The sequence below is a fragment of the Catalinimonas locisalis genome, assembly GCF_038039535.1.
Taxonomy (GTDB): domain Bacteria; phylum Bacteroidota; class Bacteroidia; order Cytophagales; family Cyclobacteriaceae; genus Catalinimonas.
The window spans coordinates 230,685-288,355 of record NZ_JBBPHP010000005.1; the positions used below are offsets into that span (position 1 = coordinate 230,685).

Genomic DNA, 57,671 nt, shown 5'->3' on the forward strand with positions numbered 1-57,671 from the left:
AAAACAGATGTTCCTGTAAATTTTGATCCTGATACATTTTGTTATAATGGTCCCAATGAAGAGGCAGTACGCAAAATTTTTCAGGAACTGGAGTTCAGAGCGCTTACCCGTAGGGTATTAGGCGATCCGGCCGAGGAGGCCACTGGCAATAACGGGCAAACCAATCTCTTTGAAGAAGCGGCACAAACCATAGCCGAGCAGCCCACAGACTTACAAAGTATCACCGAAGTAAAGCATGACTATCAACTGGTAGATACGGCGGATAAAAGAAAGGAACTGCTCAAGGAACTGGAAAAACAGGATGCTTTCTGCTTTGATACAGAGACCGATAGTCTGGATGCGCTGACAACAAATCTGGTTGGGCTGGCTTTCTCTTACAAAAAAGGAACCGCTTTTTATGTTGCTATACCCGAAAATCAGGAGGAAGCCAAAGCGATTGTCCATGAATTTAAGCCTTTGCTTGAAGATCAAAAAAAGCTAAAGATTGCCCAGAATCTTAAGTTTGATATGCTGGTGCTTCGGAAATACGATGTTGAGATTCAGGGTGCCATTTTTGATACCATGATTGCTCACTACTTGCTTGATCCTGAAACCGGTCACAGTATGGACGTAATGGCAGAAAATTACCTGAAGTATAAGCCAGTCTCTATAGAAAGCCTGATTGGGAAAAAAGGTAAAAACCAGGGCAACATGCGGGATATTCCGCTGGAAGATGTGACTGAATATGCCGGGGAAGATGCGGATATTACCTTGCAGCTCAAAGAGACTTTCAGCAAAGAAATTGAAAAAGACAGTAAGCTCAGGGAGCTTTTTTATGAGATGGAACTGCCTCTCATTCCGGTACTGGCTGCTATGGAATATGAAGGTGTACGTATTGATACTTCTGCACTGGAAGAGCTTTCAGCAGATCTTACTAAAGAACTGGTTGAAATAGAGAAAGAGATTTTTGAAGTGGCTGGTACAGAGTTTAACATCGGCTCACCCAAACAGCTGGGAGAAATTCTTTTTGATAAGATGAAGCTGGTAGATAAGCCTAAAAAGACCAAGTCGGGGCAGTATGCTACTGGCGAGAATATACTTTCAGCACTGGCTACTGAGCACGAGATCGCCCGCCGCATACTGGATTTTAGAGAAGTACTTAAATTAAAAAACACTTATGTGGATGCACTGCCCAAGCTGATCAGCGATTACGATGGACGTATCCATACTTCTTATAATCAGGCGGTGACCTCTACCGGAAGGTTAAGTTCTACTAATCCAAATCTGCAAAATATTCCTATCCGCACGCCTAAAGGCCAGCTTATCCGTAAGGCCTTTGTGCCCCGCAATGATGATTATCTGATGATGTCTGCTGACTATTCACAGGTAGAGTTGCGTATCATGGCTTCTTTCTCCAAAGATGAAAGTATGATAGAAGCTTTTCGGCTGGGTAGAGACATCCATGCCACTACTGCCGCCAAGATTTTTGATGTCGAGTTGGAAGAAGTAACTTCTGACATGAGGCGCAAAGCCAAGACAGCCAATTTTGGGATTATCTACGGCGTATCAGCATTTGGCTTGGCGCAGCAACTCAGCATTCCTCGTGGCGAAGCTTCGGAAATTATCAAGGCTTACTTCAAGGAGTTTCCCAGTGTCAAAAATTATATGGATGAATCCATCAAAAAGGCGAGGGAAAAAGAGTATGTAGAAACTGTCATGGGAAGGCGTCGTTACCTGCGCGATATCAATTCCCGTAACCCTACCGTGCGGGGCTATGCAGAGCGCAACGCCATCAATGCTCCCATACAGGGTACTGCCGCCGACATGATCAAGCTTGCCATGGTCAACATTCATCGCTGGATGCAGCAGGAGAAGCTGAAGTCCAGAATGATTATGCAGGTGCACGACGAACTTATTTTTGATGTACATCAGTCCGAAACGGAGAAGGTAAAGGACAAAGTAGTGGAACTGATGAAAGACGCTTTGCCCCTGGAAGTACCCATGGAGGTAGAAGCCGACATTGCTAAAAACTGGCTGGAAGCTCATTAATCCTCTTATGCGACCTACATTTCAAGATATACAAAAAGCTGCCCAACGCATTGCCCCATTGATCCACCGTACGCCCGTATTGAGCAGCGAAAGTGTGAATCATATTGCCGGGGTACAGCTTTTCTTTAAGTGCGAAAATTTCCAGAAAGCAGGGGCTTTTAAGATGCGTGGCGCGGCAAATGCTGTGCTTTCTCTGAACGATCAAGAAGCGCAGCGAGGCGTAGCCACTCACTCCTCAGGTAATCATGGGCAGGCATTGGCAAAAGCTGCCCAAAGTCGAGGTATCAAAGCTTATATCGTGATGCCGGAGACTGCTCCTTCGGTCAAGAAAAAGGCAGTAGCAGGCTACGGAGCAGAGATTATCATGTGCAAGCCTACTTTACAGGCACGGGAAGATACCCTGGCCGAAGTAGTGAAAAGAACCGGGGCAGAATTTATTCATCCCTATAATGATGAACGGGTTATCTGTGGGCAAGGCACTGCTGCACTAGAGCTTATTGAAGAAACGGGTGAACTGGATATTGTGATGGCGCCGGTAGGTGGTGGTGGGCTGCTCAGTGGTACCGCCATTACAACCAAAGCCATGTTGTCCCAGGCTCAGGTGATTGCAGGTGAACCCAAAGGGGCCGATGATGCGTATCGTTCACTACAGGCGGGCAAAATTCTTCCTTCAGAATCACCCAATACCATAGCCGATGGCTTACTGACTTCCCTGGGTACCAAAACTTTTCCCATCATTCAGGAATTGGTGTCGGAAATCATTACAGTAAGCGATGAGGAAATTATAGCGGCTTTGAGGCTGATCTGGGAGAGAATGAAAATTATTGTGGAACCTTCCTGTGCAGTGCCCCTGGCAGCAGTACTACAGCAGAAAGAAAAATTTGCCGGCAAAAGAGTAGGAATCATCCTGACAGGAGGCAATGTAGACCTGGAAGCTTTACTTAGTAAGTTTTAGGTATGGGTATGATAGTGTCGTAGTTATTCACGTCTTTCAATCATAACAATTTAACACAAAGAACTATAACACTAAATTTACAGCATGAAAAATATAGCGGTTTTTGCATCAGGTAGTGGTACCAATGCAGAAAAAATATTTGAGAAGTTTCAAAAACATCCTCAGGCCAGAGTACGCCTCTTGTTTTCTAACAATCCTAAAGCGGGTGTTATCGCAAGGGCTGCTAAGTATAACATTCAGGTGTGTGTATTTGATAAGAGCATACTTTTTCATACTGATGATATCGTCACTACCCTGAAAGAAGCTGAGATAGATCTGATTGTTTTGGCTGGCTTTCTGCTTAAGGTTCCTGACAATATTCTGAAAGCCTATCCTAACCGTATTGTCAACATCCATCCTGCGCTACTGCCTAAGTATGGAGGAAAAGGTATGTATGGCAGACATGTGCATGAAGCGGTAGTAGCTGCCAAAGAAAAGCAGTCGGGCATATCTATCCACTTGTGCAATGAGCATTACGACGAGGGCAAAATGATCCTGCAGGTGAGTTGTGAGGTATCAGAAAGCGATAGCCCGGAGGATGTGGCAGCCAAAGTACAGAAGCTGGAACATCAGCATTATCCCGAGGTGGTGGAGGAACTGGTGATGCAGTTAAATTGATAATTTCAAATTTAATATTGTCCTAAACCAAAACCCTAAAGCCTAAGTCCTAAAAACCAACTTCCAACTTTTACCCTGCTGTAAAATAGCTTACCTTTGCAAGCTCAAATCAAACCTGACCTATCATGAGCAAAAAGATTAATGCTGCCCTTATTTCAGTATTTTATAAAGAAAATCTGGCCCCTATTGTCAAGCTACTGGATGAATATGGTGTAAAACTATATTCCACCGGAGGCACGCAAAAGTTTATAGAGGAGCAGGGAGCAGCAGTAACTGCGGTAGAAGACCTTACCGGTTATCCTTCTATCCTTGGAGGAAGAGTAAAGACGCTGCACCCCAAAGTGTTTGGTGGTATCCTGTCGCGTAGAGATGATGAAGGCGATGTAAAGCAGGTCCAGGAGTACGAAATTCCTCCCATTGACTTAGTGATTGTAGATCTCTATCCTTTTCAAGAAACCGTAACTTCCGGTGCTTCCGAAGCGGAGATTATTGAAAAAATTGATATCGGAGGCATTGCCCTGATCAGAGCCGCTGCTAAAAACTTTAAAGATGTACTGATTGTCTCTTCCCGCCAGCAGTACGGAGCCCTGGAGCAGTTGCTTAAAGAAAAAGAAGGTAAAACTGATCTGGATGATCGTCGCCAGTTCGCGATGCAGGCTTTTTCCCAAAGCTCTCGTTATGATACTGCTATCTTCCAATACTTTAGTGGTGCTACCAATAGCGAAGCTAGCGCAGCAGCTAACTTTGATAAAGCAAAATTGCCCGTAAAATCTCTTCGCTACGGAGAGAATCCTCATCAGGAAGCCGCCTTCTATGGCCAACTGGAAGATATGCTGGAGCAGTTGAATGGTAAGGAGTTATCGTTTAATAATCTGGTAGATATAGATGCGGCAGTAGATCTGATAGAAGAGTTTAAAGATGAGACTGCTTTTGCCATTCTTAAACATACCAACGCCTGTGGCTGTGCTACCGGAGCCAGTGTAAAAGAAGCCTATCAGAAAGCGTTTGCAGCAGATACTGTTTCTGCTTTCGGAGGGGTGCTGATTACCAATGCAGAGGTAGATAAAGCTGCTGCTGAGGAGATGAACAGCCTGTTTTTTGAAGTGTTGATCGCACCTTCATTTTCTGATGAAGCGCTGGAATTGCTGAGCAAAAAGAAGAAAAGAGTATTGCTGAAGAAAAAATCAGACAAATCTTCTAAAAAGCAATTCAAGACGCTGCTGAACGGAGTGATTGAGCAGGATCGCGATCTGAAAACAGATAGCTTAGAGGATTTGAAAGTAGTGACCAAACGCGCTACTACCGATGAAGAGAATGAAGCTCTGTTGTTTGCCAGCAAAATATGCAAGCACACTAAGTCAAATACCATCGTACTCGCTAATAAAGGCCAGTTACTGGCTAGTGGAGTAGGCCAGACCTCCAGAGTAGATGCGCTGAAACAGGCTATTGAGAAAGCCAAGCACTTTGGCTTTGAGCTTAATGGTGCGGCTATGGCGTCAGATGCCTTCTTCCCATTTCCTGACTGCGTAGAGATTGCTAACCAGGAAGGTATCAGTGCGGTGATTCAGCCAGGAGGTTCTATCAAAGATCAGGATTCCATTGACTACTGCGATGCACATGACATGGCAATGGTATTTACTGGCTTCCGCCATTTCAAACATTAAAAAATTATATAGGATCATACCAAAGAAGGGGCATGCTGAAAAGTTTGTCCCTCTTTTATTTCCAGGCTTATGATCTTATGAGAGGAAAATGTTGGATAGTACCCTCTGAAAAATATTGATTGAAAACTGGATTTAACTACAATTATCTTTCTTATTGGACTGTACTGCGCCGCTTTTTACGGAGAAGCTCTTCATTAAGATAAGGCTTTTTCACCACTACATCTCTTCTGAAAATGAGTGAGTAAAGAATAAATGTAACGATCAGCCCGGTGAAGGAATAAGATACAGAGGACTGCGCAAAGAAATAACAACTGATACTTACTACAGCGATGCTACATAAAGAAAGCAGAATGGTAGCTCTAAGATGGCTAAATCCATTGTCTATGATAAAATGGTGGATATGATTTCTGTCGGCTACAAAAGGTCCTATGCCGCTGGCAACGCGGTGAGTAAATACCCTAAGCGTATCAAATAAAGGTACTGCCAGAATCAGGATGGCGATGGTTGGGGCATTAGGAATATATACATTATTTAATACTTCGTTGTGCTGGATAAATTTGATCGCGAAAAGCGCAAGGATAAAGCCAACAATCAGCGAGCCGCTATCCCCCATGAAGATTTTATTGGTTTCAGAGAAATTAAAACGAATAAAAGCAAGTAGAGACCCTATTAACACTGCTGCCAATACAGCCGCCCAGTATACTTCTGCCAGGTAAAAATAGATACCAAAAGTAAGCGATGCTACTATACCAATGCCTGCAGCCAGACCATCTATGCCATCAATAAGGTTATAAGCGTTAACAATAACTACAATTACAAAAAGAGTAATGACAAAGCTGGGCACATAAGAGATTTCATAAGTACCTAAGATGCCGAATAGATGACCGATTCTTATATCTGTAAAATATATCAACAGTGCCGATGCCAGTATCTGGGCAAGAAGTTTCTTGTACGGGTCAATGACTAGTATGTCATCCTTTAAACCAATAAAGAAAAGGATAACCAATGAGGGAATAATAAGGTGAATATTGACGGCACTGGTAGTACTTTCAGGAGTAGCCAGCAAAAATGTCATTACTACTGAGGCAAAAATAGCGATACCCCCAAAATTAGGAGTTTTCTGGACATGAGAGCTTCTTCCGTTGGGTTCTTCCATCAGGTGCTTTTCCATCGCTACTCTTATAATAACAGGTATTGTGATAGAAACGATGACAAAAGCAAAGACCAGGGCAACAGACAATGATACCAGTGGGGTGTCCAAAAAGTCGGTAATCATAAAAAAGTATGATTTGGTTTGATTAGCTAAAACTCTTACTCAGGTGTAATATAACCTCAATCTCCTCTCAAACTTATTCCTCTCAAAGCTAATATAATAATGTGTACAAAGTAAATATTATGTACTTTGTTTCGCTAAAATTAAGCTAAACATGCTTTGTTTAGCCTAATTTAGAAATATTATTTACTATAATACTGCATTCGTTTTAATGCATTAATGTACTTGTTGCTTATCTGGTTCTTCCTGAATATGACTTAAAGAGATATCATCCATGAGTTTTTCTTCAAGCAATTCAGCCCAGGCATACATGTACTTAACTACATCTTCTTTATAGTTATGTCTTAAGTGCCTTTCCTCAACGGGTAGTTTCTGCAATACTTCCTTATCAGAAAGTCTCTCCAGATGCTTGAAGTCAACTATATCCATACCGGCATCCAGCATATATGAAATTACCTGATCCATAAGATAGCCGCTGGTAGGACAAAAATCCAGTGCCTGCTCACTCCAGTCTCCTCCTCTGGTACGCATAGCGTATTCATGAATATCTGCTTTGGATAGCTTGGTAACTTCCTGTACAAGGTAACCACAATTACAGCTACCCATGTGGCCCCACTGATAGTTCTGACTGTCCTGGAGCTTTTGGGCGGCATTACGGAGAGCATAAATTAACTCGGGATTAGGTTTAGCCATAGTATTGATTTTTATTATAGTTCGTACTCATTCAACCCAAAGCGTGCTTTAGAGTTTAAGTAATTTTTTCTAACTTGAGATGAGCCGTAAAGGTTAACAGTCAAAATAAAATAAGTATAAACAACATTAAGTTCAACTATTATGGGAAAAGGAGATAAAAAAACCAAGAAGGGTAAAATCGTAAAAGGCTCATATGGTGTGAGCAGACCTCGTAAAAGCAACAAGAATAAAAATGCTGCTGAAGAAAAAGCAAAAAAATAGGATACCATTTAAGCGCATGCTTTGGTATCCTATTTAAAGTTACCCGCTTCTTTGAGGCGGGTTTTTTTTTGATTAGTAATTACATTTTTTTCTCAGGAAACTCTTTGAACATTTTTTGTACAGACTCATAAGCGGTATTAAACCGCTCTTCCGGATGGTTTACAGGGCCTATGCCAATACCTCTCCATACCAGTTGCTCCTGCTCGGTAGACAGTAAATCTACCACAAAAGTACCAGTCTTCTCATACTTTACTTCTTTATACCTTTGGTTGAAGTTGGGACCATAAAGTGAGTTGTAGGCCCACATGCCTCGCATGCCATAAGGGTAGTAAGGATCGTTATTGACACTTTTCCAACTCTCCTTGCGAGCTTCCTCGGTCAGGATATTGAAAGCGACGATCAAATCAGGAGTCTCCGCATTAATTTCATAACCCTTCTTTTTCATCTCATAGGCAATGGTCTTACGAATTTCCTGGTAAAGAATCGCTGTGGCCTGATCCATCTCATTTAAGTCTACCGCTGCAAAAGCGTAGGTATCGTAATCAGATTTGTCAAAACCGTCCTCTTTTTCTGCAATTATTTTTACTGAAGAGCAGGCAAAAGTGAATAGTAACAACACTGCCATGCTCCCGCTGATGATTTGTTTCTTCATTACTAACTGTATTATTATCAACTGTTTAGATAACGTAACAGATACCTGTTTTTGTGCCTTCTCCAAGAAAAATGATGTGAGAGCAGTCTCAGGTATCCTGTATCTCAAGGACAATTTTTCCACTGTTTTGGTTGGATTCCATATACTTATGGGCCTCCGCTACTTCTTTCCAATTGTACACACTATCAATGATAGGCTTAAGGCTACTTTTTTTAAACAGCGGAAGGGCAAAAGCAACAAAGGCTTGGGTAAGTTGAATCTGGTATTCAAGACTACGGGAGCGCAGGGTAGAAGCGGTAATTTGTAACCTCTTACTCAACAGTTTTAGCAGATTGAGTTCTTCTACTTTTACGCCACCTAATGTTGCCAGCAGGACAAGGCGGCCATCCTGGGCCAGGCAGTTGATATTTTTGTTAAAATAGGGAGCCGCGATAAAATCAATGATGACATCTACCCCCTGCTGTCTGGTATATTCTTTAATAACGTCCTCAAAATCCTGCTGTTTATAATCAATAGTCAGATGAGCACCTAAATCTTTGCAAAGTTGGTGTTTGGGAGATGATGCGGTGACTATAATTTCGGCAGCCTTCATTTGCCGGGCAAGCTGTATGGCTGCAGTACCTACACCGCTAGCTCCTGCGTGGATTAGCAGTTTTTCTCCTTCCTTAAAATGTGCAAGCCATGAAAGCGCCTGGTAAGCGGTAAGAAAGACTTCCGGAATGGCAGCAGCATCCACCAGGTTCAGATTGTCTGGTACGGGCATTGCCATGTCTTCGTGGATTACCGCATATTCAGCATAACCACCTCCCGGAAGCAAGCCAAATACCTTATCTCCCAGCTCCCAGCGTTTTACCTCACTACCCACTTCCACTATTTCACCGCTGATTTCCAGTCCCAGTATTGGGCTGGCACCTTTGGGGGGAGGATATTTTCCTTCTCTTTGAAGAATATCAGCACGGTTGAGGGCAGTGGCAGCTACTTTTACCAGTATTTCATGCTTATCAGGCTGGGGCGTTTCCCACTCACCTATGCGGAGATTATCAGCCCCTCCCGGCTGGTTAAAAATTATAGCTTGCATCCGAAATAGTTTTTTATTGAAAAAATAGATGAAGCGCTAAGGTAAGCATTAGCCTACATAAAATCCCTTACTGGCTACTTACCATTTGTCCACTAAGTCTGAGCAGTTCTATTTCAGCAATTTTAGTAAAATAAATAGCATCTATAAGGCGGCTCTCAGCCTGTACCGCATTAATCTGAGCTTCGCGTAGTTCCAGTGCATTACTATTTCCCAGACGATAGCGTTCCAGCGCAATTTTGGCATTCTCTCTGGCAATCTCCATGTTCTTAGATTCCAGTTCCAATAAAATTGTGCTGTTGGTGTAATTGATAAAAGTCTTTTCCAAATCAGCTTTCAGGTCCTGAGTAAGTTCTTTAATCTGAAGATCCCGGTTTTCTGTCAGGATACGAGCGTTTTGTATCTGCCGGTTTTTGTTAAAACCATTAAAAATATTCAGGCGGGCAGCTACTCCATAGTTGACTCCATTGGCACGGCTCTCAAGTACGAAGCCTGCCTGCCTAATTGAAGTATTGTAACCATAACCTAGATTCACCAATATCTCCGGCCATCGCTCTGCTTCCAGTTCTCGCATTTCCAGATAAGTAATGTGCTGATTGCGACGGGCCAAAAGCAGGTTAGGATTGCTACTCAGTGCTTTTTCCCGTAATTCTCCAATAGATAAATCCATATTGGCATCTATCTGATTGGGTACTGCAAAGTCAGTATCGGGCTCACGTACCAGAAAGGTATTCAGATCAACTTTTGTGTTGTAAAGCTGTTCTTTTTGTTGAATAAGGGCTGAAGTATCGGCATTATAATCTACCTGCGCGGCTAGATATTCCAGTCGGGATGTGTTTCCTACTTCGTACTTGGTTCGGGCCAGACGAAGTCTTTCTCGAGAAAGATCTACTGAGTTTTGTAATACATTGACTCTTGCCTGCTCCAGAATAACCGTATAGTAAGCTGCTGAGATATCAGCAACAGTATTTTCAATATTGATCTGTGCTTCTATGGCAGATGCCTGCTGAAGCTCAGCCAGCTTGTCATAAGTGACAAACATTCTGGTACCATCAAAGACCGTCCATTCAAGCAAGGCTGAAGCACTGAAGCTATTGGAGCGTGCTCCGTTCACAATTTGCTCAGGGTTTACTTCTCTGTCAAACAATTGTCTGGAGTCCTGGACTTCGTAGTTTTGACTGGCGATGGCATCCAAAGTAGGTAGAAAACCTGCATTGCCCAGTGTATAATTGTTATCGGCTATATTTTTATTGTTGGTGGCAATCTGAATGCTATAATTTTTTTCAAGTCCCAGCTTTAAAGCCTCTGATAGACGTAGTGTATCGGTGTTCTGCGCTACGGCCTGGAGCCCACCCATCATAAGCAGGACTCCAAGGATGTAGCGGTTAAGTCTGATATTCATTATTCGTTCGCTTGCAGTAGTTGAATGTTTATTTGCGAGAAGGTTCAATTTTAGCTTTGCTAGGCGTCTTACCTGACATATAAGAATAGATAATCGGAATGACTACCAGCGTCAGGATGAGTGAAAACAGCAAGCCTCCGATGATAGCCATACCCATGGGAATACGGCTGGTGGAAGCAGCTCCCAATGCCAGAGCAATAGGTAATGCACCCAGAATGGTAGCCAAACTGGTCATCAGGATAGGTCTGAGGCGAATAGTAGCAGCTTCAATTACCGCATCAAATTTATTCAGGCCTTCTTCTTTGCGCTGGTTGGCAAATTCCACGATCAGGATACCATTTTTGGTTACTATACCGATCAGTACGATGATACCAATCTGGCTAAAGATGTTAAGCGTATGACCAAACAACCAGAGGGTAAGTAGTGCGCCCGTAAGTGCCAGGGGCACGGTAAACATGATGATCAGCGGATCTACAAAGCTTTCAAACTGGGCAGCCAGCACCAGGTAAATTAACACTAACGCTAACCCAAAAGCAAAGTATAAGCTGCCTGAGCTCTCCTGATAATCTTTGGAGGTACCAGAAAGCGCGGTGGAGAAAGAATCATCCAGCACTTCATCGGCAATCTCATCCATGGCGGCGATGCCTTGCCCCAGCGTAACCCCATCTGCCGGCTGAGCAGATACAGTAGCGGCTACATAACGATTGTAACGGTAGAGTTGAGGCGAAGTACTTTGAGTTTCCATATTCACCAGGTTATTCAGCGTGATCAATTCTCCTCTATCATTACTCACACTGATGGAGCTTAAGTCCAAAGGTTCATCCCGGTTAGGGCGGCTGGCCTCTCCAATAATCTGGTATTGCTTACCATCCATAACGAAGTAGTCAAAACGCTGACCACTAAAGAAAAGCTGTATGGTCTCGGCAATATCGCGTACTGATACACCCAAGGCTCTGGCTCTCTCTCTATCAATGGTAACGGCTAATTCCGGCTTATTAAACTTAAGGTCCAGGTCAACCACAGCGAAATCGGGATGTTGAGAGGCTTTATCTACAAAGGTAGGCAGTACTTCTTTCAGCCTTTCCAGATTAGGTGCCTGAATCACATACTGTACAGGCAGACCACTGGATCTACCTACCTCTATGGTTTGTTCCTGTACTACAAAGGTACGGGCAAAATTCATATCACTTACGATGCCGCTAAGCTGCTGAGCAATTTCCTGCTGCGAACGCTCTCTTTCTGCTGGCGGATTAAGGGTAATCCTGAGAAAGGATGAATTTACAGAGTTGCTGGAGCCAAAACCAGGTGAAGTCACCGCAATTAATGATTGTTTTTCCTGAAGCGTATCTGCCACATTCAGGAGTTCCATCACATAGTTATCCATCAACTCAAATGATGTTCCTTCAGGAGCAGTAGAAAACAGGCGGAGGCGGCTTTTGTCTTCCAGTGGAGCCAGTTCGGAGGGTATAATTGCCCCCAGACCGATTATTCCTCCTAGGGAAAGAATCACGATCACGATAGCGGCCCAGCGGTGTCTCATAAAACGAATAAGGAATCTGTTGTATCCGTTGGTCATCCAGTCAAAGAAGCGCTCAGTCACTTTATAAAACTTATTGGTTCTCTCTTTCTTCTTCAAAAGGCGAGAGCTCATCATAGGTGTGAGCGTGAGTGACACAAAAGCTGAGATCAGTACTGAGCCGGCCACGACTACACCAAATTCCCGGAAAAGTCTACCGGTAACACCTTCCAGGAAGATGATAGGCAGGAATACCGCTGCCAAAGTTACTGTAGTGGAGATGATGGCAAAGTAGATCTCGGATGAACCTTCATGGGCGGCTTTTTTGGGAGAAATACCGGATTCTATCTTTTGATAAATATTCTCAAGTACCACGATGGCATCATCCACCACCAGTCCGGTAGCCAGTACAATTCCCAATAGGGTGAGAATGTTGATAGAGAAATCGGCGAAGTACATGATGAAAAAAGCACCGATCAGGGAGATAGGTATGGCAATGGCAGGGATAAGCGTAGTACGCCAGTCGCGCAAAAACATGAAAATCACGATCACTACCAGGCTAAAAGCGATAAGAATAGTCTCTTCCACTTCGGTAATAGCCTTACGAATGGTAAGCGTGGTATCCAAGGCATAGCCAAGCTTGAGGTCGTCGGGAAGTTCTTTTTCAATCTGATCCACCCGCTTATAAAACTCATCAGCGATGGCAATGTAGTTGGCTCCTGGTTGAGGAGTAACGGCCACGCCTACCATCGGAATTTTGTTATTACCTCTCAGCAGGGTACGCTGATTTTCTGCATCCAGTACGGCTTGCCCAATGTCTTTGAACTTGATTACCGCTCCGCCCTCCTCCTTAATGATCATTTCATTGAAGTCTTTCTCGGTTACCAGCCTCCCCAAGGTACGGATGGTGAGGTAGCTGCGGTAGCCTTCAATGTTTCCGGTAGGCAGCTCTACATTTTGTTCTAAAAGCGCATTCCTCACATCCAGTGGTGTAAGCTGATAAGCTTCCAGTTTGGACGGGTCCATTTGTAGACGCATAGCATAGCGTTTATCACCCCATATTCTGATGTTACTAATGCCAGGTATGGTCTGTAGCCTTTCTTTAAAAATATTGGTGGCAACATCCGAAAGCTCCAGCAGGCTTCTTTCATCACTCTGTACTGTGAGCGCCAGAATTGTGGTAGCATCAGCATCGGCTTTGGTCACGATGGGAGGGTCAGCATCGGGAGGGAGGTTACGCCGTGCCTGCGACACCCTGTCCCGCACATCATTAGCGGCAGCTTCCAGGTCTTCGCCCAGCTCAAACTCTACGGTTATGGTACTTCTTCCGTCGGTGCTGATAGAGGAGAGAGAACGTATCCCGCTGATACCATTGATACCTTCTTCCAGAGGCTCAGTGATCTGTGATTCAATTACATCAGCGCTGGCACCGGTGTAATTGGTGCTTACAGAAATAATGGGCGGGTCTACACTGGGATACTCTCTGATACCCAGATAGGTAAAGCCGATCACACCGAAGATAATGATCACGATGGACATTACCGTGGCGAGTACCGGGCGTTCAATACTGATGGATGAGAGGTTCATAGTGGCTATAAGGATATATTGGGTTCTTCTACATTCAGCTCGGAGGCTTCATCTCTTAGTGTTTTGATCTCAATGGACCGTCCATCCTGAATGGACATAAGGCCGGTGAGTATAAGGGTGTCTTTAGGCGCCAGCCCTTCTATAACCTGTACCATATTTTCATTACGTATACCTGTCTTGATCCTCTTGGAAGTGGCTTTGCCATTTTCACTGATAAAAACTTTTTGCCCTTCCATCTCGGTTAATATGGCTTCGGATGGTACTAGTATGGCATCTTCAAAAGTTTTAAGTATGATCTCAATACGGGCAAACGCTCCCGGCTTGAGCGTATTCTCGGGGTTGTTGCTTCTCGCTCTTACCCTTACCGTCCTGGTATTGATATCTATTTTTGAGTCTATGGCATAGACTTTAGCCTGGTAAGTCTCATTGGTATTGGTCACGCTAAAGTTAACCACTGTTCCTTCATGGATTTCGGTGATGTAGCGCTCCGGTACAGAAAATTCTACTTTGATGGGGTCAATCTGTTGCATAGAAGCAATAAGCGTAGTAGGAGAGACATATCCTCCCTCACTTACATTCCGCAGACTAATTACGCCACTGAAGGGCGACACGATATTGGTCTTCTGAATCTGTGTTTCCACCAGCTCAATCTCTGCTTCTATGGTGTTTAGTTGGTTGAGCGTAACATCATATTCGCCCTGGCTGATCGCTTCTATGTCCAGAAGTTTCTGCTGACGGGCTTCTTCGCTTTGCGCCAGTTTTTCCTGCACTTTCAGCTTGTTAAGCTGTGCACTCAGCTCACTGTTGTCAATCTTGGCGAGGAGCTGCCCTTTGGATACCCTGCTGCCTTCCTCAAAATAAATGCCTACAATACGGCCGGAGGTTTCAGGCCTTAGCTCTACTTCTTCATTAGGCAGCAAAGTTCCGGTGGCATAAATCTTATCATCAATTTCCGAAGTCTTAATGATCATCCCCTCCACAGGCATTACTGCATTGGCCCTTGGATTTGGGCTTCCACTACTTTTCTTCTCTTCTTTGGAGCAGGCTTGAATTAGTACGGCCAGCAGCAGGATAATGAAGGTAAGAGAGTTTCCTCGCATCAAGAAAGGCTTTTGTTTCATATTAACTATTAATTTCTTATTCAATTGGGCATATTTATTTGTCACGTTCAACAACCTCAATAAGTTGTGTAGCGGATCAGGCTTCTATTCCTTTTATTGTCAGTATAGTGCTGTGGGAGTAACTAAATTTTTACTAAGCATATTATATTGATGGATGAAATATGAGCTTTAAGCTAAGCTCTCACATTAGCATAACCTTGTTGTATAAACCTGATCGCAAGTTTGTTGAAAATATCAGGTTTTTCAATGTTGCAGACATGGCCGCAATCCTCTATCACCTTCAAAATTGCGTAGGTATGCTCCTTCACGATCTTTTTTACCGGAGGCAGAAACATATAATCTCTTTCCCCCATGATATAAAGCGTGGGTACTGCAATTTCTTTTTCTTTAAAATATTTTAACAGCGGGTTAACTTCATGCGTAAGCTTGAACCACCTCAGAAATTCTTTCTTGTACAGCTTCTTGGCTTCCTCGATAAACAGATTCCGCGAAGGAGCATCATGAGGGTTGGGCATGATGACAAAGGCAAACAGCCGGTAGAGCCACATATAGGGCACAAAACGCTTGAACATATGGCCCAGTAATACCAATAGGCGTGACCGTAAGTTAAGGCGGGTAACGGCACCGCACAAGATCATGGATTTCATATACTGAGGAGCGATCTCGCCTAAAGTACGGATAATAATACTGCCCATAGATACTCCGATATAGTGTGCTTTTTCTATTCCTAAATGTGTGATTACTTCCAGCAGGTCAGTAGTTACATCTCTGAAAGTGTAATTATGCTTCACATAGTCTTCCAGCAGATCTTTGGAGCGGCCATGCCCGCGCAGGTCTACCAGCAGTACATTGAAGTGTTTACGAAACAAACGAAGCTGACGATACCATATTGAAGAACTGCCCCCTGCCCCATGCACAAATACCACCCACTCTCTGTTCTTTCCCTGCTGATAATCTTTGAAGTACAACATTAGATAAATGCTAAAAGAAGCGGTAAAATATTTTATCCGTTACTATGAAACCCAAATTTCTTATCAGAGTTCTAACAAGAGCAGATATTTTTTGATATTTAGCACAATGTAGAGTTTAGCATAAACATTTTAATCAGTGCGCCATGGTGCCTATTGATATTTTATACTAAAGCCTATAATAAATCTACCAATCTCAGGTAGTCTACCATCGTTTTACGAAAGGCTTCCCGTTCGTCTCGGCGGCGCATGAAAGGGATTTTCTGCTCATCATTGAGTACATACAAAGGCCGTTGATCCTGTATACAGCGATAAAGCTGTACAGCCAGCTGAAAATGCTCGGCTTTATCGCTGTTTGCAAACTGAAAAACACCACTGTCTTGTGTTACCGTATCCTGCCACATTATTTTGAGCGTGTCCAGTGATTGGAGATAAGCATTAGGTTCGGTCAGGATATAAGCCTGATCATGCCTCCAGTTGACTACGATGGAAAGGTCAAGTATTGGTCTATCCTCTGCCTCTACCTGCTCCTTGAAATGGTATACATCCAGACCAGCCTCACTCATAACAGTCTTATTATACTGTATGGAACGCACGTTTTTAAAAAACAGCTCGGAGGCATCGGAGGTCGTGAATTTGGCTGATTTTTCATCTACCTCTTTCCGTTTACTTCCATCACAGGACACAATAAGAAAAGGCAGAAGAAGGGTGTACAAACTTAGGAAATGACGCATAGCTAAGGCATAACTTGAGACAATCAAGCTTTGTTCGGATATGAAGCGATGCTTAGGGTTGTGCAGATTTTTGTAATAAGATGCTGCCCATACTTCGGGCATTATATACCACCACATATTTCAGAGGCTCTACCAAGCTATAAGCATGTTGCTGACATAAGGCTTCCAGCATTTGATTACTTAGCAGATAACGTTCGCTTCCATCAGGCAGCAGATATCTTCCGTTTTCTCCCAGGGGTTGGGCATCATTTTCTATCCCGGAAAGCATAGCTGTGCGTATAAAAAGCAAGCCTCCCGGCCTGAGTAAACGATTAAGTTCAGCAAACATTTTCCTGAAGTGGGTATGATCCTGAGCGAAGTGCAATACTGCGCTACTGATAATACCATCAAAACTTTCTGGCGGCAAGGAAATATCTGCCGCATCATCTTCAATAAACTTTTCCGGGTCAAAGTCGGGGTGCAAGGAGCGACCGTACATCCTGAGCATGCGTAGCGCAGCGGTATCCTGATCTATGCCCCAAACGTCATACCCCTGCCGTATAAAATAGACAAGATTACGACCTTCTCCACAGCCGACGTCCAACAGACGCATCTCAGGAGTAAAGCGTCCCTTCAGAATATGGTCAAGCAGGTAAAGATCAATATTGCCAAGTTGCTGATTCAGTTGCTGATAGTCCATCTCAGGCATTTTTTATAAACATGTGTAGATAATGTAAAAACGAATATAATTTTTTCAATCTGATTTGTAAGGGAATGAGTTGCCAACTACTTTTATACAAACTAAAATGGATTCGTGATGATCAATATGCCTCCCTTTCATTTGGCTTTTCCGGTATCGGATTTAGCAGCAACAAGAAAATTTTACGAACAAACGCTGGGTTGTAGTGTAGGCCGTACTGCTGAGCGCTGGATTGATTTTGATTTTTTCGGTCACCAACTCTCTGCGCATTTACGTCCGGAAGAAGTCGCACAGGCCAGAACCAATGAAGTGGATGGCGATAATGTGCCGGTGCGTCACTTTGGCGCTATATTAAAATGGGAGCAGTGGCATGAGCTCTCCGAAAGGCTTCAAGAGATGGGCATTAGTTTTATCATAGAGCCACATATCCGTTTCAAAGGGCAGGTAGGCGAGCAGGCCACTATGTTTTTGCTGGATCCCAGCGGCAACGCACTGGAGTTTAAGTCATTCAAGGATATGAAGCAGATCTTTGCCAGCTAGCCTTTTGATGAGCAGTGATGAATGATTGATGAAGAATGCAGCTTACGAATTAATCATTCATCATTACTCATTATAATCTACTCATACCTCAGGCTATCCACCGGATTCTGCCGGGCGGCTTTAAAAGTTTGTCCGCTGATAGACAGGAAGGCGATGAGCAATATCAGTAAAGCCGGCAGTACAAACCACCACCAACTGGTATCAACCCGGTAAGCAAAACTTTGCAGCCAGTCGGTGATAAAGTAGTTGGCGATAGGCAGCGCAATGAGGCAGGCAATGCCTATGAGCCTGACATAGTCTTTGGAAAGCAAGACCAGGATGCTGCTGACCGAAGCACCCAATACTTTGCGGATGCCGATCTCCTTGGTACGCTGCTCGCTGGTGAAGATGGCTAGTCCCAGTAACCCCAGGCAGGAGATGAAAATAGCCATGGCTGCAAAGATACGGGAGAGTTTGCCGATCAGTTTCTCACTTTCGTACATAGCTTCCAGCGTATCGTCCAGAAAGTGATAGTCTAATGGATAGCCACTGTATTTTTGGTGGATTCTCTTCAGGGCGGCAAGGGCTTCCTCAGTTTTGCCTGCCTGAGCTTTGACGTATGTAATGTGAGTTCGCTTCGGGGCTAACTGGATGATCAAGGGTTTTATATCTTCGTGCAGAGAGTTAAAATGGAAATTCTCAGCAATACCTACAATCCGTCCCGGCTCTCTCCACATAGAAAATTCTTCCCCTAAAGGATATTCGAAACCAAGGATTTTGACAGCTTCTTCATTCAATATATAAGCAATAGTATCCGATGTAAAGTTACGTGAAAATGATCGCCCCTCCTTAATCCTGATGTCCATAGCTTCTATAAAATCAAAATCTACGACCAATTGTGCTACCCAAAGCGAATGATCAGTGGGCTTTTCTTTCCAGTCCAGGTCACCGGTGGTGCCAAAATCCCGGAAACTGGAGTTGGCCCTGCTGAAATATCGGATACTCGGCTCTTGCAGCACTTCATTCTGGTAAGCCTCAAAGTTTTGTTGTAGTGCCATGTCCATTTCGGCGTAGATGATATTTTCCTGATCCAGCCCCAGATTTTTGTGGCGCACATATTCCATCTGGAAGAAGACCGCCAGCGTTCCGGCCATGAACAGCGTAGAAATGGCAAACTGAAATACCACCAGGGAGCGGCGCAAGGCAGAGGATCCACTTTGTTGCGTAAATCTTCCTTTCAAGACCATAATGGTATGAAACGAGGAAAGAAAAAAGGCAGGGTAGATACCTGAAAGTAAGCCGGTCAGCAATCCGATTCCCAATAAAGATACTATAAAAGTGAAGTTCAAATAATCGGGTTGAATAGCCTTGTTTGTGAGTTCATTAAAAATGGGAAGGATGACAAATACCATGACCAAAGCCAGCAAAAGCGCAATTATCGCTAATAATACGGACTCGCTTAAAAATTGGCGAATCAGTGAAATTTTGCTGGCACCTACTACTTTTCTCACGCCTACTTCTCTGGCCCGTTGGGTAGCGCGTGCCGTGGTGAGGTTGACAAAATTGATACAGGCGGTGAGCAGTACCATGATGGCAACGACGAAGAACAGCCGAATATTATCAATCCTTCCACCTACTGCTTTACCATTTTCAAACTTTGAATAGAGATAGGTGTCGGCTAAGGAAATTAATGAAAGTTGATGCTCCAGTCCTCCCTTTTCTTTGACCACATCGGCAATTTGCTTTTCTACTTCCGAAGGATCAGCCTGATCGTTCAGGAGAATATAGGTAGTCAGGTAGCTGTTTCCCCAGTTTTCATAGTTGTTCCAGAATGGCAATACTGCCTGCATGGGCAGCACAAAATCAAATTGTAAGGTAGAATGCCGGGGGAAATCCTCAAACACTCCCGTCACTGTAAACGGAACTAACTCCCCAGCCTTAAGATGTATTGTTTTTCCGACTGCGTTTTCCTCTCCAAACAACTTATGACTCAGGCTTTCGGAAATCGCGATAGAGAAAGTTTCGGACAGTACGCTTGTAGAATCCCCTTGCACCAGAGGAAAAGTAAAAACCTCAAAAAAATTGGGTGTGGCAAAAACACTCCTTTCTTTTACCGAGATATCGTCAACACTCAGGGGCAATAGTTCTTCGTCAGTGATTTTGACGCTTTGTAAGATAGAGGGGTATTCCTCTGTCAGTGTCTCCCCAAGCACATAGGGAGTGTTGTTCCAGGTATTGATTTCACCTTCCTCATTTATCCGGCTTTGCATTACCTTGAAGATCTGCTCACTGTGGGTATGGAATTGATTGAACTGCAATTCATCATTAATCCACAAAAAGATTAGTATGCTGCAGGCCATTCCGATGGATAGTCCCAGCAGATTGATCATCGTGAAAGCTTTATGCTTCCAAAAATTGCGAAGGGCAATAGTGAGATAGTTCTTAAACATAATGATGAGCGACTAATGAATGACTAATGATTAATGAATCATGACTAACCCATTATCATTCATCCTTCCTCACTATTCAGTAATCATTTTTCATTATCCATTATTCATCATTAATGCTCAAGCTTTTTGCAGGCAGATGTTGCTTTTTTGCAGGGAAAAGCATGCTACTCTCTAAAGTGTCAAGCTTTATTGCGCTATAAATGAATTCCTGAGAGATAATTGATTTTTACACTTGACTTTAAGTTACTGATTTCCAGCCTTTGTACCATGAATAAGTATAACTTACTGTGCAAAGCTTTCCATAATCTTACGCTCAGGAGAAAACGAGGCTTGTCAATATTAACGGGCTCACATTTGCCGCTTATTTGCTCATAGTCCTTCACAGATGGGTATAAATCCCCTGGTAAGGTTCTATATGTTATAAACCAAATTTTATTGTTTTATCCTTAATTCGTATTATTATGACAACAAAAACTAAAGTGACTATTTATGTAGGCCGTGATGGCAGTACCGACAGTTTGTATCTTCGTGATAGTGAAGGACATGCCGGTAAAAATACCATCACAACTGATGTGCAGGCAGGAGATGAAGTAGAATGGGTACTTGGAGAGGGGGTAGATGAGATTACCAATATTTACCCTAAAAGTGGCAGTCAGAATATTTTCAATGGAAGCCCCTTCAGAAAAGCAAATGGTAATTGGGAAGGCACAGTATGTAACTCAGCTACAGGTAGTGAACTGTATTCAATTGATTACAGGATTGGTGCTCAGACTTATTCTGATGATCCAGAACTTAAGGTAAAACCCCCTCGTGATAAATGATACAAAAGATAGTCAGTGTACTTTTTTTGATAGCCTATTTCTCAATAGGCTATTTTAGTTTGTGTCAAGCTCAGGTCTTGGACGAGAGTATTTCTGATAGTTTAATCAATGTAATCTTAACCGAAGAACTTACTGATTCTGCAAAGTACGGCGTGGCTATGGATATCGCTGATTATGCCACTAGTCCTAAAATAGCGCTCAAGTATGCCCAGCAGGCATTGTCTATTGCTGAAGAGCTTCAGCAACATAGATGGCAGGGGGCCGCCAGCTTAAATATAGGACAGGCTTACAAAAAATTAGGTGATAACGAAAAAGCGCTCCTGACCATCTTGGAGAGCATTAAACATTACAAAGTTGCAGGGTCTCAATTAGGCGTTGCATCGGCCTATATCGTTTTGGGTACTGTATATTCACAGCAGGAAAATTTTTCCCAGGCTCAACAATACTATAGACAGGCAATAAGTATCTTCAGAGAAGAGAAAGACACTACCCGACTTGCTACAACTCTATTGAATGCTGGCAAACTACAACATAAATATCTTAAGTATGACTCGGCTTTGTGGTATTACGAAGAAGCTTATAATCTATTTGAAGAGTTAGATTTTGATGTGGGAGTTGCTTATGCATTGGGAAATATAGGGCTAGTCAAAACCTCTCAGGGTAATTATATCATGGGAAGTACCCATCTGAGCGAAGCCATCGCCATGTTAGAAGCTATGGGTGATAATTATGCCATTGCCGAATATCAGCTTTCCTTGTCAGAAATTTATCGTGAGATAGGTGAGGTAGAAAAAGCGCTTGATTATGCGCTGCAAAGTTGGGATATATCCCGGCAGGATGAACTTTTGCAGCAAATGCGTAATGCCAGCCAACTTCTTTCCGAATTGTATGCGCTACAGGGAGATTATCAAAAGGCTTATGAACATCAGTCTACTTACCTGGCTTTGAGAGATAGCATCAATAATGAAGAGGTGATCCGCAATATGGCCGATATGCGCACCGAATTTGAAGTGGAGCAGAAGCAGGCTGAAATTGACTTACTCAACAAATCCAAAGAAAACCAGAGGCTTGTACAGTTCGGGCTTATCTTTTTTACACTTTTGATTATCGTAATTGCTATCATACTTTATCGCTATTACAGTTTGCAAAAAGAAGCAAATCAGCAGCTTGCCCATCAGAAAAATGAATTACACCAAAAGAACCAAGAGCTGGATGCCTTGATCGTGACCCGCGAAAAATTCCTTTCCATTGTCTCGCATGATTTGCGCTCACCGGTCAATGCTTTCCATGGTTTGTCAGGTATTCTCAAAGAATATGTAGAAGAAAAGCAGTATGATTTACTGCCTCAGATGATTACCCATATTGAAAAAACTGCGGTACACCTTTCCGTACTCTTAGACAATCTGCTAAGCTGGGCGGTAAACCAACAGGGAGATATACCCATTAGCCCCGAAGATTTGTCTGTAAAAGAAGTAGCTGATGAAGTAGTGAGAGTGTTTGAGACCATGGCCCTTACCAAAAAAATAGACCTTATAAGCCGTGTGGATAATTCAATTCGTATTTGGGTAGACAGAAACGCTTTTTTTACCATTCTTAGAAACTTAATCAACAACGCGCTAAAATTTACCCCCTCACAAGGTGAAGTAAGCATAGAAGCCTATCAGGAGGGAGATCAGGTATCTGTGCAAGTGCGTGATACAGGTGTAGGCATGTCACATGAAAAAATAGATACTTTGTTTCATCAAAAAGAAGGAGAAAGAACCTGGGGTACTTCAGGAGAGAAAGGACTGGGGATAGGATTGCAATTGGTTTATGAGTTCGTTTCGTTGAGCCAGGGAAGCATTGCTGTGAAAAGCGAAGAAGGAAAAGGCACTACCTTCATGATCATGCTTCCTGCTTATCAGGAGAAGGCAAATGTTTGCAGCTGATCAAGTTAATATTTACAAAGCCTGTATAATCTCTTTCTTGGAAAGTTGAATGCTCCACATGCCCAGAAAGTCAGTGTTTTGAGGGGTATCTCCTCTACCGGGGAGCTTTTTTCTAAGTTCAGGAGTAAGCATCATCGGCTTGGTGTACAGGTAAGTGTCTTCATTGATCTTCTGCACATTGTCATTCACTGCTAAGTCATTTTCCACATTATACCAGTAAGCATCCCACAGTTGCTGCTCCAGTTCGCTCAGTTGAATCTGTATCTCATCCGCATCGGCAGGTACCCAGTGGATCTCTGCATTTCGGGCTTTTGCCAGAGAATCTATCTGGACCAAGGTACGCTCAGTAATAAAACTGTTGAAACCCTCAGTTGCTCCTGCTTCTGACTGATAAAGCTTGATAGCAAGCTCCTGGGCTTGTGAAGCGATATCTTTCCCCTGTTCATAAGCACCCTCAACAATCTCCGCCGGAAGGATACGCTTGATTTCTCTCTGTTCCATTTCTTTATTGATAGCCTCCGGATCAAGTTGCTTTGTACTTGTACCATCACACCCCAAGATGCCCAAAGCCAATACACACAGTATTTTAGCAGATGGAAAAAGACTTCGCACAGGAAAAATATTCATGATGAATATGGTTGTGGTAAAACTATCTTAATAAACCTCTAAAACTACTAAGCAGATTCCATGCAGCAAAAGTTTAAATATCTCTTCTTCTTTTATTCAATTTTTTCCCTCCTTACACTGGCTTGTCAGCAGGAGGAGCAAAGCACTGAAACCTCTCAGCCAATTGACCGTCATGCGCTGGTCAACCGGCACAATGTAAAAATTACGGAACCCGATACCTTAGGTTCGCTTTCCGTAGGCAATGGTGAGTTTGCGTTTACCGTAGATGCCAGCGGACTGCAAACTTTTCCCGAATATTATGAAAACGGAATTTCCTTGGGCACACAATCTCAATGGGGCTGGCATAGTGTGCCCAATACCGGAAACTATACGATTGAAGATGTAGCGGAAGACTTTGAGTCCTGCAATGATCTGGTAGTGCCCTATGCCACTCAGCATGACGAAGGCAGGGCTGGGGAAGCAACGCACTGGCTGCGTACCAATCCCCACCGCCTGCATCTGGGGCTTATCGGACTGGAAATCCTGAAAGAAAATGGTGAAGAAGTAAGTGTAGATGATTTGCAGCAGCTGGATCAGGAGTTGAACCTCTGGACGGGTAAAATTGAAAGCAGTTACGAAGTAGAAGGTGTAGCGGTAAAAGTAGCGCTTTACGGTCACCCCGAAGACGATCAGATTTCAGTAAAGATCAACTCTCCCCTATTGGCACAGGATAGGATGAAGGTACGCTTTCGTTTTCCCTACGGTAACGACTGCCACGTTTGTCCCGGCTACAACTGGCAGCAGCCTGAAGCCCACCAGAGTGAGATCATTGCCAATGAAGCAAACCGTGTACTGCTGGAAAGGACTTTGGACACCACACACTACTATGTGCAGGTGGATTGGGAAGAAGCCGGAGAATTTACGGAGCAGGACGCGCATCATTTCAACCTAAGTGCGGGAGAGGCGCAGGAGACGCTGGCGTTTAGCGTACGCTTTAGCCCGCTTGAAAGCAGTAGCGCATTGGACAATTTTGAAGTTACCCAACAGCAGAGCGAGCAGCAGTGGGAAGCTTACTGGACAGAAGGTGGCGCCATAGATTTCTCGGAATGCACTGACCCCCGAGCTGAAGAACTGGAACGTAGAGTGGTGCTTTCGCAATACCTGACCAAAATTCAGTGTGCGGGTTCGCTGCCTCCGCAGGAGACCGGTCTTACCATGAATAGCTGGTACGGAAAGTTTCACCTGGAAATGCACTGGTGGCATGGCGTACACTTTGCCCTCTGGGATCGTATTAACGAACTAGAAAAGAGCATGCCCTGGTATCCTGAGGTAATGGAAAATGCCCGGGAAACTGCGCAGTGGCAGGGATATGAAGGCGTTCGCTGGCAAAAAATGACCGGTCCCGAAGGAAGAAAAAGCCCTTCCAGCGTGGGTGAGCTTTTAGCCTGGCAGCAGCCCCATCCCATTTACTTTGCTGAGCTGTTCTACCGCCAGAAGCCCGATCAGGAAACGCTGGAGAAGTACAAAGATATTGTATTTGAAACGGCTGAGTTTATGGCTTCTTTTGCCCAGTATAAGGAAGAAGACCAGCACTACCATTTGTGCCATCCCATCATTCCCGCCCAGGAAATCTTTCATGCCGAAGATACCGATGACCCTCCCTTTGAACTGTCGTACTGGCATTATGCTTTATCGGTAGCGCAGGATTGGAGAGAACGTATGGGGCTGGAAAGGAATGAAAAATGGCAGGCCGTGCTTGACCAACTGGCTCCCCTTCCGCTGAAGGACAGCTTGTACTTACCCAATGCCAATGCCGAAGATGCCTATACGGTGGATGAATACCGCCGAGATCATCCTATCGTGATGGGGGCCTACGGTATGCTGCCGGGCGATGATATGGTGGATCCTGAGTTGATGGCCCATACTTTTGATACGATCTTTGAGGAGTGGAACTGGGAGACTACCTGGGGTTGGGACTATCCGATGATGGCGATGAGCGCTGCCCGACTTGACAAACCCGATAAAGCCATTGACGCACTGTTCATGAATGTGCAGAAAAATACTTATCTGGTCAATGGGCATAATTATCAGGACAAACGCCTGAGGCTATATTTGCCGGGCAATGGAGGATTACTTACTGCCGTAGCCATGATGGCTGCCGGATGGGATGGTGCACCCGACACAGCAAATCCCGGTTTCCCTGACGATGGTAGCTGGAACGTCCGCTGGGAAGGGCTCAAGCCTATGCCATAAGAGGTTAAATGTTGAAAGTTAAAAGTTGGAGGTTACGTTTTTAGAGTGAATAATCATCTTCTTAAAACAAATTTTTATGAATACTAAAACTCAGTTTTTTAAGCTTTTCATAGTTTTTATGGGTCTTTCCTTCCTGTGGAGTTGTGCTTCGCAGAAGGAGCAGACCGCACAGCGCGTTTCTCCCTGGTCGCAGTTGGATAGCATCCGAGGCTTGATTCAGGCACCGGAATTTCCTGACCGTGAGTTGATGATCACCGACTATGGCGCAGTAGGAGATGGCAGTACCAAAAACACCGAAGCTTTTCGTCAGGCGATAGAAGAATGTAACGCGCAGGGCGGAGGAACTGTGGTCGTACCGGAGGGAACCTTCCTGACCGGAGCAATTCATCTGCTAAGCAATGTAGAGCTTCACCTGGAAGACAGCGCGACCATCCTCTTCAGCAGGGACACAGCGGATTATCTGCCGATGGTTTTTACCCGCTGGGAAGGCATGGAGCTGATGAATTATTCTCCCTTTATCTATGCCTATGAGCAGGAAAATATAGCAGTAACCGGTAATGGAACACTGGATGGAAATGCCAATAATGAGTACTGGTGGCCCTGGTGCGGCAGCAAAGATTATGGCTGGCAGGAAGGTGTGCCCCGGCAACAGCCTGACCGGGATTCTCTGCATGTGCTGAATGATGAGCAGGTGCCTCCGCAGGAAAGAAAATTTGGCGCGGGACATTACCTGCGTCCTAACTTCATCCAAACCTACAAATGTAAAAATGTACTGCTCTCGGACTTTACCATGATGAACTCTCCCATGTGGAACATTCATCCTGTGCTCAGCGAAAATGTAACCGTAGAAGGTGTAACGGTAAGATCACTGGGGCCGAATAATGATGGCTGCAATCCTGAGTCTTCCAAAAATGTACTGATCAGAAACTGCTACTTTGATACGGGAGACGATTGTATTGCCATCAAATCGGGCCGCAATGCCGATGGTCGCCGAATCAATGTGCCTTCAGAAAATCTGATTATTGAAGATTGCGAAATGAAAGAAGGGCATGGTGGTGTAGTGATTGGTAGTGAAATCTCAGGCGGTGCCCGCAATGTCTTTGCCCAAAACTGCAGCATGGACAGTCCTAATCTGGATCGGGTGCTCAGGATCAAAACCAGCTCTCAGCGGGGCGGGGTGATAGAAAATATCTACATGAGAGATGTACAGGTGGGCACTTTTCGCGAAGCGGCGATCAAGTGTAATATGTTCTATGAGCCTCCCGGAGATTTTATGCCTGTCATTCGTAATATAGAAGTTGAGAATTTACAGGTAAAAGATGGCGGTAAATACGGTGTACTGGTGGCTGCCTACGCGGAATCTCCGGTAGAGAATGTACGCATCATCAACAGCAATATTCAAAGTGTAGACGAACCCTTCCAACTGGAAAATATGAAAGACCTGCACATAACGGATGTGGAGATTAATGGAAAGGTGTATGAAGATACGACGATAGTGAGAATGAATGAGAAATAATGATTAATGAGGAGTGAATAATGGTTAAAAAAGTCACTCATCATGATTCATCACTCATTAATTTACTGTGATAAGTGGAGTAGTCTGGGTTACTGTTTCTCCAAAAGCCTGTAGTTGTAAGCCAAGTTTTTTGGTAAATTGAACAAATGTATCTTCCTGCTCAACTTCTACTGCAACTAATAAACCTCCGCTGGTTTGTGGATCGCAGAGCAGAGCTTTTTGCTCATCTGTAAGTGGGCTGATTTTATCGCTGTAGCTGTCAAAGTTGCGCTGTGTGCCACCGGGCATGCTTTTTTGAGCAATGTATTGCTCTACTACATCAAAGCGGGGTACAAGCTTACTTTCCACAATGGCACTAACACCGCTACCCTCGCAGATTTCGCTAAGATGACCCAGCAGTCCAAAGCCGGTTACGTCAGTCATGGCTTTGACGTATGGAAGTTGGGCAAACTTTTCTCCGGCATTGTTGAGGGTAAGCATGCTGTTTCTGGCAATTGCCAAATCTTGTTCTTTGACAATGCCTTTTTTCTGAGCCGTTGTCAGAATACCTACACCCAGTGGTTTGGTCAGGAATAGCTTACAGCCGGGAATAGCACTGTCATTCTTTTTCAGATGTTCAATTTTGATCCTTCCGGTGACAGCCAGTCCAAAAATCGGTTCGGGAGAGTCAATGCTATGACCACCGGCCAGCATGATACCAGCCTGGGCACAGGCATGCCGGCTGCCTTCCAGCACCTGCTGTGCCACCTCCGCCGGAAGGGTATTGATGGGCCAGCCCAGTATGGCGATAGCCATAATAGGCGTACCGCCCATCGCATAGACATCGCTGATGGCATTGACCGAAGCAATCTGTCCAAAATCAAAAGCATCGTCCACAATGGGCATAAAAAAGTCAGTAGTGCTGATGACTGCCTCGCCATTGCCCATCTCATATACAGCAGCATCATCTTTGGTACTATTGCCTACCAATAATCTTGGATCAGGAGTCTGAGAAAGCTGAGAAACCAGCATGCTTTCCAGTATTTTGGGCGATATTTTGCAGCCGCATCCTGCTCCATGACTATATTGCGTAAGCTTTATCGGTGTAGAAGTCTGTTCCATACTTATGATTGATTTGAGGTTTGCAGCATAATTTGATCTGCCATTTTCTTTACTGCCAAAGCGTTTACAGAAGGATCATCATTACTACAGGTCAAAGCTACAATTTGTTCTGTCGGACGCCTATCCATATTTCTGTGGTAGCTACGGTCATAATAGGTAAGGAGATTATCGGCGACGGCTTCCAGGCGGTTTTCTGCAAGGTCTTCCAGTGCCTGTTGGGTACGCAAACCTCCCAGCCGTTTTTCTATCCTTTGTATGGCCGTAGTTAGTGCTGTTCTGTCCTGCTTTCCATATTCTTTGACTAAACGCTTAATTCGCTCCTCTTTAGGCAGACTCACTTGTATCATGCTAGCGGCTTTCATCTGTTCCCAGAGTTCGTAAGGCAATTGTACGCTTCCAATGCTGAAAGATTCATCTTCCAGCCACACTCGTCTGCCCGGGTCTAATCTACGCCAATGTGCAAAAAGGTTATTATGAAATTGCTCAGTAGTAGGTTGATTGCTTTGTCCTATACCTCCGAAAGATGAGCCTTTATGATGGGCCAGGGCTTCCAGATCAATGACCTGTTCTCCCTGTTTGGCCAATGCCTTTAGTATATCAGTTTTGCCACTGCCGGTTTCACCGCCCACGATGAATAATTGAACAGGCACTTTCAGGCTTTCCAGCGCATGATTGCGATAGGCTTTATAGCCACCTTGTAATGTGCTTACCTCAAGTCCGGCTGTTTTGAGCAGCCAGGCAAAGCTTTCACTGCGCATACCGCCCCGCCAGCAATGTACCAGCACTTTTTTGTCAGGAGCCCTTTGGTAAGCTTCTTCTACAAAAGTACGCATCTTTGGCCCTACCAGGTCCAGGCCTTCCAGCAATGCCTCTTGCCTGCCCACTTGCTTGTAAGTAGTCCCCACAATAGCCCGCTCGCGATTATCAAAGAGAGGAATATTATAGGCTCCGGGAATATGACCGGCAGTAAACTCTGCCGGAGAGCGTACATCTATAACTGGTAGTTGTGCTGATTTTTCCAAAAATACTGCTGCTGAAAGCTTGTTCATATCAATCAATCAAAAAAAAAGAGAAATGCTTCTCTCTCTGCCAAGTTAACAAATATGAGTAGCTTCTGTCCAATTAGTCCGATGTAGTAGTACCGATCATTTCTTCCCGTATCATTTCATCGGGAAGCTTACCTTCGGTACTGGCTACAATCATGGCTACGGAAGCGTCACCCGTTACATTGACTACCGTACGGCACATATCCAGAATACGGTCAGGAGCAAGGATAAGAGCAATCCCCGCAGTAGGTACGCCAATGGCTTCCAATACGATCACCAGCATGACGACACCCGCACCTGGAACGGCTGCGGTACCTATGGAGGCAAGGACGGCGGTTAGTACAATCATCAACTGCTGCCCGATGGATAAGCCTAAACCGAGTGCCTGAGCGATAAATACTGCGGCAACGCCCTGATACAGACTGGTACCATCCATGTTAATGGTGGCACCTAAAGGAAGTACAAAGCTGGCTACCTCTTCGGATACTTCCAGGTCTTTTTCTACCACTTCCATAGTTACGGGTAAGGTAGCAGCACTGGAACTTGTACTGAAGGCCAGTAGCTGGGCAGGCCGTATTGCTTTGAAGAATTTAGAATAGGGGACCTTAGTAAAAATTTTAAATAAGGCGGGGTATACTACTGCGATCATCAGAATTAGCCCGGCAATTACGGTCACACTGTACCAGAGTAATGCGAGCAGTAACTCCAGCGCCTGATCAGGATTATCGCCACCAAGATCCACAATGAGCGAAGCGATTAGCGCAAATACACCATAAGGCGCCAGAATCATAATAAACTCCACGATTTTAATGATAATATCATTGAAGCCATCAAAAAAAGCGATGACGGTGCTGCCTTTTTCTTTGGGTATCTTTAGCAGCGCTATGCCTATGATGAGTGCCAGGAATACCACCTGTAGCATATTGGCATTATCTCCGAAAGACTCAAATACGTTTTGAGGCACTACATCTACCAAAGGTTGGAGCGGTCCGGCATCTTTTACACTTTCTGCTACAGTTTCACGAGCTTCCACATCACCACTGTACAGCGCAATCAGGTTTTCGCGAGTGGATTCGGGAAGCTGCTTGCCTGGCTTCACAATATTGACAAGCACCAAACCGATGGTAACAGCAATGGCGGTAGTCACCAGATAAACGCCGATGGTTTTTCCTCCCATACGGGAAAGCTTAGAGATATCTCCCAGATTGGATATACCTACAATTAATGAAGCCAATACCAGCGGTACGGCAATCATCTTGAGGGCGTTAACGAAAATAGTACCGAATGGCTTAATATATTTGACGGTAAAGCTAGGGTCCCAGCCAAGCTGTATGCTCATGATACCAAATATGAGCCCCAGAACCAGACCGATCAGGATCTGCGTGTGCAAAGGAATTTTTTTCATAAACGAGTCTCTCTGTTAGGATTTTACAGCTAAGCACAAAATCACAAGAAGCCGTAAAAATGCAAAATAAGTAGGGGAAATGCTAACCAATAATATCCGGCTAATATTATTTATGTTATCCAGTGAGTTAGTGTAGTAACGAAAAAGCCCAATCTGTGGGATCGGGCTTAGTAGTAGTAGATATATGCAATTTAGTAGTAGCTAAGTGCGAATAAATCCTGAGCAGGCCATTCCTGCATTTTTTCAAAAGAATTGTGCATGATGTAATTTACCTTACCATTGAAGTACCGACTTCTACGGCTGGTAGTATTAGCCAATACCACCCAGGAGATGCCATTCTCTAACCTCTTCATGATCGCTGAAGTACCGGCAAGTGTGCCTGTGCGCCACCATGTGCCATCGGCAGTAATACCGCGCCATCCATACGGACGGTTACCGCCGTGCTCCGGTTTGATCATGGTAAGCAACGATTCATTGGAAAGTATATCAGGAGTATTTTTGAAGCCATCAATAGCCACCAAGAATTTCAGCAGATCGGTGGGAGTAGCCAACCACCCCCCTGCAGCTGCCAATGCTTCTATATTAAAGCTATAGGTAGTAGAAACTAGCTCTTCAGGGCTGTCCAGCGCCGGACGCATATTGTTATAAGTGAAGTCGTAGTAGGCCACTTCGTTATCAAAGCGGTCTTCCTCAAAATTTTTCGCCAGGCGCATGTTTGTAATACCCAGAGGATACAAAATCTGTTTCTTCACATAATCTTCATAACCTTCACCAGAGGCAGCTTCTATTACTTTTCCTAAAAGGGCATAACCAAAATTAGAGTAATCATAATAGGCACCGGGGCGATAGGGCATATGCTTGGAGAGGATAAACTCAACAATGGTATCCAGGTCGGGGGAAGTAGACCCACCCATCTCTTCAGCAATTTTGTGAGGGATAAACATAGGGTCGCCGTAGGTACGCTTGCTCCAGCCCGAGGTGTGGTTAAGCAGGTGTCTGACTTCTATATTGTAGATCTTTTTATCCTTGATCTTATCGTAGATTCCACCCTTTAATATTCCTTCTTGCCCAAATACTTTATCTTCCAGCTGTAACTTGCCTTCCTCATGCAGTTTCATTACGGCTACAGCGGTAATTAGCTTGGAGATACTGCCAATGCGGAACAGGTGGTAGGGTTGGATTTCCTTTTGCGAATCACTATCGGTATGGCCGAAACCTTTGGCATAAATTAACTGCCCATCTTTAACGATGCCTACCGAGGCCCCAACAATACCCTGACGCCTGATAAAGTTATGCATTGCAGAGTCTACATGAGACAGAGCCTTAAGTTCAGAGTTTTCGTTGGAAAGGTTGGTGACACTTTTAAGCACCTCCATGCTACTGCTACCAAAGGCTTCATGATCGCCATCAGCGATGGTAAAGGGGATTCCTAAGATCAATAGGGTAAAAATAAATCCTGCTACCAGATTACTCATACGTAGTAATTGAAAATTCTGTAAAGGAATTTTTACTGTGCTTAGCATTAAATATTCAGGTTAATAGTCACCAAGCTATACCACTCTGAAGGGCTTTTAGTTCCTAGTAATCGCCAAAACATAGCTTGTAACCTTAAATATGCGGGATAAAAGAACGTATAGCAATAGCTGTATTGGATATGTTCAAAACATTAGTCATTGGGTACAATGCAAATGATTTTTTTTATGAAAAAGTAAAAATTCCTTCCTTTTGATGAAAAAAAGAAAAGCACTGATGAATACGAAAATGTGCGATTCTATACGCCCACTGTTCGCATGCTTACAATATGACAATTCATGACATTTAGTAATGTGTTGGTTATCAGAATTTTAGGCAAAAGGTATGGCTTTGGCATCAGTATGTAGCCTACATCAAAGCTATTAGTACTATGAAAAGATTTTTTGCCTTAATCCTGTTGGCTACCATAAGCAGTAGCCAGATGACATTCGCCCAGCTTTCACCGGTTAAAATCAAAAAGCTAAGCAACAAGCCCATAGTTGAAGCTAAAATCAATGGTAAAAAAGCCTACTTTCTCCTGGATACAGGTTCCGACATCACAGTAATGCACAATGATAAGGCCCAGTATTATGATTTTAAGATTAAGCAAATGGTAAATCCCCAGAAAGTTGCAGGCATTCATGGTAAAGTTAATGACATGAACCGCGCCTATGCGCTTGATCTTCAGTTGGGCGAACTACCCATCAAAACGGCTTTCTTTACCTATGATCTTTCTCCGGTAATCCAAAACATACATAGCAGAACTCTGCTAAGAATCAGTGGAATTATAGGATCAGATGTAATGATCAAGTACGGGTTCGTCATAGACTATAAAGAAGAACTGGTCCATATAGAGAATCCAGGCTCAACTTCAATAGCTCAAGCCAGCATGGCGCAATCTAATTACAGGTAATAATGGCTTTACCAGACTTGCCACCTTTCTGGCTATATTCAACGGCTTTGGCAGCCTGTTCCAGTGGAAAAGTAGCACCGACCTCCAGTTGCATTACTTTATTTTTTGCTAACTGATATAATTCACTACTAAGCCTGGCCTTGGTAGTGGTACTACTCTCTTGCATCCACTGCGACAACCAGAAGCCTTTGACAGTAAGTTCTTTAAAAATCATCAGGCCACCATTAAGTGGAGTAGGTTGTCCGCTGAGTACGCCATAAATAAGCATTTTGCCTCCCTGGCCCATGCAGTTCAACGCCTCCTCACATAGGTCACCCCCTACTGACTCAAAGCAGGCCTGTACACCTTTTCCGTTGGTAAGCGCGTGCACCCTTTCAGTGAGCTTATCCTTTTCGGTATGGATGACAGCCTTTGCTCCTAGCACATGAAGTGCATCTACCTGTTCATCCCGACGTACGGTGCAGATGGTCTTGATGCCCCTCTCTCTGGCAATTCTGATCACTATTTTATTGAGGGCAGAGTAAGCAGCGGTGAGTAGTAGCCAGTCACCTTTTTTCAGATTTACTTCTTCCAGCAAAGCCAGTGCTGTAAAGGGATTTACAAAAAACTGGGCTCCTTCCTCCCAGCTTATATTTTTGGGTAGAGGCATAATGGCTGAAGCCGGAACCACTACATAGTCTGACCAGCTACCCAGCGTGGCGAAGGCCACTCTCATTCCCTTAAAAAGCTCTATACCATCCCCTATGCCCGTACCGATTTTGTCAATTTCTCCGGCACCTTCCATACCTACCGGACTATCAGGAAACTTGGGCTTCAGGCCGTATTGCCCCTGAATAAAGAGTACATCGGCAGGGTTAACCGAGGCAGCTTTCACCCGAATGCCTACCTGCCCGGCTTTTACTTCGGGAGTAGGTATGTCCTTAGTTTCCAGTACATCTTCTGCGGCTCCGCTTTGGTTAAATACAATTTTTTGCATGATAATAGTTAAGCTTCAGGATTAAGTGAAATTTATATTCTTAAGCCGGAACAGATGTTTTTTTCTTGAGAAATTTATATATTCTGCTCCAAGCAAGACTAATACACAACTATGAAAAAGCTAAAGCTGTTACTATTATTTTTTATTTCTACACTTTGTGCATTCGCTCAGGAGAAACAGGCCGAACCTGAAACACTGGAGCCGGGAGCAAAAGCACCGGACTTTAACCTCAAAGGTATTGATGGTCAGATGCACAGCCTTTCTGAGTACGATGATGCTGATGTGCTGGCAATACTTTTTACCTGCAACCACTGTCCCACCGCCCAGGCTTATGAACAGCGCGTGATTGACCTGGTTGACGATTACAAGGATAAAAGCTTCCAACTGATAGGTATTTCTTCTAATGCACCGGATGCTATCAGCCTTTCCGAACTGGGTTATACCGACCTGAGTGATACCTATGAGGAAATGCAGGTACGCGCAGAGGAAATGAATTATAACTTTCCCTATTTATATGATGGAGACGATCAGGCAGCAGCGCTTAAGTATGGCCCGGTAGCTACCCCTCATATCTTCATTTTTGATAAAAATCGTACTCTTAGCTACGTAGGCAGACTGGATGCTTCAGAAAAACCCGGTACCGCTAATGCGGAAGATGCCCGACAGGCTATAGATGAATTGCTGGCGGGAAAAGAAGTTTCTACACCTCAAACCAAAACTTTTGGCTGCTCCATCAAATGGGGATGGAAAGATGAGTGGGTGCAAAAACAACTGGATGCCTGGGCTGAGGAAGAAGTAAGCATTGACCCCATAGGTACAGAGGGTATCCAGCAACTTATTGCCAATGACTCCGATAAGCTGCGCCTGATCAATGTATGGGCAACCTGGTGTGGTCCCTGTGTGATGGAGTTTCCTGAGTTTATTGAGATCAACCGTATGTATCGGGGACGCGATTTTGAGTTTATCTCCATCAGTGCGGACAAGCCTGATAAGCAGGACAAAGCGCTGGCTTTCCTAAAGAAGAAAGAAGCTTCCAACAAAAACTATATCTTTAACAGCGATGACAAGTATGCACTGATTGAGGCTATTGATCCGGAATGGCAAGGCGCTTTACCTTATACAATTCTGGTAGAGCCGGGAGGCAAGATTGTATACAGCCAGCAGGGCACCATTGATCCGTTGGAAATGAAAAAGGCAATCGTGGAAAATCAGTATATTGGGCGTTATTATTAACAAAACTTATCTCCATGCTAAACCATCAATCTATAAAAAACTATCGCTATACACTACCGCTTTTGTATTTCACTGCGATAGTACTTTGGATTTATTTTAGCCGCTTTTTCAATGGGCAGGAAGCCAATCCACTGGTATTGCTATTTTGCCTCCCCTTTTTATTGCAGCTCTGGTTCAGAAGCCGAATGCTAAGCGTTGTATTGCCCATGCTGATGCTTGTATGGTCTGGGTGGATGGCATTAGCATATGCTTCAGAATATGCCCAGGGGACCAACGCTTCTGACAGTTTATTCATCATTCTTGGAGGAAGCTTTGTCTTCTTAAACTTTCTGATGGCGATCTGGATGTTTCCGGCAGAAATGGGAAAAGCCAGACAGGAGAAAAAATAATAATTTTAATAAGACGAGATTAGGATGATAAAGATTATTTCAGAAAGACCGGCCTGAGTCGGTCTTTTTTGTGGGAGGTATAACCAAAATTCAAAATGAAAAAAGTGCAATTTAATATTGATATAGGTAAATTAAAATGTGCATTTTTAGCCTCTGCTTTTGCTACGATCAGCCTGATTTTATGCTCAGGATGCGCAAGTAAAAAGACTGAGCTGGTTTGGGATAAGAATTTTTACCGCATTGGTTCACAGTCATCTCCTCGTGCTTCTGATCTGAATCAGGACGGAGTATTAGACATCGTCATGGGAGCAGGTCAGAATGAGCATCAGTATACGGAACAAGGTGTATTGGCCTTTGATGGGAAGTCTGGTGAGCTACTTTGGCAGCAGGAAACTTCCGATCAGGTGTATGGTTCTGCTACCTTTTGTGACATCAATCAGGATGGCGTGGAAGATGTCTTTATTGGGGGCAGGTCTCCTCATCTCAAAGCTTTGAACGGTAAGAACGGGGAAGTGATCTGGCAGTATAATTATCAGTACGAAGACGATTCTGTGCTGAAATATGCTCGCTTTAATTTTCAGAATAGTGTGTTGGTACCTGATCAGAATCAGGATGGTCTACCTGACTTACTTATTGTTAATGGTGGAAATTCTAAAGCTGAACCTCATTCGGAGAAAGATCGCTATCCGGGAGTACTTATGCTTTTTGATAGTAAAAATGGTAAAATACTGGCAGCAGATACCATGCCTGATGGAAAAGAGGCTTATATGCCTCCATTGGTGTTTTCTTCACCGGATAATAGCAGGCTACAGATCTTATTTGGTACAGGTGGAGAAACGCTTCCAGGCCATTTATATCTTGCTGATTTGTCTGATTTTATGGAAGGCAAGCTTTCCAATGCAAAAATCATCGCTTCAGAAGAGGGACATGGTTTTATAGCACCTCCGGTTTTGGTAGATATTTCTCAGGATGGAATTTATGATATTGTGGCTATCTCGCATGCCAGTACGGTCTTCGCTATTAATGGAAAGGATAATACACTGCTATGGCAGAAAAAACTAGATAATACAGAGTGTAGCAACAGTTTCGCGGTAGGGTATTTTACTGATGATGATATTCCTGACCTGTTTACTTTTGTGAGCAAAGGAGAGTGGCCTGAGAACACCGGCTCCAAACAAGTGATGTTGGATGGTAAAAATGGTGAAATTGTTTATCTGGATTCTATGGGCTGCACAGGTTTCTCTTCTCCAGTAGTTTACGATCTTAATCATGATGGAAGGGATGAAGTCATTATCAGCATCAATGAATATGACTGTGCAGGAGGTTTTACCAAACAGGCTCCTGCTGAAATGCTAACCAAACTCATTGCAATTGACTTTTCTAATCAGTCAGTAAATGTTATTGACCAGGTACAGGGTTTTAAGAATATTTTTACTACTCCCTGGATAGGTGATCTTGACCAGGATGGCTACCTGGATATTGTACACTGCCAGTACTATAGCCCATCTATAGATCTGATTGCATTTATGGGGATGCGGGTCAAACGCATCAGCACTCATATTAAAATAGAGAAGCCCGTTAAATGGGGCGCTTACATGGGATCTGCCGGAGATGGGATATTTACGACTGCTGATATGTAGCAAGAAAAAAGCCCCTGAGTTTCCTCAAAGGCTTTTAAGATTAACTTACCAAATAGACCTATTCACTTCCCCCATCCCACCAGACAGGAGAGGTATAATTATTGTCGTTTGCCTGGTTAAAGTTGGGGTTACTGGCAACTTCTGTAGCCGGATATTGTAGCCTTACTGGGATAGTACCGCCAGTTACGTTTCCTTCATCTGAAGTGAAAGGTACCAGTTGAGGATATCCTGTCCTTCTCCAGTCTGACCAGGCTTCCCACCAGTTGAAGAATTTACTTACCCACATCTGCTCACCAATCATTTCTAAAGCGGGTTTATATTCATCAAATGGATATATTTCCAGATAAGTGTCTACCTCTTCATCTGACACAGTAAGCGAAGGGTCATAGCCACGAGGAAAATCCTGCTTGTTACCCGCATACATCTGCATGGCAGACCTCACACCGGTCTCATAGTGCTCTTCTGCAGTACCGCTGATACCAGAGCCTATACCTCTAATTAAGGCTTCAGCCAGCAAAAACTCTACCTCTGCATGATTCATAATCATGTAAGGGTCATCATCATCCAACATAAGATAATTAATACGTGAGAATGTTTCTTCCAGTACTACTGGTCCACCTTCCATAGCCTCAATGTCTGATACGAAGAAACCATTGGGTAGGCCTCTTTGATCCAAAGGATCTGTATTGATAGGTGTCCATGCAGACGCATCCCAGTTGGCAATTCCTCCACTCAAGATCATAAGTCTGGGATCATCATCGGCAACGCTGTTAGGGTCTTCACCCTTTAAGAAGTCAATCAATGTTTTACTTAAGAAAGACTGATTACCACCATCTCCCGGAAAGAAAGCTCTGGAAATACCATTCTGATCCTGCCACTCACTAGGTCCCAGGTCCATAGGAATCCATACATTATCCTCATTGCTCTCAAATACGCCACCAGCCACTGCTTTGCTCACATATTCGTTGGCCATATTGGGGTCAACATTTGAGATGCGCATGGCAAGCCTAAGCATAAGAGAATAGCCCCATTTTTTCCATTTTGAGATGTCACCTTCATAGATCATATCAGCGGAAGCAAAACCTTGATCAGGGTTAGACGCACTTATACCAGCAGTGGCTTCTTCCAATTCCTTTAATAGATCGGGATAGATAACTGACTGCTCATCGTAAGAAGGAAAAAAGGTTCCTGTGATTCCTTGATTAGCCTCAAAATATGGAATAGCTCCATAGAAATCAGTTAGTCGTTGGAAGCTGAATACTCGGAGGATGCGGGCTGCATTACGCACATTAGTATATTCTCCTGCAGCATATCCCCCTTCATCTGTCTGACGAAGAATCTCTGCGATGTTCTTCAACTGATCATTATAGGTCATATCAAATGGAGCTGCCGAGGTTTCTTCATTATGTTGGTAAAAGTTACCTGCAGCAGATATGCTTCCTGGAGTAGCCAGTTGCTGAATGGCAGTAGAGGCAAGACCGATATTGGTCCTCCAGTCTATATAACGGTTATCTCCGGTTGAACCATTGGATGCTATACCTAGCTCAGCGGCAGTAAACAGATAGTTAAGGTCAATCTCTGTTACTGCTTGTGGATTGATATTCAGGTCTTGAAGCTCCTCAGTATCACATCCTGTTAAGGCAGCGAGCATGACCGAAGCACTTAATACGAATTTATTGATATATTTCATTGTCTTCATTTTTAGTGTTTAGAATGCTACCCTTAGGTTAAATCCGTAGCTCCTGGTCCTAGGCATACCGAAGTAGTCTAGCCCCTGACCGTTGCTGTTAGAGTAGGTAGATTCGGGGTCAATATTCTCTGTGTTCTTGTACAAGATAGCAAGGTTTCTTGCTACAAAAGACAGGCTTAGACTACGGAAAGGCATGTTTTCCAGCATACTTGCAGGAAAATTATAGCCAAAAGTAAGCTGTCTTAGCTTAGCAAAAGAAGCATCATACACAAAATGATCCTGTACTCTGTTACCCATCTGGTTCCAGTAGTTCTGGGCTTCATTAGGTGTAAGCGTTCTGGTAAACGGTTCATAGATAGGATCACCACTCTCAGTAGTACCATTCTGGGCAACACCAGTTACAGTAATAGCTTCCTGCCCTTCACGACCTAAGATAGTCTGTTTATGTAAACCTGCCTGGGTCATACGAACGTTGGTACCAGAATAAATATCGCCACCCATTTTAAAGTCTATCAAGGCGCTGAGGTTGAAATTTTTGAAAGTAAAAGAGTTATTAATACCTCCGGTAAAATCAGGTACTCCATTACCAATAATCTCATATCCATCTGACTGTATAGGAGCTCCATTGTTAGGGTCAAATACAAGCTGTCCATCAGGCGAGCGTTTTTGTACCAGTCCGGTAAGTACACCAAAAGGCTGACCTACGATATGTTTGACAAAGACAGTCCTTGTTCTTGGCTCTTCTACAATCAGCTCATCATTACCTTCAATCAGGGAGATTACTTTGTTATTGTTTTTAGCAAAGTTTAGTGATACATCCCAGGTTAAAGGTCCCTGTATAGGAGTACCGGTCAGTAAGAATTCAATGCCCTTATTTTCAAGCTCACCCACATTCACTACAGTAGACCCAAAGCCGGAAGCTCTGGAGATAGTAGCATTCAGGATATCATCAGTGGTTCTCTGATTATAGTAAGTGAAGTCTAATCCCAAACGATTATCCAGGAAGCGGACATCCATACCTATTTCATATTCTGTAGAGGTAAGTGGCAGCAATCCTGGATTTGGAATGGAGCCATTCTGCCCACCGGCAGAAGAGAAGGAGGCCATAGTATAGCCTAAGTGCGCCTGCTTGAGCGAGTAAGTAAGTAAAGTATTGTAAGGACCTACGGTTACATTACCCACCTGTGCCCATGAAGCTCTAACCTTACCAAAGCTCAGCCAGTTAGGTAACTCGTCTAAAGCATCTGAGAAAACAAAGCTACCGCTGATAGAAGGATATAAAATGCTATTATTTTCAGGGTTCAAGACAGAGAACCAGTCATTTCTTACTGTTCCTGTTAGGAATAGAATACCATCATAGCTCAATTCTGCTGAACCAAATAAGGAGTTGATGCCCGATTCTGAGAAACCATATCCAAAGTTCTGAGTCACGGTATTGGTAATGGCTTCAAAGAATGGTACATTAAATCCGTTACCACTAGCTGCGATACGCTCACTGCTACGACGCATACGGTTAGCTCCGACAAATGCGTTTACATTAAATTTACCAAATTCTTTGTCAAAGCCCATCATCCATTCCATGTTGATTTCGCGAACGCGATCTTCTGCTTCGGTTAGTGAACCTCCCCGCTGATAACCGGTACCCTGAGGTACTAAGTCTGTTTCTCTGCGGGTATACCAGTCCATACCCACTCGGGCTTGTACCCAGAGGAAATCCAGTACATCATAACGCAAAGTAGCTGAAGGGAGCAAGCGGTCTCTCCAGTCATCATTGTTAAACTGATAAGCAGTCCAGTAAGGGTTTTGATGCCAGTTGTTATTAGCCTGCTGGTACTCTTCACCTACACTTTTTCCCCATATGCTTAGGCTGGCCGGATCTGCGGTAGGAGGAATAGCTCCTGGCTTTTCAGGGTCACCATAGTAATCCCTTACATTAATATTGGCAGGAATGTAGTACATTGACAGTATACCGTTGGCAGGTGAGTCTGACAGGTAGGGACGATTATTCGCATATTCATGAGAATACAGAATTCTGGAAGTTAAAGTGAGGCGTTCTCCAAATTTGGAATTAGTGGCCAAAGTCACATTTTGACGGTTGAAACCGGAGTTGGGCACAATAGATTCATTTCTTAGGTCAGATATTGATAGCCTGAAGTTTTGAGTTTCGCTACCTCCGGTGAATGAAATGGTATTGGTAAGGGTATAACCAGTCTGGAAATAACGCTCCCAGTTATCGCCCGCATCAGTATATGGGCGGGTAACCCCATCAAAATGGATAGAATTAGCTACGCTGCCTAGGCGTGGGCCCCATGAGCTTGTACCCCAACTATACGCTTCTTGCTGAGTACGAGGTGCTACTGCTATACGAGGCGACTCAGGATCGTTAGGGTCGGAAGCAGCATATCCTCCCTGGCCATATTCTCGTTGGAAGTCTCTCTGATCATTATATTGCTCAAAGACAAAGTTTGAGTTAAACTCTATGCCAATACCTTTCCTGGCTGAACCCTTTTTGGTCACAATATTAATAACTCCATTAGCTGCCCTTGCTCCGTAGAGTGCGGCAGCACTGGCTCCTTTCAGCACTGAAATAGAGGCAATGTCATCGGGGTTGATACTGGACATACCATCTCCTTCATCGCGGCCACCCCAGATACCTGCCTGACCAAAGCCAGAGTTGTCCATAGGGACACCATCTACTACATACAGCGGCTGGTTGTTTCCCTGGAGAGATTTATTACCACGGATAATCACACGGGTAGACCCTGCCGGGCCGGAAGCTATGTTACTAACGTTTACCCCGGCTACTCTTCCTGCCAGCGCATTGGCTACGTTGATTTCGCGGGCCTCGGTAAGATTAGAACCGTCCACTTCGGTAATAGAATATCCCAGCGCTTTCTTTTCTCGCTCTACACCCAGTGCAGTTACTACCACTTCTTGCAAAGACTGTACATCGGCTGCCATCTGTACATTGATAGTAGATTGGTTACCCACTGTGATTTCTTGTGTAGAATAACCAATAGAAGAAAATGTAAGTATAGCGTTATCTCCTGAAACGGATATACTGTAATTTCCATCTATATCAGAAACTGTTCCTGTAGTGGTTCCTTTGACCAATACATTCACTCCCGGTAAGGGACCATTATCTTCTGAGTCTATTATCCTTCCGGTGATCTGCCTTTGCGCCATCGCATAAGTGACGCTGGCAATCATTAGCGTTAAAATGAGTAATTGTTTTTTCATTTGAGGTAGATTTTGGTTGTTGTATGCAATAGCATGATTAAAGAGGATGGTGTAATTGCAATTCTCATAAATTGAATAGTTTTAGGTAGATATTAATAGGAAATGCATAATTAATTTAGACATTATTATAATATTCTCAAATAATTTGAAGGTAATATTCAATTGGAAAAAGAATCAAAGGTGGGTATCTCAAAAGCATGAAAAAAATAGTATGAAGAGAAGGTGGTTTCAGAAAAAAAAATATTTCCTTTTTATCAAAAGAAGTGCCTTGAGATGATAAAGAGCTATAAAATCTTTTTCATTTAATATGCAAATGAGTAATTTTTAGAAGCTTGCAAAAGAGTGGTTTTTATATGAAAGCTAAACATATAAAACTAAGTTTTAGGCTATTTATGAAATAGCCCTAGCTTCTTTAAAAGTAGTTGTTTAATTATGATTACTGTTGAGGTAAACAAAACGCTATCTACCGGAAATATCCTCTGGAAAAAGGGATAGCTTACTGAGGACAAAATGTCCAATAGCTCTCCCTTCCACCACGCCATCTTCTATCGCATCGCGAAAGTGAATACCCCCGTAAAGTCTTGAAATTGCTGCTTCCTCAGCTGCCTGGTAGAAGGAAGTGAATGAGCGTACCGGCAAGCCAAAGTAAACTTCCGAATCATCGTCAAATGAAAAATTGTCACCTAGTAATCCGGTAAGAATAACGGCAGCAGCGCTGGAAGCTACGCTATGGCCGCTAGTGTATTCCGGGAAAGGAGGTGTTTGCAAAACTGGCTTCCAACGCTGATCAATGTAGCGATTGATCACTGTCTCCGGGCGGATACGATCGCTGCGGTATTTTTCGTGCCAGCAGCTGATAAAAGCATCGTGAAGGGTAAGTGCTACCAGGGCATGGGTTAGCACGGCTTTATCAAAAGAGATATCTGCATTTTCACAGGCAATACCCGTAATGCCCATCCAGTGCCCGCCAGGTGTAATTTTCTTTAGCCCGATAGCCATATGTCCGGTAAATTTTACCGCGAAGGGATTACAATCCCAGAAGTTGGCTATCTCTTCTCTTTCTTCGTTCAGATTATTCACCGTTTCATACACTTCCATGGTTTGTTGATAGAAGCTACTGCTGCTATCCAGGCTAAAGGGAGCAGGTGGGGGAGGCATAAATTGGTTAGCAGAATCCATGAAAAAGGTACGGATATGCATCCAGTTGGGCTCAATAGCTTCAATATACGCTGGCGGAGTGGGATACCAACTGCCTTCCTTTTGTGCTGGTGCATAGCGGGTGTAGGTGCTCAGTTTACCATAACCATCCGTTTTGGCGTAGGCTAGTACCTGCTGTGCGATAGCTTCAGCGTAACTAACATTCGCTGCCGAAGCTTTATTGGATAGCTTGTACTTCTTTTGGTAGGCATCAATATAAGCATCCTGCTTTTGCTGGAGCATATAGCCTGAAGGAAGAATTTTCTTACCCAACTCCAGCATGGCATAAGTAGCCGAAAATACCTTGTCCAGCGATTTGGGGGCAGGCACAGCTGTAAAATCCGGCCTTTCTTTGAACTTATCACTCAGCCTGGGAGGTGTTTCATTATTGGCTTCTACTACTTGGTAAGCGGCCAACATAGCGTAGGCGTAAAAACGACTGGCAGCCGGAGGATTAATCACATCATGCAGCATGACGGAAGAAATCTCAAACACCTGGTCAGTGAAATCTTTGATCTGGGCTTTGCGTACTTCCTCCTCATCAGGTGGAGCAATGGCAAAAACTGAGGTAAATAAGAAACTGAGGATAAAACTTAAGCGCATCAATCTCATGGCTGAGTCAGTTTGTAGGATTCAATCCCACTGTTGTTAATGCCTATCAATAGATAGGTGTCATTTTTAATCTGTATGCTTTCAAAAGATTTCACATCTCCTTTCAGGTCAAGTCCCGATTTGGTTTGCGGTATATAGGTAAAATTTCCCTTTCCATCACCTTCAAAAAGTTGTCCGTAGTTGGCATCCATTACTCCCATCCTGATCCTGATGGCACTCTGGTTACCTGCCAGGATCAAGTCCAGATTACCATCATTATTATAGTCTAGCGTAGTCATGGCGTATACCGGAGCAAATTGTGCTTCTTTGGGGAGTTTACGAGGGATAAATTTGCCATTCGCATTTTCCAGATACATAGTTTCTAAAGTCTCGGCAGTCAGTGTCTTTGCACCTTTCAGTTCTTGTCCCGAGAAAATATCCTCCAGCTGGGCATTGGCATAATCAGCATAGGTGGTATACTTCTGGCGCATGCTGTAAATCTGATCCAGTAACTCTCCCCGGCTGGCAAAAGGGTAAGGTTTGCCCTGGATGTAGTAAGTGAGAATTGGGTCAATGGAGCCATTCCCATCAAAATCATTGTAAACCATGCGCAATGGTTCTTTGGGGCTCACCTTAAGCTGAGAGTTCAGGCCAAAGTTTGCGGCTACAATGTCTAAGTCTCCATCGTTGTCAAAATCTGCCAGTCTAAGTTTATTCCAAAGTCCGCTAAGCGGTCTGTCAAAATACTGCTCGGTAGCATCCTCAAAGCCCTTTTCTCCACGATTGATAAAAACTTTGATAGGCATATATTCTCCAACAACAATCAGATCTTCCATCCCATCGCTGTTCAGGTCAGCCCAGGCAGCATCGGTTGTCATACCTACCCTGGAAAGCCCGGAAGCCTTGCTGTCAGTGATATTGCTAAAGTGAGGTTTTCCATCCTGACCTACTCCTTCATTTTCCAGCAAAAAGCTTTGAGGTGTCATGGGATACTGACCGGGAATGACTCTTCCGCCTACAAACAGATCCATATCACCATCCTGATCATAATCGGCAGGTACTACGCAGGATTTACTGACCATCATAGGAGGTAGCGTGCCTTCTGAAACTTCAAAATTGCCCTGTCCATCATTTAGGTAAAGAATGTCCTGCAGTACGAGATCCTGCGGGTGAAAATCCTGATAACCACCGCTGGCAACGTACAGGTCCTGATCTCCATCGCCATCCGCATCAAAAAACACAGCATCGGCATCGGTATTGACCATATCTGTGCTGCTGAACTTCTGCTTAGCCTCCTGGTATTGACCGTCCGAGGAAAGAGTATAGATTTTTCCAAAACTCCCTTTTGCTCCCCCTATAAAAATATCCGGTAGTTGATCCTGGTTAATATCTGCTATCGTCATGGTAGGCCCACAAGTAGTCAGCATATTCATTATGAGAGGCTGCCGCTTAAAATCATTGTAAGCATACTCCTGATGCTGGTAAGGAATCAAAGGAGGAGTTTTCTGGAATAAACAAGTAGCGTCTTTAGCAGATGCCATGCTAGGCTTCTCATTACCTTCCTCCTTGATAGTCAGTAATTGGTCAACTTCTACATCTCTGAGGGTTTGAAGGCTGCCCGATAGCCAGTGAATCTGAATAGAATCTACTTTTTCGGTATCACCCAGGCCAAAATGGATACGGCGGCTCATAGAGGATTGAAAGCCCCGGGTAGGCATAAGCTCAAAAAATTGTACTCCCTTTTCCGTATATATTTTTAGCTTAGCTCCCAGTGCGGAAAGTTCTTTGCCTTCCAGACTTACAGCCAGATAATGTTGCTCAGGATGCTGATCACGGCTGAGATTTTTGTGCAAAAAAGCTCGCTCATTCAGGTTGTTCACCACCAGGTCCAGGTCACCGTCATTGTCCAGGTCACCGTAAGCTGCTCCGTTGGAAAAAGTTTTGTCCTCAAAGCCCCAGGCTTCGCTTTTATCAGTGAAGTTCAACTCTCCCTGATTTTTAAAGATATAGTTATGCACCGGAGTGGAAGTCATACTGGTGACTAACTGAAAAGTATCCGCCTTTTCTTCATTGACTGCCTTCTGGAAAAAATAATCACCTTTATATTTCAGAAAGTCGCGATTGGTATAGTCGCGGTAGTAGCCATTGGTAATGAAAAGATCTTTCCAGCTATCATTGTCAAAGTCAGCAAAAAGCGATGACCAACTCCAGTCGGTATTGGATATACCCGCCAACTGGCCTACCTCACTGAAGGTGCCATTGGCATTATTCACATGCAGCATATTGCGCATGTTCTGATGATAGAAGCCGTTCATTACCATCAGAGCATAATGCTCGTAATTATCCGGACCATACAATAATTTCTGCCGCTCATTATCTTCGGGCAGCATGTCCAAAGTATAGATGTCAGGCTCTCCATCATTGTTCATGTCCACAATGTCGGAACCCATAGAGAAGTAAGAGATATGCTGAAAATACTCTGTCATCTGATCAATAAAACTCCCATCCTGCTGGTTGATGTACAGATAATCAGGCTCAATGTAATCATTGGATACGTAAATATCCTGCCAGCCATCTCCATTAACGTCAGCAATAGCAATGCCCAGTCCAAAGCCCAGCGGGCTGCCTTTGATACCGGCTTTTTCACTGATGTCTACAAAATGTCCATTTACATTTTCATACAGTTTATCACCAGCCAGCGGATGACGGGTATCGCGGACATCATTGTATTCTACTTCATAAATAACGGTAGTGTTATGGTTTAGGAGATACATATCCAGGTCACCATCTTTATCAAAATCAAAGAAGGCAGCCTGTGTACTGTTGGAAGGATCATCCAGGCCATACTCAGCAGCTTTTTCTGCAAACTCTCCATTACCCTGATTAATATAGAGTTCATTACGACGAGCTGCTTCATCCTGCCAACCGGAGTAACATACATATATGTCCAGCAGCCCATCGTTGTTGATATCCACCATGCTAACGCCGGTGCTCCATGCATCCTTCTTTCCTTCTACTTTGGCTGATTTGCTGATGTCTTTAAACTTGAGGTCACCCTGATTAAGGTAGAGGGCATTTTTCCCCATGTTGGCCGTAAAGAATATCTCTTCCAGTCCGTCATTATTGATATCTCCAATGGCTACACCTCCTCCGTTATAAAAATACTCGTAAGTGAGTATATTATGCTTCTCATCTTCCTGTAACTGATTTTTAAAATTAATGCCTGACCTGGAGGAAGATAAAAGCTCAAATAGCGGTTTCTCCTGCGCGAAAATATTGAGTGGCAGGCTAATCCCTCCTAGTGATAGGCATAATACAAAAGGCCAGTAGAGGGGGGGAGATGGTAAAATCTTTCTCATAAATCTCAGGCTTTGGGTCATGTTTAGAGAATAAACTAGAGAGTACATGCTGGTCAGTAATGCTTAAGTAAGCAAAAATCAGCTTTTCCCACAGACTCTGCGTTATTTCTCTCCTTCATAAGCTCATGGTTTAATCTCCGCGAAACCAAGGGTTTGCAGCCATTGTGGCTAGCTGTTACCATTTTTAGTATTCAAAAGAAGTGAATCTTTGAACAAATAAATTCCTTTAACAGAGAAATTTAGAGAAATACTGAAAATAAGCAAAATATTTACCCGAAATATGCAGTAGTGATAAATACCTGACGGTTAATAAGGTTGGCTCTACTCTACTTAGCCGTAGATTTCGTTTAGAACTCCTGCTAACCTTACCCCTGCCTGAAGCAATTGCTCTTCTACTATGGGGTAATTAATATAAGAATATTCGTAGCCCAGATGATTATTCTCCGGCAAATCATAGACAGTCGGGCGTAAATCCATAGATTCTTGCAGCCACTGCTCAGGTGGGGCCGATTGCCATTGCTCAATTAACCTCTCTGTAGCTCTGCGGTTAAGGTGTTGTGCCAGTTCGGTGTAGCTGAGCTGTTTGCCGTTGATCATATCACTATCCCATACCCGGTGCAGGTTGGAAGATTCGCCCATCCACTCTACTCTTACGTCGTTTCCCCCTCTGTCTTCTCCGGTGCCTACATGCAAAGGCTGATGGAGGTCTCCCACCAGGTGCACCAGCATTTTGAGGTATTCTTCTTCCTGCTGTCTAGAAATGGTATCGCTTTTCAATCCTGCAATGATTTGCTGTACTACCGCATAAGCATCGCCGCTGGCTTCCTGCATGCTTTTGTCGTACTGCTGTCCATCAGGGATGGTTACCCAATGCCAGGTGTAAGTATGGTCGTAGGCATCATCAGAACGGATTTCATCCATCCAGGTGCTGACCATTGCCAGAGAGTTTGGTCCCAGAATCTGGTTGATTTTCTTCGCCGCCCGCTTATTCAGATGCCACTCGGCGATCTGTCCGATTACCCGGTGACCAATTTGTCCCCAACCAAAAGCGGGTGAATATAGACTTACAAAAAGAGAAAAGAATAGGATGATAAAACCTCTAAGCATGCGCATCTTTTTTGCTGCAAACTTAAAGAATAAATATGAGTCATGGGTAAAAGGATGGTTAAGTTGTTGTTAAACACGCTCTTCGTTTTCATTCAACTTTTAGGAGGTATAAGGAAAGTAAAAAAGCACATGAATTTACTCATGTGCCTGAATCTTATGCAAAAAACATTTTGAGCGGACGCAGCAGTTTTTAACGAGTTTTGTTTACCTCAATAGAGGGTGCGACACCGGTAAAAACTTCTATTTTTGTGTCTTTCATCCATACTTTACCAGCCTCATTGAGCAGAACACCATAAGAAATAACATCACTCTCCGGATCTACCTCTAAGGTAATAGAGTAGTCCTTCCAGTCCTGTGTGTTTTTAATAGCATGGCGGATCATGTTCTCATAGGCGTAGATCTCATTGGTTTTGGAGTCGGCTACTCGCATCCAGAGTCCAACCCAGCCTTTAATATCCTCTGTTTTGACAGAAGCTGTAAACTTTACCTTTTTTCCCTTGAAAGGCTTAGAAGAAATGTTTTTCATGATGGTTCCCCATCCTTTTACACTTTCTTGGTTGGAACGTAAATGGAGTACTTGTTTTTTCTCAATATTCTGGGTGATAAAGTCATAGGCATAGGCTTTATCACCATTTTTATACCAGTCTAATTCACTATTATCCCCATTAAGAGGGACATGGATAAAACCGGTTAAAAGAAAAAATATGGTGATTAATGTAAATAACTTCATGGCATACATATTTTAGGGTTAACCCTGGCTGTTGTTGATACTGCTTCATGTAGGTCTTATGCAATACATATCACCTGAAGGAATAGGACAATTTATTATTAAGAAAGTATGGTATGTTTCATAAAGACCTTCAGGCTCTATTACAGTAAGCGACTCATAACTACTAATTTATTGGTACATAGCTTATTAAGGTATGATGGAATATACAAAAAATTGCTTTTGATGTCTATTTTTCTCCTTTTTTAATAGAGAGGGAGACTTGCATGTTGGATAAGGTTAAAATATCACTGTCAACGATTTTTGTCCATTTTATCTCTTGTATTCATAATGATACAAGCTCTTTTAGATACATGATCTTATATTTAGAACGCTTTATTCTCAGCTTGGATATCCTAAGGAGTAGATTTTTTTGAGAAAACTTTAGTATAGAGGCTTATCAAAACAGTCTTTTTTTAAAGGTCTTCTATTTTCCATACAGCCATGCTCTTATCCTGAAAAGCGCCTTCCATCTCACTACATTTTTCATTGAGTAGCTCAAGAGGAGGTGGAAAATTGAAAGGAGGCAGGCAAAAATTAAGCGGGCGCCAGCCGCCGGTTACTATATCTTTATTCTGATCTTCCATAGGAAAATGGGTAGTCATCAGGTAGTTCATGCCGCTAGCTTTAATATTTGCCAGCGCAGAGGCTATATCATGATTGGAAAAATGTACCAGACAGTCGCGGCAAAAAAGTAAATCTACCTGGGGCAACGTGTCTTTGATCAGGTCTTTGTGTACAAACTGCCTACTCTCGTTTCCATAACGGTTTTGGTTGTATTGAATAAGCTGGGGGACGATGTCTGCACCAGTGTACATGATCTCCTGTAGATCCACCGTTTGCATCCAGTGAAAATCACCACAGGGCAGGTCTAGCATACTTCGTATGTTAAGCTTGCGGAGCAGAGGGGCTAATTCTGATCTCAGTACCAGCGTCTGCTCATTTGTAGAGCCCTCACCTGAAACAGAGTCGTGGGTATGTATATTCCAGGTATTTTGCTCATAAATATCCTGAAATACCTCTCTTGCGGGTTTTCCTTGGTACTGCTGCCCATTGGCGTAGGGGTATAGTTGATCTCTGTCTGACATAGCAAATTGATTAATAGTTAACGAGAGCTAAAAATAAAGAAATAACACTAAAGAGATTGAGTAAATATGAGCTGTTGGTAGTATTAGTTACTTGCATAGACAGTCTGATTTTCTGAAAAATTGATAAATAACCTTATATCAAATTTACTCTTTTTGTAGGGTTAACAAATCATCATTGTTCTCTGCAATATCTTTAATAGAGTTTAGATGTTGTACTGACAATTTACTTCGTTTGACCGTGATGCTAAATTGCTTTTCTTTGACCACTTCTCTTTTTGAATGGTAACCGTATTTTTTGTGTCCCTGAAAATCTGAAACCTACCTTTTCTTCGTAAGTGGCTAAACTATCAAACACAAATTAAATACGACCATTTTATGCTTTTCAGGCAGTTTATTGATAAACAACTTCGCTACAATTTTTATTTCTACAGAAGGTTAAGAGCCATTCAGGCGCAGGAAAATAAGACAGATAAAGACCTCCTGGAACTACAAAACCACAAATTTCTGACTTTACTCAAGAGAGCCTACCAATTTTCTCCATTTTACCGCAATTTGTACGACAGGTACGGAGTTAATATTGCCCAAATTCAGTCTGTCAAGGATATTGACTGCCTTCCTCAGATCAGTAAAACAGATGTGAGAGATCATATGGATCAGATTTTTATCGGAAGAAAATTTGACCGTATCTCTGCTTATACTAGCGGGACTACCGGAAACCCTACGCAAGTCTATCGTGACTATGCTTCAATTATTGAAGAAGGAGCTTACCAGTGGGCATACAGAATGAATCTAGGGCATGAGCCAGGTATGCGAACTGTAGTACTCAGGGGTAACCTGCACCGAAATCGTAAGGAACGATTCAATCGCTTCACCAATACTTTAGCGCTTTCCAGCTATCATCTCAATATTAAAAATGCGCAATGGTACTATCAAAAAATCAGTGATTTTAAGCCTAATGCAATTCTTGCTTATCCCAGCTCAGTAGAGAGTTTAGCCAATCTCTTTACATTGCTAGACCGGTCTTTATCCATTCCTTTTATTTTTACTTCTTCAGAGACTTTATACGGACATCAAAGAAGAAAAATTGAGGGAGTTTTCAATACAAAAATAGCGGATTGGTATGGTAATGCGGAAAGGACAATCGCGCTTAGACAAAGAGAGGATCACTTGTATGAGGAAATCCCAACCTATTCGGTCAACCGCTTTTATGAGGACTATGTATTGAGTACCAGTCTCATCAATAGCAGCTTTCCACTTATCAATTATAGAGTGGACGATACTATTCAAGTTCATCCCCAATCTTTAGCAAAAAAAAGAGGAAAAAGGTTAATCAGCCGCATACAGGGGCGTAGTGATGATATACTTGTACTTCCCGATGGTACCAGAATCGGGTTACTCTGGGGAGCATTTGATCGTATTCCTCACCTGCTTTTGGCTCAGATAGTTCAAAATGACATCACTAACTTTAAGGTAAATATTGTGGTGAGTAAAAAGTTTAGTCTTGAGGATGAACGTTTTCTGGAAGAAAAACTAAAAGAGTTTGTAGGGCATCAGGCCTTATTTACGATTCATAAAGTGGAAGAAAAGGATATCATCAAAAGTAAAGCAGGTAAATACAAATTGGTTGTCAATCAATTTCTTAAGAACGAAAACGCTCCTAATCAAGTGTTGGAAGTGTAGCAATAGCTAATTTGGGCACCCCATTTTTTACTGTGAATCTGCATATTTGCCCATTATGCCCTATATTGAGCTTTCCAAATTTTTATAAGCATAACACCAATTTTTATGGCTAAAATTCTCGTTTCATATCGTCTACCAGAAGCAGGCTTGCAGGTTCTTCGCGAAAAGCACACGCTGATTACTCCCGAAGGGCTTAAGTTTAGTAGGGAAGAAATCATGGAGCAAATAGGCGATTGTGATGCTCTGCTGGCTGCCAGCCTGAAAGTAGATCGCGGCATCATGGATAGAGGTAGTAAGCTGGGCATCATAGCCAACTACGGAGCAGGCGTTGACAAGATAGACTTAGCCTATGCAAAAGAGAAAGGCATAGTCGTAACCAACACACCTACAGCAGTAACTGAAGCCACGGCTGAACTGGCTTTTGGTCTTATTCATACTTTATTGCGCAGAATCAACGAATGCGATCGTCGTCTGCGTAATGACCCTGACTTTCTGTGGGGGATGATGCGGGAGCACATAGGGCATAGCCTTTATGGCAAAACCCTGGGTATAGTGGGACTGGGAAAAATCGGAAGAGCAGTGGCACGCAGGGCACTGGCAGCACGCATGAAAATTCTTTACCATAATCGTCGCCCTATATTCAATAAATTTGAACAGGAAAGTGGGGCCACTTACACTTCTCTGGAAGAACTCCTGCAACAGTCCGACATCGTATCCTTACACACACCACTTACGGATTCTACCCGTCATCTAATTGGACCTCATCAGTTGAGTATCATGAAAGACAGTGCTTTTCTGATTAATACGGCGCGTGGAGCAGTGGTAGATGAATCTGCCCTCATCAGTTATTTGCAGGAAGGAAAAATAGCGGGAGCGGCACTGGATGTGTTTGAACACGAACCCAAGATTCCGGAGGCTTTGCTGAAGATGGAAAACGTAGTGCTGGTGCCTCATATCGGCACCGAAACCATTGAGTCCCGTACCGAGATGGCTTTTGAAGCAGCCGAAAATCTTCTCCATTTCTTTGAGAGAGGCAAAGGATTGAACATAGTTAAATCTTAATCTCCAGATACTCAGGAAGATAGTTTGAAACATTGATTAGTAGGTGCTCAGTAGTAATAACTTCATTTATTTCTTTTGAGGGGTTTGTTATACTCTTTATATAATTCTTGATCTTTTAGTCATTGCTTTCCTCTTAGTGAAAGCATTTTTTTTTATTTATCTCAGAAGATTAAAAGGAAATGTTTAGGCAACACCTGCAAAAGAAGGTAACAAATTTGCGTTGTCAAAATTTTAAAATTTGAAATAAATTAACCAATTTAATTGCGCTATTCACGCTAATCAAGAGCTTTTTTGTGCTTTTTATAAGTCTGATTCAGGAAAGTGCAGGATGGGTTTTTGCCCGTCTTTCTCTAATTATCGGGCTTAAAGAATAAATTTTTGTATGCGCATTCAAACACAGACTATCCGAAAGTTCAACGAGCAGGAGCACGACTCACATCACAAAAAGTTGAGTGCCCTGCAGGCGAGTAAGGAAGCTCCTCAGCAATTAGAAAATATTATCCAGAAGCTCTCAGCCTTGCAAATTGCTATTCCTAGCTGGGCGCTGGGAACGGGTGGTACCCGATTTGGCCGCTTTGCCGGTGGAGGTGAGCCGCGCAGCCTGGAAGAAAAACTGGAAGATATAGGCTTGCTGCATGCGCTGAATGCCAACAGTGGAGCAGTTTCCCTGCATATCCCCTGGGACATTCCCGAAAATTATCAGGACATCAAAAGTCTGGCGGACGAACTAAACATCAAGTTTGATGCGGTAAACTCCAACACCTTTCAGGACCAGAAGCAACAGGAAAATTCTTATAAGTTTGGCTCACTGGCCCATAGCGAAAAGAAAGTAAGGCAGCAGGCGGTTCAGCACAATATTGAAGTAATTGAACATGGCGAAGCACTAGGCTCCAAGTCTATCACCGTATGGCTGGCTGATGGAAGTAATTTTCCTGGTCAGCAGAATTTCCGCAAAGCGTTTGAACGCACACTGGATTCTCTACAGCAAATTTATGCAACTCTCCCCGATGACTGGAAGATATTTGTGGAATATAAGCCTTACGAGCCTAATTTTTATAGTACGGTCATTCAGGACTGGGGCAGCTCACTATTGCTGGCTTCCAAATTAGGGCCAAAAGGATACTCCCTGGTTGACCTTGGTCACCACCTCCCCAATACCAATATTGAGCAGATTGTTAGCCGCCTGATGATGGAAGGTAAGCTGGGAGGTTTTCATTTCAATGATTCCAAGTACGGAGATGATGACCTTACAGTAGGCAGCATCAAACCTTATCAGTTATATCTAATTTTCATGGAACTGGTGGAAGGTATGGAAAAAAATGACTATGCCTGGATGATAGATGCCAGTCATAATGTGAAAGATCCTCTGGAAGATCTGCTACAGTCAGTAGAAGCTATCCTGATCGCTTATGCGCAGGCGCTGCTGGTAGACAGACAGGCTTTAGAGCAGGCGCGTGATGCCAATGACGTAGTGCTTTGTCAGGAGATCATACAGGATGCTTATCGTACTGATGTGCGTCCGCTGCTGGCTGAGGCCAGACTCAGAAAGGATGCAGCATTAAATCCGATGAAGCTTTTCAGGCAACTGAACGTACGAGAACAACTTATTGAAAGCAGAGGGAAAGAGACCGTAGCGACCGGCTTGTAAATATAAGGCAAGCATGAATGATACTACTAAAGCTTTGCCTGAGGGCAAGCATGCAACAACCTAAAACCATTATGCCCTATGTCAGAACCTGTGATTGCTATTTACGACATTGGCAAGACGAATAAGAAGCTTATTCTTTTTGACCGGCAATACCAGATCGTCCATGAAGAAATTCGCAAATTCAAAGAAATTACCGATGATGATGGTTATCCTGCCGAGGATCTGACGAGAGTGTGTCAGTGGGTGAAGAAAAGCTTCAAGGACATCAAAAAGCGGGACGACCTGGATATACAGGCCGTCAATGTCTCGGCTTATGGTGCCAGTCTGGTACACCTGGACGAAAAAGGCTTTCCGGCTACCCATCTCTACAATTACCTGAAGCCTTTCCCTGAAGACCTGGCCGATCAGTTCTATAGTAAGTATGGAGGGCGTGAGGAGTTTAGTATGCAAACTGCCTCTCCAGTGCTGGGTATGCTCAATTCAGGCCTGCAACTGTATTGGCTGAAGTATAAGAAACCTGAGCTATTTGCTACTATCAAGCGTACCCTCCACCTACCGCAGTTTTTTGCCTACCTTCTTCATAAAAAGCCATTCTCCGAAATCACCAGCATCGGTTGCCATACCGGCCTGTGGGACTTCAGAAATGACCGCAGCCATGACTGGGTATACGAAGAAAAGCTGACTTCTCTCTTCCCTCCTATGGTTTCTACTTACAGCTATAAAACACTGAGAAGTAAATTAAGGACAATTAAATGCGGGGTAGGAATTCATGATAGCTCGGCAGCTTTGGTGCCTTACCTGCAGGGTTTTCGCGACCCTTTTATGCTGATCTCTACAGGAACCTGGAATATTACACTCAATCCATTTAACCAGAGTCCTTTGACGAAAGAAGAGCTGAAAAGAGACTGTCTCAACTTTATGGACTTCCGGGGCGCGCCGGTAAAAGCTTCACGGGCATTCTTGGGCAAAGAGCATGACTATCAGGTACAGAGAATAGCTGCTCATTTTCATAAAGATGCAGACTACCATCATGGTATTGAGCTGGACAAAGAAATCCTGCTTGGTTTGTTAAGAAATAATCATGCGGAGACCAGAAAGTTTTATCCTCAGACCATGCAGGGCACTGGGCCTATGCCTGAATATACCGGCCCTGAAAATGACCTTTCTCTCTTCAAAAGCTTTGGAGAAGCCTACCACCAGCTGATGCTGGATATTGTGAACATACAAATCACATCGCTGAAACTGGCAAAAGGAGATACTGAGCCGGAAAAAATATTTGTGTCAGGAGGCTTCTGTAAAAACCAGTTGTTCTTACAGCTCCTGGCAAGCTATTATAAAGATGTAGCCATTTATGTAGCTGATCTGGATGGCGCTTCTGCGCTGGGCGCTGCGCTGGTGATGCATCGTCACTGGAACAGAGAGAGCAATGCAGATCATTTGTTCAGCCAATTTAAATTAATACCTCCGGTACCTTTGGAGGAACTGGATCAATACCAACTAGCAAGCAAGTAGTATAAAATGTTCATGAGCGGTTATGGCAAAACTTACTAGCCCCGCTTCGCATCAGCGGATTCACAATTTCGCTTAAAATGATGATTTACATATGAAAGAAAATACCGTTGTCAATAAGCTCAACAGCATTGAGGAATTTGAGCGCCAGCCTGTACCGGCATCCAAGCAAAAAGGATTACGCAGCTTTTTGGGAATGTATGCCGGTGAACACACTGCCGGAACAGAGTTTGTAATCGGGCCTCTTTTCGTAGTCCACGGAGTAAGTGTGGGTGCGCTTTTCGCCGGTTTGATTGTAGGTAATATTCTGGCGGTACTCAGCTGGGCTTTTATCTGTTCTCCTATCGCCACCAGTGTGCGGGAGACTTTATATTTCAAACTAGAAAAGATATGCGGACGTAATCTGGTGGCGATCTACAACCTGGTCAACGGTATGATGTTTTGTTTTCTGGCAGGATCCATGATTGCGGTATCCGCTACGGCAGTAGGTATACCTTTTGATATTGCGATGCCCGAACTAGGTGACTGGTTGCCGACGGGGCCGGGCTGGGTGATTACCGTATTTGCCGTAGGCGCAGTAATCACATTGATTGCCATGCTGGGTTATGAGCAGGTTTCCAAATTTGCCAACATAGCGGCGCCCTGGATGATTATGGTCTTTGTAGCGGCTGCTTTTGCTGCTATGCCTGAGTTGGGTATTCATTCATTGAGTGATTTCTGGGAGGTAGCCGATGAAAAAATCTGGACAGGAGTACCGGTGGAAGGGCAGAGCAAATTTACTTTCTGGCATGTGATGTTTTTTGCCTGGTTCTGTAATATGGCGATGCACATCGGCATGGCCGATATGTCTATCCTGCGTTATGCCAAAAAGTGGCAATATGGCTTCTCTTCAGCAGCAGGTATCTTCTTGGGGCACTTTGTAGCCTGGATAGCTTCAGGAATTTTATGTGCGGCAGCAGCAGGAGCAATAGCTCCCGGACCTATCGCTTATAATGCCGCAGGCGTAGCTGGAGCGATTTGCGTGATTGTAGCCGGATGGACTACCGCTAATCCTACTATTTACCGGGCGGGGCTCGCCATTCAGGGTATTATGCCTTCGGTAAAGCGATGGAAGGTAACGCTGGTAGTAGGCTTAGTGACTACCATTGCTGCCTGTTTCCC

General features: G+C 43.7%; 43 protein-coding genes (2 of these 43 cut by a window edge). 19 read left to right on the forward strand and 24 right to left on the reverse strand.

Features of this window, described 5'->3' with window-relative positions:
• The 4 genes from polA to purH all read left to right on the forward strand — a co-directional run.
• Positions 1-2,028: the 3' portion of a DNA polymerase I gene (gene polA / locus WJR50_RS09675; protein WP_341293056.1), read on the forward strand. The gene continues 753 nt to the left of window position 1, outside the view; only the last 2,028 of its 2,781 coding nucleotides appear in the window; its start codon lies beyond the left edge, outside the window; it ends in the stop codon at positions 2,026-2,028.
• Between the two features lie 7 nt (positions 2,029-2,035).
• Entirely contained in the window at positions 2,036-2,983 is a 948-nt protein-coding gene (locus tag WJR50_RS09680; protein WP_341293057.1) for a pyridoxal-phosphate dependent enzyme, read from the forward strand.
• 84 nt (positions 2,984-3,067) lie between these two features.
• Entirely contained in the window at positions 3,068-3,640 is a 573-nt protein-coding gene (gene purN, locus WJR50_RS09685) for a phosphoribosylglycinamide formyltransferase (protein ID WP_341293058.1), read from the forward strand.
• A 122-nt stretch (positions 3,641-3,762) separates the two neighbouring features.
• The gene (purH, locus tag WJR50_RS09690) at positions 3,763-5,304 is read left to right on the forward strand and encodes a bifunctional phosphoribosylaminoimidazolecarboxamide formyltransferase/IMP cyclohydrolase (protein ID WP_341293125.1); all 1,542 of its coding nucleotides are present in this window, start codon (positions 3,763-3,765) and stop codon (positions 5,302-5,304) included.
• Between the two features lie 151 nt (positions 5,305-5,455).
• Here purH and WJR50_RS09695 read toward each other — a convergent pair whose 3' ends face one another.
• Together WJR50_RS09695 and WJR50_RS09700 are read right to left on the reverse strand one after the other, a co-directional pair.
• Entirely contained in the window at positions 5,456-6,580 is a 1,125-nt protein-coding gene (locus WJR50_RS09695; protein WP_341293059.1) for a glycosyltransferase family 4 protein, read from the reverse strand.
• A 213-nt stretch (positions 6,581-6,793) separates the two neighbouring features.
• Complete coding sequence (locus tag WJR50_RS09700) at positions 6,794-7,270, reverse strand: hypothetical protein (protein WP_341293060.1); 477 nt, start codon at positions 7,268-7,270, stop codon at positions 6,794-6,796.
• Between the two features lie 141 nt (positions 7,271-7,411).
• Between WJR50_RS09700 and WJR50_RS09705 the strand changes: the two genes are divergently transcribed.
• Positions 7,412-7,531 (forward strand): 30S ribosomal protein THX, encoded by a 120-nt coding sequence (locus tag WJR50_RS09705; RefSeq protein WP_341293061.1) that lies wholly within the window; start codon positions 7,412-7,414, stop codon positions 7,529-7,531.
• 79 nt (positions 7,532-7,610) lie between these two features.
• Here the strand turns inward: WJR50_RS09705 and WJR50_RS09710 are convergent, their stop codons facing one another.
• From WJR50_RS09710 to WJR50_RS09745, 8 genes are all read right to left on the reverse strand, one after another.
• Positions 7,611-8,183, reverse strand: a complete 573-nt coding sequence (locus WJR50_RS09710) for a DUF4136 domain-containing protein (RefSeq protein WP_341293062.1) — start codon at positions 8,181-8,183, stop codon at positions 7,611-7,613.
• An 88-nt stretch (positions 8,184-8,271) separates the two neighbouring features.
• Positions 8,272-9,261, reverse strand: coding sequence for an NAD(P)H-quinone oxidoreductase (locus WJR50_RS09715; RefSeq protein WP_341293063.1), 990 nt, complete (start codon positions 9,259-9,261; stop codon positions 8,272-8,274).
• Positions 9,262-9,328: 67 nt separating this feature from the next.
• Positions 9,329-10,660, reverse strand: a complete 1,332-nt coding sequence (locus WJR50_RS09720) for a TolC family protein (protein WP_341293064.1) — start codon at positions 10,658-10,660, stop codon at positions 9,329-9,331.
• A gap of 28 nt (positions 10,661-10,688) precedes the next feature.
• Entirely contained in the window at positions 10,689-13,763 is a 3,075-nt protein-coding gene (locus WJR50_RS09725) for an efflux RND transporter permease subunit (protein ID WP_341293065.1), read from the reverse strand.
• 5 nt (positions 13,764-13,768) lie between these two features.
• Positions 13,769-14,863, reverse strand: a complete 1,095-nt coding sequence (locus WJR50_RS09730; protein WP_341293066.1) for an efflux RND transporter periplasmic adaptor subunit — start codon at positions 14,861-14,863, stop codon at positions 13,769-13,771.
• 194 nt (positions 14,864-15,057) lie between these two features.
• Positions 15,058-15,855 carry an alpha/beta fold hydrolase gene (locus tag WJR50_RS09735; protein WP_341293067.1) on the reverse strand — a complete coding sequence of 266 codons (798 nt, stop codon included), beginning with the start codon at positions 15,853-15,855 and terminating at the stop codon, positions 15,058-15,060.
• A 173-nt stretch (positions 15,856-16,028) separates the two neighbouring features.
• Positions 16,029-16,703 (reverse strand): hypothetical protein, encoded by a 675-nt coding sequence (locus WJR50_RS09740; protein WP_341293068.1) that lies wholly within the window; start codon positions 16,701-16,703, stop codon positions 16,029-16,031.
• Entirely contained in the window at positions 16,639-17,274 is a 636-nt protein-coding gene (locus WJR50_RS09745) for a class I SAM-dependent methyltransferase (protein WP_341293069.1), read from the reverse strand. Before WJR50_RS09745 ends, WJR50_RS09740 begins: the two co-directional genes overlap by 65 nt.
• Positions 17,275-17,382: 108 nt before the next feature.
• Here WJR50_RS09745 and WJR50_RS09750 point away from each other — a divergent pair, with 108 nt between their 5' ends.
• Positions 17,383-17,805 (forward strand): VOC family protein, encoded by a 423-nt coding sequence (locus WJR50_RS09750; RefSeq protein WP_341293070.1) that lies wholly within the window; start codon positions 17,383-17,385, stop codon positions 17,803-17,805.
• A 77-nt stretch (positions 17,806-17,882) separates the two neighbouring features.
• Here WJR50_RS09750 and WJR50_RS09755 read toward each other — a convergent pair whose 3' ends face one another.
• The gene (locus tag WJR50_RS09755; RefSeq protein ID WP_341293071.1) at positions 17,883-20,234 is read right to left on the reverse strand and encodes an ABC transporter permease; all 2,352 of its coding nucleotides are present in this window, start codon (positions 20,232-20,234) and stop codon (positions 17,883-17,885) included.
• A 461-nt stretch (positions 20,235-20,695) separates the two neighbouring features.
• Between WJR50_RS09755 and WJR50_RS09760 the strand changes: the two genes are divergently transcribed.
• The gene (locus WJR50_RS09760; RefSeq protein WP_341293072.1) at positions 20,696-21,055 is read left to right on the forward strand and encodes a hypothetical protein; all 360 of its coding nucleotides are present in this window, start codon (positions 20,696-20,698) and stop codon (positions 21,053-21,055) included.
• The gene (locus WJR50_RS09765) at positions 21,052-22,983 is read left to right on the forward strand and encodes a sensor histidine kinase (RefSeq protein WP_341293073.1); all 1,932 of its coding nucleotides are present in this window, start codon (positions 21,052-21,054) and stop codon (positions 22,981-22,983) included. Before WJR50_RS09760 ends, WJR50_RS09765 begins: the two co-directional genes overlap by 4 nt.
• A 12-nt stretch (positions 22,984-22,995) precedes the next feature.
• Here WJR50_RS09765 and WJR50_RS09770 read toward each other — a convergent pair whose 3' ends face one another.
• Complete coding sequence (locus tag WJR50_RS09770; protein WP_341293074.1) at positions 22,996-23,610, reverse strand: hypothetical protein; 615 nt, start codon at positions 23,608-23,610, stop codon at positions 22,996-22,998.
• A 60-nt stretch (positions 23,611-23,670) separates the two neighbouring features.
• Here WJR50_RS09770 and WJR50_RS09775 point away from each other — a divergent pair, with 60 nt between their 5' ends.
• Both WJR50_RS09775 and WJR50_RS09780 read left to right on the forward strand, forming a co-directional pair.
• Positions 23,671-25,842: a hypothetical protein gene (locus tag WJR50_RS09775; protein ID WP_341293075.1), complete on the forward strand. Its 2,172-nt coding sequence runs from the start codon at positions 23,671-23,673 to the stop codon at positions 25,840-25,842.
• 76 nt (positions 25,843-25,918) lie between these two features.
• Positions 25,919-27,358: a glycoside hydrolase family 28 protein gene (locus WJR50_RS09780; protein WP_341293076.1), complete on the forward strand. Its 1,440-nt coding sequence runs from the start codon at positions 25,919-25,921 to the stop codon at positions 27,356-27,358.
• Positions 27,359-27,415: 57 nt separating this feature from the next.
• On the opposite strand, the gene selD is transcribed toward WJR50_RS09780, so the two are convergent.
• From selD to WJR50_RS09800, 4 genes are all read right to left on the reverse strand, one after another.
• Positions 27,416-28,459: a selenide, water dikinase SelD gene (selD, locus tag WJR50_RS09785; RefSeq protein ID WP_341293077.1), complete on the reverse strand. Its 1,044-nt coding sequence runs from the start codon at positions 28,457-28,459 to the stop codon at positions 27,416-27,418.
• A gap of 2 nt (positions 28,460-28,461) precedes the next feature.
• Positions 28,462-29,508: a tRNA 2-selenouridine(34) synthase MnmH gene (mnmH, locus tag WJR50_RS09790; RefSeq protein WP_341293078.1), complete on the reverse strand. Its 1,047-nt coding sequence runs from the start codon at positions 29,506-29,508 to the stop codon at positions 28,462-28,464.
• A 73-nt stretch (positions 29,509-29,581) separates the two neighbouring features.
• Positions 29,582-30,910, reverse strand: a complete 1,329-nt coding sequence (locus WJR50_RS09795; RefSeq protein ID WP_341293079.1) for a dicarboxylate/amino acid:cation symporter — start codon at positions 30,908-30,910, stop codon at positions 29,582-29,584.
• 191 nt (positions 30,911-31,101) lie between these two features.
• Positions 31,102-32,433: a serine hydrolase domain-containing protein gene (locus WJR50_RS09800; RefSeq protein ID WP_341293080.1), complete on the reverse strand. Its 1,332-nt coding sequence runs from the start codon at positions 32,431-32,433 to the stop codon at positions 31,102-31,104.
• Between the two features lie 380 nt (positions 32,434-32,813).
• Between WJR50_RS09800 and WJR50_RS09805 the strand changes: the two genes are divergently transcribed.
• On the forward strand, positions 32,814-33,335 hold the full coding sequence (locus WJR50_RS09805; RefSeq protein WP_341293081.1) for a retroviral-like aspartic protease family protein: 522 nt from the start codon (positions 32,814-32,816) through the stop codon (positions 33,333-33,335).
• Here the strand turns inward: WJR50_RS09805 and WJR50_RS09810 are convergent.
• Positions 33,322-34,311, reverse strand: coding sequence for a zinc-dependent alcohol dehydrogenase family protein (locus tag WJR50_RS09810; protein WP_341293082.1), 990 nt, complete (start codon positions 34,309-34,311; stop codon positions 33,322-33,324). The two genes, WJR50_RS09805 and WJR50_RS09810, sit on opposite strands and share 14 nt — an antisense overlap.
• Before the next feature lie 111 nt (positions 34,312-34,422).
• Between WJR50_RS09810 and WJR50_RS09815 the strand changes: the two genes are divergently transcribed.
• The 3 genes from WJR50_RS09815 (at position 34,423) to WJR50_RS09825 (ending at position 37,573) form a co-directional block, all read left to right on the forward strand.
• Positions 34,423-35,544: a redoxin domain-containing protein gene (locus WJR50_RS09815; protein ID WP_341293083.1), complete on the forward strand. Its 1,122-nt coding sequence runs from the start codon at positions 34,423-34,425 to the stop codon at positions 35,542-35,544.
• A gap of 14 nt (positions 35,545-35,558) precedes the next feature.
• A complete protein-coding gene (locus WJR50_RS09820) occupies positions 35,559-35,933 on the forward strand; it encodes a hypothetical protein (RefSeq protein WP_341293084.1) in 375 nt (124 codons plus the stop codon).
• Positions 35,934-36,028: 95 nt separating this feature from the next.
• Positions 36,029-37,573: an outer membrane protein assembly factor BamB family protein gene (locus WJR50_RS09825; protein WP_341293085.1), complete on the forward strand. Its 1,545-nt coding sequence runs from the start codon at positions 36,029-36,031 to the stop codon at positions 37,571-37,573.
• Positions 37,574-37,631: 58 nt separating this feature from the next.
• Here the strand turns inward: WJR50_RS09825 and WJR50_RS09830 are convergent, their stop codons facing one another.
• From WJR50_RS09830 to WJR50_RS09860, 7 genes are all read right to left on the reverse strand, one after another.
• Positions 37,632-39,272 (reverse strand): SusD/RagB family nutrient-binding outer membrane lipoprotein, encoded by a 1,641-nt coding sequence (locus WJR50_RS09830; protein WP_341293086.1) that lies wholly within the window; start codon positions 39,270-39,272, stop codon positions 37,632-37,634.
• 9 nt (positions 39,273-39,281) lie between these two features.
• A complete protein-coding gene (locus WJR50_RS09835; RefSeq protein ID WP_341293087.1) occupies positions 39,282-42,503 on the reverse strand; it encodes a SusC/RagA family TonB-linked outer membrane protein in 3,222 nt (1,073 codons plus the stop codon).
• Between the two features lie 459 nt (positions 42,504-42,962).
• Positions 42,963-44,312, reverse strand: a complete 1,350-nt coding sequence (locus tag WJR50_RS09840) for a vanadium-dependent haloperoxidase (RefSeq protein ID WP_341293088.1) — start codon at positions 44,310-44,312, stop codon at positions 42,963-42,965.
• Complete coding sequence (locus WJR50_RS09845; RefSeq protein WP_341293089.1) at positions 44,309-47,650, reverse strand: VCBS repeat-containing protein; 3,342 nt, start codon at positions 47,648-47,650, stop codon at positions 44,309-44,311. The genes WJR50_RS09840 and WJR50_RS09845 overlap by 4 nt, the downstream gene beginning before the upstream one ends.
• A 330-nt stretch (positions 47,651-47,980) precedes the next feature.
• Positions 47,981-48,757, reverse strand: a complete 777-nt coding sequence (locus tag WJR50_RS09850) for a S1/P1 nuclease (RefSeq protein WP_341293090.1) — start codon at positions 48,755-48,757, stop codon at positions 47,981-47,983.
• A gap of 190 nt (positions 48,758-48,947) precedes the next feature.
• Positions 48,948-49,487 carry a hypothetical protein gene (locus WJR50_RS09855; protein WP_341293091.1) on the reverse strand — a complete coding sequence of 180 codons (540 nt, stop codon included), beginning with the start codon at positions 49,485-49,487 and terminating at the stop codon, positions 48,948-48,950.
• A gap of 452 nt (positions 49,488-49,939) precedes the next feature.
• Positions 49,940-50,611: a class I SAM-dependent methyltransferase gene (locus WJR50_RS09860; protein ID WP_341293092.1), complete on the reverse strand. Its 672-nt coding sequence runs from the start codon at positions 50,609-50,611 to the stop codon at positions 49,940-49,942.
• Between the two features lie 375 nt (positions 50,612-50,986).
• Between WJR50_RS09860 and WJR50_RS09865 the strand changes: the two genes are divergently transcribed.
• The 5 genes from WJR50_RS09865 to WJR50_RS09885 form a co-directional block, all read left to right on the forward strand.
• Positions 50,987-52,291 carry a phenylacetate--CoA ligase family protein gene (locus WJR50_RS09865; protein WP_341293093.1) on the forward strand — a complete coding sequence of 435 codons (1,305 nt, stop codon included), beginning with the start codon at positions 50,987-50,989 and terminating at the stop codon, positions 52,289-52,291.
• 105 nt (positions 52,292-52,396) lie between these two features.
• Positions 52,397-53,353, forward strand: a complete 957-nt coding sequence (locus WJR50_RS09870) for an NAD(P)-dependent oxidoreductase (RefSeq protein WP_341293094.1) — start codon at positions 52,397-52,399, stop codon at positions 53,351-53,353.
• 382 nt (positions 53,354-53,735) lie between these two features.
• Positions 53,736-55,001: a sugar isomerase gene (locus WJR50_RS09875; RefSeq protein WP_341293095.1), complete on the forward strand. Its 1,266-nt coding sequence runs from the start codon at positions 53,736-53,738 to the stop codon at positions 54,999-55,001.
• Between the two features lie 78 nt (positions 55,002-55,079).
• Positions 55,080-56,513 (forward strand): FGGY-family carbohydrate kinase, encoded by a 1,434-nt coding sequence (locus WJR50_RS09880; RefSeq protein ID WP_341293096.1) that lies wholly within the window; start codon positions 55,080-55,082, stop codon positions 56,511-56,513.
• A gap of 91 nt (positions 56,514-56,604) precedes the next feature.
• Positions 56,605-57,671, forward strand: the 5' portion of a protein-coding gene (locus WJR50_RS09885; protein WP_341293097.1) for a purine-cytosine permease family protein. 328 nt of this gene lie beyond the right edge of the window; only the first 1,067 of its 1,395 coding nucleotides appear in the window; it begins with the start codon at positions 56,605-56,607; its stop codon lies off the right edge, out of view.

Excerpts from the sequence above, each read along its gene's own strand:
- WJR50_RS09720 (WP_341293064.1), bottom strand. The coding sequence starts at position 10,660 with ATGAATATCAGACTTAACCGCTACATCCTTGGAGTCCTGCTTATGATG.
- WJR50_RS09695 (WP_341293059.1), bottom strand. The coding sequence starts at position 6,580 with ATGATTACCGACTTTTTGGACACCCCACTGGTATCATTGTCTGTTGCC.
- WJR50_RS09880 (WP_341293096.1), top strand. The coding sequence starts at position 55,080 with ATGTCAGAACCTGTGATTGCTATTTACGACATTGGCAAGACGAATAAG.
- WJR50_RS09800 (WP_341293080.1), bottom strand. The coding sequence starts at position 32,433 with ATGCTAAGCACAGTAAAAATTCCTTTACAGAATTTTCAATTACTACGT.
- WJR50_RS09750 (WP_341293070.1), top strand. The coding sequence starts at position 17,383 with ATGATCAATATGCCTCCCTTTCATTTGGCTTTTCCGGTATCGGATTTA.
- WJR50_RS09715 (WP_341293063.1), bottom strand. The coding sequence starts at position 9,261 with ATGCAAGCTATAATTTTTAACCAGCCGGGAGGGGCTGATAATCTCCGC.
- WJR50_RS09810 (WP_341293082.1), bottom strand. The coding sequence starts at position 34,311 with ATGCAAAAAATTGTATTTAACCAAAGCGGAGCCGCAGAAGATGTACTG.
- WJR50_RS09850 (WP_341293090.1), bottom strand. The coding sequence starts at position 48,757 with ATGCTTAGAGGTTTTATCATCCTATTCTTTTCTCTTTTTGTAAGTCTA.
- WJR50_RS09700 (WP_341293060.1), bottom strand. The coding sequence starts at position 7,270 with ATGGCTAAACCTAATCCCGAGTTAATTTATGCTCTCCGTAATGCCGCC.
- WJR50_RS09755 (WP_341293071.1), bottom strand. The coding sequence starts at position 20,234 with ATGTTTAAGAACTATCTCACTATTGCCCTTCGCAATTTTTGGAAGCAT.
- WJR50_RS09875 (WP_341293095.1), top strand. The coding sequence starts at position 53,736 with ATGCGCATTCAAACACAGACTATCCGAAAGTTCAACGAGCAGGAGCAC.
- WJR50_RS09735 (WP_341293067.1), bottom strand. The coding sequence starts at position 15,855 with ATGTTGTACTTCAAAGATTATCAGCAGGGAAAGAACAGAGAGTGGGTG.
- WJR50_RS09865 (WP_341293093.1), top strand. The coding sequence starts at position 50,987 with ATGCTTTTCAGGCAGTTTATTGATAAACAACTTCGCTACAATTTTTAT.
- WJR50_RS09860 (WP_341293092.1), bottom strand. The coding sequence starts at position 50,611 with ATGTCAGACAGAGATCAACTATACCCCTACGCCAATGGGCAGCAGTAC.
- WJR50_RS09855 (WP_341293091.1), bottom strand. The coding sequence starts at position 49,487 with ATGAAGTTATTTACATTAATCACCATATTTTTTCTTTTAACCGGTTTT.
- WJR50_RS09840 (WP_341293088.1), bottom strand. The coding sequence starts at position 44,312 with ATGAGATTGATGCGCTTAAGTTTTATCCTCAGTTTCTTATTTACCTCA.
- WJR50_RS09770 (WP_341293074.1), bottom strand. The coding sequence starts at position 23,610 with ATGAATATTTTTCCTGTGCGAAGTCTTTTTCCATCTGCTAAAATACTG.
- WJR50_RS09830 (WP_341293086.1), bottom strand. The coding sequence starts at position 39,272 with ATGAAGACAATGAAATATATCAATAAATTCGTATTAAGTGCTTCGGTC.
- WJR50_RS09710 (WP_341293062.1), bottom strand. The coding sequence starts at position 8,183 with ATGAAGAAACAAATCATCAGCGGGAGCATGGCAGTGTTGTTACTATTC.
- WJR50_RS09740 (WP_341293068.1), bottom strand. The coding sequence starts at position 16,703 with ATGTGGTGGTATATAATGCCCGAAGTATGGGCAGCATCTTATTACAAA.
- WJR50_RS09775 (WP_341293075.1), top strand. The coding sequence starts at position 23,671 with ATGCAGCAAAAGTTTAAATATCTCTTCTTCTTTTATTCAATTTTTTCC.
- purN (WP_341293058.1), top strand. The coding sequence starts at position 3,068 with ATGAAAAATATAGCGGTTTTTGCATCAGGTAGTGGTACCAATGCAGAA.
- WJR50_RS09730 (WP_341293066.1), bottom strand. The coding sequence starts at position 14,863 with ATGCGAGGAAACTCTCTTACCTTCATTATCCTGCTGCTGGCCGTACTA.
- WJR50_RS09725 (WP_341293065.1), bottom strand. The coding sequence starts at position 13,763 with ATGAACCTCTCATCCATCAGTATTGAACGCCCGGTACTCGCCACGGTA.
- WJR50_RS09680 (WP_341293057.1), top strand. The coding sequence starts at position 2,036 with ATGCGACCTACATTTCAAGATATACAAAAAGCTGCCCAACGCATTGCC.
- WJR50_RS09870 (WP_341293094.1), top strand. The coding sequence starts at position 52,397 with ATGGCTAAAATTCTCGTTTCATATCGTCTACCAGAAGCAGGCTTGCAG.
- WJR50_RS09815 (WP_341293083.1), top strand. The coding sequence starts at position 34,423 with ATGAAAAAGCTAAAGCTGTTACTATTATTTTTTATTTCTACACTTTGT.
- WJR50_RS09795 (WP_341293079.1), bottom strand. The coding sequence starts at position 30,910 with ATGAAAAAAATTCCTTTGCACACGCAGATCCTGATCGGTCTGGTTCTG.
- WJR50_RS09845 (WP_341293089.1), bottom strand. The coding sequence starts at position 47,650 with ATGAGAAAGATTTTACCATCTCCCCCCCTCTACTGGCCTTTTGTATTA.
- mnmH (WP_341293078.1), bottom strand. The coding sequence starts at position 29,508 with ATGAACAAGCTTTCAGCAGCAGTATTTTTGGAAAAATCAGCACAACTA.
- WJR50_RS09820 (WP_341293084.1), top strand. The coding sequence starts at position 35,559 with ATGCTAAACCATCAATCTATAAAAAACTATCGCTATACACTACCGCTT.
- selD (WP_341293077.1), bottom strand. The coding sequence starts at position 28,459 with ATGGAACAGACTTCTACACCGATAAAGCTTACGCAATATAGTCATGGA.
- WJR50_RS09805 (WP_341293081.1), top strand. The coding sequence starts at position 32,814 with ATGAAAAGATTTTTTGCCTTAATCCTGTTGGCTACCATAAGCAGTAGC.
- WJR50_RS09835 (WP_341293087.1), bottom strand. The coding sequence starts at position 42,503 with ATGAAAAAACAATTACTCATTTTAACGCTAATGATTGCCAGCGTCACT.
- WJR50_RS09745 (WP_341293069.1), bottom strand. The coding sequence starts at position 17,274 with ATGCCTGAGATGGACTATCAGCAACTGAATCAGCAACTTGGCAATATT.
- WJR50_RS09825 (WP_341293085.1), top strand. The coding sequence starts at position 36,029 with ATGAAAAAAGTGCAATTTAATATTGATATAGGTAAATTAAAATGTGCA.
- WJR50_RS09760 (WP_341293072.1), top strand. The coding sequence starts at position 20,696 with ATGACAACAAAAACTAAAGTGACTATTTATGTAGGCCGTGATGGCAGT.
- WJR50_RS09765 (WP_341293073.1), top strand. The coding sequence starts at position 21,052 with ATGATACAAAAGATAGTCAGTGTACTTTTTTTGATAGCCTATTTCTCA.
- WJR50_RS09780 (WP_341293076.1), top strand. The coding sequence starts at position 25,919 with ATGAATACTAAAACTCAGTTTTTTAAGCTTTTCATAGTTTTTATGGGT.
- WJR50_RS09705 (WP_341293061.1), top strand. The coding sequence starts at position 7,412 with ATGGGAAAAGGAGATAAAAAAACCAAGAAGGGTAAAATCGTAAAAGGC.